Source organism: Pseudoalteromonas sp. HM-SA03 (genome assembly GCF_002289345.1).
Lineage (GTDB): Bacteria > Pseudomonadota > Gammaproteobacteria > Enterobacterales > Alteromonadaceae > Pseudoalteromonas.
Map to the genome: position 1 here is coordinate 25,187 of NZ_NSDG01000020.1, position 45,825 is coordinate 71,011.

Genomic DNA, 45,825 nt, shown 5'->3' on the forward strand with positions numbered 1-45,825 from the left:
TCAGAAGTTTGTTGTTGCACTTGGTCTAACGCAATGACTTGAGCGACCTCTATTGAGGTCGTCGCGGCACCAACAGGGGTGAATTCGGGCGTCGTTAAAACGCTATCTGGTGAGGTATCCGCACTTAGCTGCTCGCCCTCACGCTCCTCATTAGAGTCTGTTAATAGAGAGGAGTCATTCAGCGATGTATCGGCTTGCGCAATGGTGGCATGCATCGATATTGCCACTTGGGTATCATCTTCATCTGCATTGACGTTATCCACGACACCATAAACCCCCGCGGTTGCAATGCCAGCAAACGCTGCCGTTGCCATAAAAATGCGTTTCCAGTGCCATTGATAGGTCACCGCAGAGGGCTCTGAGGGTTGCTTACTCACCGACGTTTTTATGACAATCTTTTGTGACATTGCTTTGCTCCTGTATCTGTCACCAGTACCTTATACCACCTAATATTAATCGCTCAGTCTCGTAATTAACCAAGCACGAATGGCTTTTAACTCTTCAAGACAAACCTGATGCTCCATTGGGTAGTCTTGCCAGCTCACTTCATAACCTTGCTGTTGTAACGTGTTAAGTGCATGCTCACCTGCAAACATAGGTACGACAGGATCAGCACTGCCATGTGCCATAAAAATAGTGAGCTCGCTTTGCTGTGCTTCTGCGCTGAGCTTTTCAGGCACACACATATAAGTCGATAGTGCCATGACACCAGCCAATTTAACAGTTAAACGCGGTGCAAGATGGAGCGCAATCACGCCCCCCTGAGAAAATCCAGCTAGGATAATACGGTTAGCTGGAATACCTTTATCTAACTGTGCCTGAATTAATGCTTCAACCTGAGCGGATGAGTCTCGCACACCTTGCTCATCCGCTCTTTTATCCAGATCAAATGATTTAATGTCATACCATGCACGCATCACCATGCCACCATTTATGGTGACCGGCTGCTGTGGTGCATGTGGAAAAATAAAGTGTGCACCCAATTCCTCAGGCAGGTTTAACTCAGATGCAATGGGTAAAAAGCCGTCGCCTGAATCGCCTAAACCATGGAGCCAAATAATACTCGCTTTATGCTGTCCTTTGGCAGGATAATCTACAAACTCCAACATTAATCGTGCTGCCACTCTATTGCGATATTTGCCTGTTTAGTCGCCGCGTCGCTCATAAATTGCCAAAACTCAGCACCGGAGCGATTATCAATCCACTGATCGCCACGCAACTCAAAGTGATGACCATTAAACTTAGTCGCCACCCAGACTTGGTGCAATGGTGCTTGTTTATTGATAACAATTTTGCTCTTGTCAGGGAAAATAATCTCTAGAATTCCCGATGCTGATTCGTAATCTAAATCAGCGTCACAATCATCGATCTGCTCTTCAATAGTCAACATTAGCGCATCGGCTAACTCATGATATTCACTTTCTGTCATCGTGATTTCCTCTTACTGACGCACTGCGGCATGGTGCCTGAGCTTAACTCGCTATTTAAGCAATTTGATGAAGACGAAATTTCAATAGCGAAAAGCTGCTTTTTTTATCAATTCTGTTACTCTGCGATTATAAAGGCACTGACACGAATTATCTAATGAAAGCGACACCTTATAAATTTAGCGTAACGGCACTTGTTTTTACTACTTTAATCGGATTATCGGGCTGCGGTCAAAGCGGTCCGCTTTATTTGCCTGAACAACAGGCTAAAAAATCAAACCAACCGAAAGCAGCGCAAGCAAACCAGCCTGAAGCAGAACAACGGGAGCGTTAAAATGGATTATTTCAATTATCAAAATGGCGAGCTATTCGCTGAAGATGTCGCCATAACTACAATCGCCGAGCAATATGGCACTCCTTGCTATGTCTACTCGAAGAAGACCTTAGCACGGCATTATCACGCTTTTACAGATGCCGCTGCCGGTCATCCCCATTTAGTGTGCTACGCAGTAAAGGCAAATTCAAATATCGCCGTGTTGAACGTCTTGGCTCAACTTGGTTCTGGCTTTGATATTGTGTCGAAGGGTGAACTTGCGCGAGTGCTAAAAGCAGGGGGCGACCCCCAAAAAGTCGTTTTTTCTGGTGTGGCGAAAACGGAAGATGAAATCGCGTTTGCGCTTGAAACTGGTATTAAATGCTTTAATGTTGAGTCGATTGCAGAACTTCACCGTATCAGTGAAGTGGCAACCAGATTGGATAAGATTGCGCCAATTTCATTGCGTGTAAACCCAGATATCGATGCAAAAACTCACCCCTATATTTCAACCGGGTTAAAAGAGAACAAGTTTGGTATTGATATCAAAGCCGCATTTGATGTTTACCAGCTCGCATATGCCTTACCCGGTTTAAAAGTGGTGGGGATCGACTTCCACATCGGCTCTCAGCTGGTTGAGATTAATCCATTTTTAGCGGCGTTAGATAAAGTGCTGGCTCTAATCTCTCAACTCGAAAAGGCGGGAATTTACTTGCATCATCTCGATATTGGTGGCGGACTTGGCGTGCCTTATGACGGTGAAAAACCGCCGCATCCGAGTGCTTACGCTGCAGAGATTAAAGCACGATTGGCGCAGTTCAATGATATAGAACTCATTTTTGAGCCTGGTCGAGCGATTGCTGCCAATGCCGGTGTGCTGGTGACTAAAGTCGAATTTATTAAGCCAACCGAGCATAAGCATTTTGCCATTGTTGATGCTGGCATGAACGACATGCTACGACCATCGCTATATCAAGCGTGGCAAAATATCGTGCCAGTCACACCGCGAGATGATGTTGACGCAATAAATTACGACGTGGTTGGCCCAGTCTGTGAAACGGGTGACTTTCTAGGTAAAGACCGAGTACTTAAAATAAAGGCTGGCGACTTGTTAGTACAGCGCAGCGCAGGCGCGTATGGCTTTACCATGAGTTCAAATTACAACTCTCGCCCCCGCTGTGCAGAGGTCATGGTTGATAACAGCCAACACCATCTAATCCGCCAAAGAGAGCCGTTAGAATCTCTGTGGCAATTTGAGCAACTACTGCCACAATAATCGACGTGGATACGTCCTAGGGATGCAAAACAAGGCTAAATGCCAAGCCGCTTCCCTAGTCGAGGTATCCATGGCAAAGTATTAGCAAAGTGAGGCCATGGTTTTATACCAAAAGATAACCACTCTATGTTTATAAACTTTTCAAAAATGCATGGTTTAGGCAACGACTTTGTGGTGATAGATAATGTCACCCAAAATGTGTTTTTGTCTCGAGACCAAATTAAGAAGTTAGCAGATCGCCACTTTGGAATTGGCTTTGATCAGCTGTTGATGGTCGAAGCGCCTTATTCCCCAGACTTAGATTTTCATTATCGTATTTTCAATGCAGATGGTAACGAAGTTGAGCAATGTGGTAACGGTGCTCGCTGTTTTGCTCGTTTCGTCCGTATGAAGGGCTTAACGAACAAACACAAGGTTTGTGTCTCTACAAAGGGCGGCAATATCACCCTGTATACCGAAAAAGACGGCCAAGTTACCGTGAATATGGGCAAACCAAACTTTAACCCACAAGCCATTCCGTTTCGTGCAAACAAACAAGAAAACACCTATATTTTAAGAGCCGACGAACATACCGTGTTTTGTAGCGCGGTTTCTATGGGCAATCCTCATGGCGTGATTATTGTCGAGAGCGTGGAGGCCGCTGAGGTAGCTACACTTGGACCACTCCTTGAACACCATGAACGTTTCCCACAAAAGGCCAATATTGGCTTTATGGAAGTGGTTTCTCGTGAATACGTTAAGCTACGTGTTTGGGAGCGCGGCGCTGGCGAAACGCTTGCCTGTGGCACAGGGGCATGTGCTGCTGTTGTTGCTGGCATAATGCAAGGTAAGTTAGAAGAAACCGTTAGGGTCGACCTACCAGGTGGCAGTCTTCAAGTGCGCTGGGGCGGTCAAGGTCAAGTAGTGAAAATGACCGGACCGGCGGAGCATGTTTTTGATGGGCAAATCGCAATATGACCATAAAAGAAGCAAATTCAACTGAACAATTAGTCGTTGAGTACCTGCGCAAGCATCCTGACTTTTTGCTCAGGCACCCTTATGTGCTATTGGATTTGCAGCTACACCACCAGCAGCAAGGGCTTCCAAACCTTGCTTTGCACCAACAGCGGATGCTCCGCGACGAAGTCACCTCACTACAGCAACAGATCAAAGACATGGTCCATTACGCAAAAGCCAACGAACTGGTTTTCAAGCAGCTGAGTGAATGCCAATTGGCTATCATGCGTTGTACTGAGTTGAGTGCTATCAATCATACGTTAGCACAGCGCTTTGAGGACCACCCGGACATCCAAGCATGTAAACTCATCAACATCGATGATACGCTTTTGGAACTAGTGTCAGCTAAACTGACCAGTAACAACAGCTACTTAGGACGACTCAGTCAGTCACAAGCTGAACTCTTGTTTGCCGATATTGAAGTGGGCTCGGTGGCACTTTACCGCGTTGATGCGTCAGACAAAGGTCGCTTTATTCTGGCCTTTGCCAGCCGCTCACCAGAACACTTTTCGCCACAACATGACAATATGTTGATCACAGCTTTTATTCAAACATTATCGCTTAAGCTCGAAGCGCTGGCATGAGCCTAACGCCACTATCGGAAGATTGGACGCAACCAGTAACCGCCTTTATGGCACACTTGCGCCACGAAAAGCACTACTCAGAACATACACTCATCCAATACAAAACTCAGCTCCTCCAAGCAGCGCAATATTTTTGTGATCACGCCTCTTCTTGGCTAGAAGTCAGTGGCGAGCAAATTCGCAGCTACAGCATGAAGCTTCGCGGTCAAAATTACAGCCCAAGAACCATCAACCTTAAGCTCAGTTGTATTCGGAGCTTATATAAATTTCTCAAGATCAAGTCACAATCGCAACAGGCGGTCGTCAATCCCGCGCAAGGGATCCGAGGGCCTAAGTTTCAAAAACCACTCCCAAAGAACCTTGATGTTGACCAAATGGGACAACTTCTTGAAATCCAGGCTGATGATGCGCTTGCCATTCGTGATAAAGCCATGATGGAATTAATGTACTCTAGTGGTTTGCGATTAAGCGAGTTGGTTGGTGCAAACCTATTGGATGTCAAAGACGGTGAAATACGCGTGCTTGGTAAAGGCGGCAAGGAGCGTGTTGTGCCTGTCGGCGGCAAAGCGCTAAACGCACTAGCTGATTGGCTCAAAATAAGGCCGCAATTTGCAACATTGGAAGAACCGGCGCTTTTTGTGAGCAAATTAAAGCGCCGGATCAGCCCTCGCCATGTCCGCGCAAGAATGAAAGAATGGGGGTTGAAACAAGGGGTTAGTACACCTATTCACCCCCATAAACTGAGGCACTCGTTCGCCAGCCACATGCTAGAATCCAGCGGTGACTTGCGCGCAGTACAAGAGATGCTTGGACATGCCAGCTTATCAGCCACTCAGGTCTACACCCATTTAGATTTTCAACATTTAGCAAAAGTGTATGATAGCGCTCACCCAAGAGCGAAAAAGCAAAAAGACGAGTAACAATGCGATTCAATAAGCCCATTTCAGACATTGCCGCCATCAGTTTTGATTTAGACGATACGCTATACGACAACAGACCTATTATCATTGCGGCCGTTAACGCCATGACAGCGCACCTGAATGCTATTCCCGAGTGGCAAGCGAAAGGGCGATCATTCTGGTCTCAGTGTAGAAACGAAGCGCTCAAACAAAACAGTGCGCTTGCAGAAGATGTGACAAAGTGGCGTCAAATGGCACTTGAGTGGGGCTTCACAGCATTGGGATTTGATACCGTAACAAGTAAACAGCACGCGCTACACGCCTATCAAGCCTTTGCCGATGCCCGCAGTAATATCACGGTCAGCGACGCTGTCATCCGTCTACTTGCTGAATTACGCAGTCAATATCACATCATTGCTATCACTAATGGTAATGTCGAGATAGATAAATTTAATCTTCGCGATAGTTTTGACTTAGTGCTTCGCGCCGGAATTGATGGCCGCGCCAAGCCTCACCCAGAGCTTTACCAGCTTGCCTGTCAGCATTTTAACCTTGCACCACATCAACTTCTGCATGTTGGCGATAGCTTAGATACCGATGTGCAAGGAGCACACCGTGCCGGCTGCCCTAGTGTTTGGCTTCGCAATCAATTTGCGCCATACCAGTACAAAGGATTGGCTAATGTGGAAATCGATGACATACAAATGTTAAAAAAGATGATGTAATGTTTCCTTTCATGCGGTTGCATTCGGTGCTTGAATAACGTACTAATATTGACTTCCAAAAAACGATAATAATGGAAGTGAAATATGTCATCACAGGACACAACAAGTGATACAGGCTTTTTTGGTCATCCAAAAGGCCTACAGACTTTGTTTCTCACCGAGATGTGGGAACGAATGAGTTATTATGGCATGCGTGCCATGTTAGTACTTTTCATGACAGCCACCTTACAGCAAGAAGGTCTTGGCTTCACCGTTGCCTCAGCTGCCGCAATATATGGCCTCTATACTGGTTCGGTTTATTTCTTAGGCCTACCGGGAGGCTGGATAGCAGACCGTTTATTAGGTGGCCAACGTGCGGTTTGGTACGGCGGCATTATCATTATGTGCGGCCACATCATTCTTGCCATCCCAAGTCAATTTTCCTTTTTTGTTGGCCTTATCTTTGTTGCCAGTGGAACCGGTTTATTAAAACCCAATATTAGCGCTATGGTTGGCCAGCTTTATAACGATGAAGATAACCGCCGTGACAGCGGCTACGCGATTTACTATATGGGGATCAACCTAGGGTCTGTGATCGGCTATGCGGTATGTGGTTACTTTATGGAAAACGTTGGTTGGCACTGGGCCTTTGGTGCAGCCGCAGTAGGCATGGCAATCGGTTTAGTCAATTATCGCCTAACAGACAAACACATCGCTACCGTTGGTAATGCGCCAACTAACCCAATGACGGGAAGTCAAAGTGCTAGAGCTTGGGGTGCAATAGCTTTAGTCATTACGGCTGTTGCAGCAATAACGGCAGCGACGTTTACAGGTGTTTTTGTGATTAATCCTGTAGAGCTCGCAAAATATGTTGCGATTGCTTTTACTGTCACATTCTTTTTGTATTACGGTTATATCTACTTTGGCGGTAATCTTGATGCCGATGAAAAGCGCCGGATGTGGGCACTGTTTTTGGTTTGCGTTGCGTCCACTTGTTTTTGGTCTGGTTTTGAACAAGCAGGCTCATCGCTTAATCTATTTGCCCGCGATTACACTGATAGATTAGTCGGCAGTTTTAGTATTCCAACCGCTTGGTTCCAATCAGCCAACGCTTTTTTCATTATCGTGCTCTCTCCTTTCTTTGCTGCGCTTTGGATTAACTTGGCTAAGCGTATGATCACGCCAACCTATAGCGTGAAATGTGCGATTGGCCTTATCATCATGGCGAGCGGATTTATTGTGATGTTTTTCGCTTCCCAATATGCAGCCCAAGGCCTACAAGTAGCACCAATGTGGTTGATCACCACTTACTTTTTGCACACCGTGGGTGAACTTTGCTTAAGCCCAGTGGCGTTGAGCGCAGTAAGTAAGCTATCTCCCAAACGTTTTGCAGGGCAAATGATGGGGGTTTTCGTACTGACTTACTCAATTGGTAATATCTTCTCGGGTCTACTCGCTGGTAGCTTTGATCCTAATAATATCGAAGACTTACCAAATCTATACCTACAAATTGCGCTATTTACTATCGGTATTGGTGTATTTGTCGGTGTACTTGGTCTAAGAACCAAGCATTGGGAAAAGCAATCTGAAAAGGCGCTGACAGAGCAAACGGCTTAAACGAATTGAAGATGTAGGAGCAATGGCTTCTACATCTTCTCAAACTCAGCAGAAACAAGCTGGCTGTCATCAGATTTGAAATGACCGACCCAATCAGAGTTTACTACTTCTATCGTGCCATATAGATTTTCAATCGAACCTATTTGAGATGCGCGACTTTCAGGGTCAAGATACTTCACCCCATAGAATTGCCAAGGAGTAAGTACATTCGATATCACGGTCAATCCAGATAAATTAGCATTGCTTAACGACCAACTTTCTAGCAGCTTAACTCCTATCACTCGGCCAAATTGGCTTTGTTCAATTAACTGATTACACCCGGTGTAAAATAGCGTTTGCTTATCTATGCCACGCCATTGCAATAAGCCGCTCTGATGTTTTGTAATAAAAGCTTCAATGTCTTCTTGACCACTCCAGCATGCAGGAGCAATTGGTTTCGCAATCTCAGTTTTGCCTATGGTTAGGGCAGATAATTTAGTCTTCGGATCGGTAGTATATCTACCTTCGACAAAAAACTTAATGTCAGGAAACTTTTCCTTAAGTGCAAAAACCGTCACCTCATCCAAGTCACGGTTTGCAATTTGAGTTTGCTGGTGACTTAGTGGGGCCGCAAGAGCAACATCATAAATATCAATTAGATTTGCAAGACTGATAGGAAGAAGATTGAATGCATATTGGTACCCGACGAGCTTATCATGTTCAAATAAAAACACGTTGTTGCGACCAATAAATGCAAACTTTTGATATGCATTAATAGGCCATTGCATCGTAAAACGGCCTATTTTTTCTTCCGCTTGTAAAAAAGAGTCTCCGAGCTTAATACCAAATACTTGGTCCTTTGTAACAGAAGTATCAAGTACCTCTGTTACCTTTGGCTTGAGTCGACCTTTGTTCGGATCAATCGTTGTTTTATAAGTAATTGAATGGGTCATTGGCTTGGATGAAAAAACAGCACCAGATATCAGCTCGGTGTTTTTTGCTGTGAGCACTTCAGTGTAATGGCAAGATAAAACGGGCTGAGCCACAACTTTCCCGGATACAACGGCTCTTTTCGACCACCCATCTGCCGTTCTTTTAAATGAAGCATTTTTTATAATTATACCTTTATCAAACGCCTTAGCTTCTTCAGATAATGCGTCAAATAGTGACAATCTAACATCGTCAAACAGCATAGTGACAACATCCGATAACTCACCATTACTCGCCTCTTGTCCCCCCAACAAACGCATCGATTTTGAACTTTGCTCGTATATTTCAATGGGCGCTTTACTTTCATCTATGACACAATCACTATTTTTCGCAAATATTTGGGTCGCACTCACTTGCGCACTCACCACAAACAAACCAGCTAGCAAAATATTTTTTTTCATTTTTTGTCCCTTTTTTAGCCTTATCTCAACCTTAGCCTAATCTGATACAAACCTGTAGTTTTTCTTCCGACTTTGCTACTGTACTGGCTCTTTTAAAAAGGATGCTGTTTTCTATGTCTAAAGTCATGATCACTGGTGCAACGGGCTTATTGGGTCGCGCACTTTGCCAAGAGCTAAGTAGTACCCATGAAATTTTAGGATGTGGCTTTAGCCGAGCGGCCGCGCCACTTCATAAACTTGACTTGGCTGACCACAATTCGGTTTTAGAGTTCTTAGATAATCACAGCCCAGAGGTACTTATTCACGCAGCAGCAGAGCGTAGGCCAGAGCAATGTGAGCGAGATCAAGCGGCAACGCTTGCGCTCAATGTTGCAGCAACCGAGTTTTTAGCCCAAGCCTGCCGCGAAAGAGATATTCGGTTTTTCTTTATTAGTACTGACTATGTATTTGACGGCACCTCCGCACCTTATGTTGAAACAGATATCACTAATCCTGTGAACTTCTACGGCCAAACCAAGCAAGCTGCGGAGCGTGCCATACTGGCAGACAGCGCATTACACACCATAGTACGAGTGCCGGTTTTATACGGCGAGGTAAAAACGCTGGAAGAATCTGCAGTAACCGTTATTGCAAAACAGCTGTTAGCCAACCCCGCTTCAAGTCACGATCATTGGGCCATTCGCTACCCCACCCATGTTAATGATATTGCGCTAACGCTCAAAGATGTTATCGCACAGCCTAGCCTTGGTGGGATTATTCATATCAGTGGCAATCAAGCATTAACTAAGTATGAAATGGCGCGGGTCATGGCTCAGGCTTTGCAGCTACCGACGCAAGATCTCGTGCCGCTGAGCCAACCGAGTGGCGATGCCACAAGACCACAAAATTGCGCCCTAAAAGACACCAGATTGATTAACATGGGGATCGCTCACCACCGCGATTTTGCAACCGCGGTGAGTGAAGTACTCACAAAACACAGATAACGCTTAAAACAGGTTATTACGACCGAAGGGCACTTCTAATGTATTGTCATTGCCTGACACTGGGTGCCCTATCATCTCGTCATAAGCGCTTTGATGCCTAATCACCATTTCCATGTAGCTAATATCAAGCAGGCGTTTTTGAATTTGCAGCGGGTTATGTGCTTTTAAAAACTCGCCATTTTCTTCCGTGACATAATATTCCACATTATTAATAAGCACACTGACTTGATAAAGCGCTAGATCAATGGAATGCACTATTACCTTTTGCAGCGGCTGATGCTGTTTTAACTTTGAAAACGCAATGGCCATTGATACTCCCCATACGTAGATCCAAACAACTTGTTGCCCTACAATACGCGCTGTTATCTCTTTTTGATCATGTGAATGTCTATGTCCTATCCGATGCGTTTGGCCAAATATCTCAGCCACTGCGGTGTTTGCTCTAGGCGACAAGCGTCTCGCTTAATTGATAGCGCAAGAGTGACCGTAAATGGGCGTTTGGCCAATCACATAGATCACATCAATTTGACCGACTCCATTATGGTCGATGGTGAACTGGTCGCGCCGCCGCAAGCGAGAAGACTCTTTGTTTACCATAAACCTGTTGGTATAGACTGCAAAGTGAATCCAGATGACCCTGCAAGTATCTACCATGTACTACCAAAATCGTGTCGTGTGTATCCAATAGGTCGGTTAGACAAAGACAGTCGAGGCCTACTACTACTCACCAATGATGGGACACTGTGTCAGCAGTTAATCCACCCTGACCATCATCAAGAGAAAGAATATGAGGTGCAAGTTGACAAGCCTCTGGACCCAGATTTTTGCCTTAAAATGGCAGCCGGCGTGCCAGTGAAGGGCCAAATAACCCTCCCCTGTACCGTTGAGCAAATCGCACATGACCGCTTCAGAATAGTGTTACGCCAAGGACTCAATCGCCAGATCAGAAGAATGGCACATCACTGTGGTTATCGGGTTATCGACTTATACCGAGTGCGTATCGCAAACTTAGCATTGACACAGCTAGAGGTTAACTCCGCTGAAGTGAAAGAGATTTCAGCAGAGTTAATTAAATTAGCCTAAGTGTAGAGTCACGCAAAGGACAACTATAAACCACACACCACAATAATGGCGATAGCACAGCCGAGTCCTAGCGCCCATACGATGGAGCGCAGCACGTCAATATTCGCCCAATACAGCACACAATATAATGCTCGTGCGACAACATGTCCGATGACTAGCCATTCGACCAGAGGAGTATAAGTTTGGGTGCCGAACGCAACGGCCAAGGCAACAGCAAAAACAGCTAATGACTCAAAGCAGTTTTGATGCGCAGCCAGCGCTCTTGCCCCAAGCCCTGTCAGCTTCTTTTGCTGTTCACGCGGGAGCTTGTTGTCATAGCCCCCTTCTTTATTCATCGCCACTGCCACAGGAATTTTGGCAAAATAAGGTAGTAAGATGGCAAGAATTGCACAGATGATTAGTATACCCACAAGATACTCCTTCAACCTTTTGATTATTCAACTCAGTAGAGCAGAATAGCGTTAAAAAGAAAAGCCATAAGTGAATACGTAATACCCTAACCTATGGCCCAATCTTGTAGCATCGACCTTAATCATATCGTGATACTGAAAATTGAACATGTGGCAAATTGTCGCAGTACGCCAACCACAAGAGTTGCTTCCCTAGCACCTTGAATACACATTGAATTATTTTCACTATCACGAAAATGCATTTATTCAGACTCGCTCCTATCCGGTATGCTGATACACATTCGAGCATTGTAGAGTCACCTCTCATGTGGATTTTGTTCACCTTGCTAGCAGCTTTTTCTCAGGCTTGGCGAAATGCTTTTCAAAGCAAATTGAGTGAAAGCGCCTCCACAGCCAGCGTCACCCTAGCAAGATTTATTTTAGCCAGCCCACTTGCGGGGTTATATCTTTGGAGCCTTTACCAGATTGCTCCTGCAGAGCCGCTTGTTATTAACGATGACTTTTTAGCCTTTGTGCTGGGGGCCAGTGTCATGCAGATCATCGCGACGGGGTTAATGGTGGTGCTATTTAAGCAAAATAATTACGCCATAGGCGCTGGACTTGCGAAGAGTGAGGCACTCGTGGCGGCAATTTTGGGCGTACTCTTTTTTGGCTCAAGCTTAACTTTACTCGGTTGGTTTGGTGTCTTTATCGGCGCCATCGCGGTGTTGTTATTGAGCGGTTTTAGCCTGCGTGCTTTCAATGGTAAAACTGCACTAGTGGGACTTGCCTGTGGAACAAGCTTCGCGCTCACTTCTCTTTGGGTGCGTGAAGCCAGTATCGCATCGGGCTTACCTTTCCCCCACAGTGCAGCCTGGGTGTTATTGTTGGTACTGGTTTGCCAAACTGTAATGTTGAGTATGTATTTGACGATGCGCGAGCCACACTCTTGGCGCGTGCTGTGGCAACGCCGCAAACTGACGCTGGCAATTAGTGTTAGCAGTTGCATCGGTTCTATAGGTTGGTTTAGCGCAATGAGCCTAGAGCATGTAGCCTACGTGAAAACACTTGGTCAAATCGAAGTGTTTTTCACTTTGCTTATCTCATTCATGTGGCTCAAAGCGCCGGTAAAGAAGCGCGATTCAATGGGGCTCTTACTCATCGCCGTCGCGGCTATTTTGGTTATGCTAACTTAAGTACCACAACCCCACTGATGATAAGTAACACACCCAAGTAGCGCATAAAACTACTTGGGTCACCGTAGAAAAAGATACCCACTAAGAATGTGCCTGCCGCGCCAATGCCCGTCCACACCGCATACGAGGTACCCAATGGAATTTGCTTTTGCGCCAGCCATAACATCCAGCCGCTCAAGGCCATAAAACCAACGGCTATCACTATGCCTAACCAACGAGTATCAGTTTGTTGCGCCATTTTCAGGCCAACGGGCCAACCTATTTCAAACAGGCCAGCCATAATTAAATAAACCCACGCCATACTATTTTTGTTTCAACTCCACAGAATACAGGTCTTTTCTTCGGTCTCGTAAATTACGCACCGTTCCTTCACTATGCAATATTTTGAGTTTATCTAAGTCTAAGTCACTAAATAACAGCATTTCCGTATTTGGTGTTGCTTCGTTGAGTGCAGCATCATGAGGAAAAGCAAAGTCCGATGGCGTCAACACCGCTGACTGCGCGTACTGCACATCTAGGCTTTCTACCTGTGGCAAGTTGCCAACGCTTCCTGCGATAACAACGTAGCATTCGTTTTCAACCGCACGAGCTTGCGCACAGTGCCTCACCCTTAAATAACTGTTTTTCGTGTCAGTCCAAAATGGTACAAACAAAATATCCAGCCCTTTTTCAGCCATGATCCGCGATAATTCTGGAAACTCCACGTCGTAGCATACTTGGATCCCTACCCGGCCCGCATCCGTATCGAACACTTCGATTTTGTCACCGCCTTTGATAACCCAATCATAGTCTTCGTGAGGGGTGATATGAATTTTACGTTGTTCATCCACTTTGCCAGAGCGATGACATAAGTAACTGACATTATAGAGCTTGTCGCCCTCAAGTAGCGGCATAGAGCCCGTGATAATATTGGCATTGTACTCAATCGCCATTTGCGACATTGCGGCTCTAAACTGCTCGGTATACGTTGCTAATGCTCGGATAGCTTCGGTCTGATTTTTATAGCTTCCAAGGCCCATTAGTGGCGCGTTAAAAAACTCAGGGAACAGGATAAAGTCACTTTGGTAATCCGAAACCGTGTCCACAAAATACTCTACCTGCTTCATTAGCTCCTCTACCGATTCCACCCGGCGCATCTGCCACTGCACAGCCCCCACTCTGACGATGGTTTTCTTACTTTCGATCACGGTATCGGTAGGCTCGAAGAGAATGTTATTCCACTCAAGTAGGGTCGCATAGCCTTCGGAGTCCTGATCTTCCGGCAGATACTGCTTAAGCAATCGCTTTACTTGGAAGTCGTTGGCAAGTTGGAAGCTTAGAATGGGGTCGTGTAATTCTTTATGGTCGACTTTGTTTATATACTCCATTGGCGACATACTGCCACGGAATTGCTTATAAAGCGGAATACGACCACCTGCTAAAATCGCACGCAAGTTGTACTGACGACAAAGCTCTTTACGGGCATCATACAGTCGCCGACCAAGGCGTAGACCACGATGGCTTTTGGCTATCACTACATCCAGCCCGTACAGCGCATCAGCATTACTATCACTAAAAATTCGGCTATGCGCGTCAACAATGTCTTCATAGGTATGCGGGTTAGAAAAGGTTTGATAGTCAACTTGAACACTCAGCGCGATACCGACGAGACGCTCACCGTCTTTGACACCGATCTGTCCCTCAGGAAACTGGTCAACCAACCTAAATATCGTATGACTCGGCCACGCTCCACCGAGATCTGGGTAAGCTTCATCCATTAATGATTTAACCTGATCATAGTCAGACTTTTCTAGGTTACATAGCGTGATCCGCGCTTTTTCTACAGACATATCAACTCCAAAGCTTTTGTTATCTACCTATCTCTCACTCTACTACAGCGAACCTAGCTGGATGCTGAGCGAATAATCTGAGCTTAGGCCAAATAGACGGCAAATCACAATAGAGCTTCTATACTTATTTTATTGTGAACACCACAAGAGCTTGCGTTTGACTAAATATCACCCTTACAGCAAACCAGACCAAGTCGAAACATTAAAATTTGCATTATTACGACGCGTGGCCTTGTATTGCATGTGGCTACATACTGGTCTCATCGGTGTGTTTTGGCATCTAGAGGTGAACATACTCGCTTTGGTCAACGTGGGGAGTGTGCTGATGTGGTACGCTGGCATTAAACTCATTGATGCGAGTAACCCCTCTATTGCACTGCGGATTTTCTGCCTTGAAGTCGCCATCCATGCGACACTGGTATGTGCCTACCTCGGCATGTCGCTCGGATTTCAGTACTATCTCTGGACGGTCTCTTGCCTCATGCTGCTAGATTACCAACTCAGATTACGTAATGCCGTGATTTATTCCGTTGTGTTGATCACATTATTCGCAGTCTTGGAGTTGTTGTTTGGTGATATTGCCTATCAATATCGCTATCAACAATTAATTCCCTATGTGCATTTTGCCAATGTGCTCATATGCGGCATTCCAATGATCTACACGATCAGCCACATACGCAAAATGACGGTGCAACAAAGAGACAAATTAGAAGAGCTCGCTGCACACGACCCGCTCACACAAATGTTCAACCGTCGCTATGCGCGCGAGTTAATCACCCACGCCAAAGAAAACTGCGTCTCCACTCACTCTCCTTTATGTTTGGTGATGGCGGATATTGACCACTTTAAAAAAATCAATGACACCTTTGGCCATGACAAAGGAGATCAAATTTTAAAAAGCGTGGCCGAAACCATCAAAGCACATATTCACCCTGCAGATATTGCCGTTCGTTGGGGTGGTGAAGAATTTTTAATCGTGCTTGCGCCTTGCTCTAGTGGAGAGGCGATGCAGCGCATGGAAAAATTACGACGAGCCGTCGAGACCACCAGTTTTGAAAACAGCATTCTTAAAGTCACCATGAGTTTTGGCGTTGCAAATTGGGACCCTAGCCAAACTTTTGAGGTTGTCATTCAACACGCGGATGCTGCGCTTTACAACAGCAAACATTCGGGACGAAACTGTGTGACCGCAGCACCGATTTTGCGTGTATCGGAGGGAGTTAGTTAACTTCCCTCATACACCCAATAAATTGGCTTTATTTAGGCAAATTAGGCGTGATCACTATCTGGTGAGTTAATTCACCCGGTAGCAAGGGAGTATTCATCCTTTCAGCATAATCAGCAAAACCAGACCGATAAAACGGCGATAACGGATGTCCACTTTGGCCGCCAGCGACCGTTAAAATTGCATTTTGTAAATGACCAGGTTGTGCGATAAAGCGCTGCGATGCGCCGAACGATTTACCCTGTACCGCAGGCATAAAGGTATCACCAAAAGCTTGGGCGGTTGGCATATCTAACAAACCACTCAATATTGGCATTTGTTTTGAGAAAGGATGCTGCACCTTGAGTGCATTGACATCCCCCCAACGCCAAGCGGCCATATTACTACCATATCTTTCGCTAAGTTGCTGCTTGGCAAGCTTGTAAGCAGCCAACTCTAACTCNGAATCATACTCACCTAACCAGCTACTTGGCTGCTCGGTTAAGAGCTGCCAGAGTCCAGGCTCAAGATAACGTTTAATCGGCTTCAGCGACAATTTTTGCGTGTTTAAGTGCAGCTCCAAAGGTGCGTAAAGAATGTCAATCAGTGCGTTGCGGTAGGCTTTCACTAAGGTGTAACCAACTGAATCAGCACAAGCACAAGCCTGCCAGCCGTTAAGGAGCAAAATATCATTTTCAAAAGATGCGGAATGTTGATTCTGCAATAAGGATACTAAGTGCTCGTGCCACGGCGCTAAAAATTTAGCGCGATTGTCCAATTGTAGCTGATAGAAATCTGCTTCCGTAAATTGTTGCTGCCCCAAAAGTCCATCGCGGATCTGCACAGCACGAGCTCCTAACGCATAGCCACCATCACCAAACCTTTGATTATCTGCAATCGAAACCACGCGAGAGTTTGCCGTCCACAGCTTGCCGTTTTCAGGATTTTGCACAACCGGGCGAACTTGTTCGTTGTTCTGCCACGCTTGTTCATATTGCTCGACATTCAACGTCGTATCATGAGTCATTTTACGGGCAGGAATAGCCCCCATCGGCGTCCAAGCAGCATCCCCTTTACTGTCTACCACCATCAAGTTTTGTACTGGGATCCCCACCTTTTTGGCATGCACTGTTGCTTGCTGAACTTCGGTTAATCGCTCAAGTTGTACAAGCTCTAGGTTTACCGCATAGGGTTGATGAGCAACCCAACTCAGCGCTAGCTTCTTACCTCCAAGTTGTTTAACGGGACCGAACGCACTCATTTCCAATTGATAGGTATGGCTTGCACCATCAGGCAATTTAATTTCTTCAGCAATGAACTGCGTCTTGGCGTCTGCGTCGAGCTCAATCCAATCGGCAGTATCTAAATAACCATTGGTGAATCCCCACGCTATGCGATTATTACTTCCAACAACAATGGCCGGAGCACCCGGTAATGACACCCCAGTTACCTGAATTGCATGACCCTGCTCCTGATAATTAAGCTGGGCACGATACCAAATCGACGGCACATTTAAGCCAAGGTGCATATCGTCAGATAGCATTGCCGCCCCAGTCTTTGTGAGCGCACCTGTTACGGCCCAATTATTACTACCGTAAAGCGGCACATCGGCAATATGTGACGGCTGAGCTTGCACGATTTGCAGCTGTAATGCCGGAATCGTAACCGGTGATGCCGCAACTACACTGTTATCTAACGCAGCCTGATATTGACTGGGCTGCAAAATAAAATCGAGCATACCTTGACCATATTGCTGCTTAAGCGCAATTAGGGTTTCATCACGCTCATAAGTACCCGCTTGCAAGTCTAGATACATGCTAAAAATAGTGAGTAAACTGTCTTCTGGCTGCCATGGTGCAGGAGTTGCACCTAGAAGCAGGTACTCAAAACTGGTGAAGCCAGACTGTACTCGTCCATCGTTCACCCCTTGTGTATAACGCTCAAGGATTTGCCTATGCGCCTCAGGTAAGGACATCACGATAAGCTTTGCCCGTTTTCTGAATTGATGGAAACGCATGCTTTCATCAAGGCCAATGGCCGCCGAACCAAATAACTCACTCAATTCACCTGCAGCATTGCGACGCAGCAGGTCCATTTGAAAAAAACGGTCCTGACCATGCGCAAAACCCAATCCATACGACGCATCTGCCCGGGTGTCAGCCGACACTACAGCTTGCCCCATGGCATCGCGCGCTACCGTTACTGTATTATCTATCTCCGATGTACTTCCTTTACCATCCAGTGCGGGCAAGCTCAGCGCAAGCAAGCCATATATACTTGCAGTGCCAAGCAATACCAGTAACAGCAGAGCGACAACAATTCGTTTAATCCAAGTAAGCATGACCATCCCTTAACAATGTATCCAGCGCTAATTTATGCCTAGAAGATATAGCATGTCATTGGCTAATAAACCAATATTCTCGACTTTGTCACAGTTATAAGACAATCAAGTTAAGGCATTTTATTTTGGTTAATTAGATTTCGCTTTGCGAGGACTGAACTATAGTTAAATCATCGTCTTCAACACAGAAACACCATGATCTCTGAACTATCGACATCACCACTGAAATTTCGCTTTGTGAAATCTAGCTTCTGGCTTTTACTAATCGTGATCATCGCGGTGGCATGGTATGTCGATCAAGTAAATTATCGCCGCTTAGTGGCAATAGAAAAGAGCCGTTCGACCGAAGAAGTGAATGTCTACCGCACCAAGCTAGAAGGTATTCTAGCAAAAAATGTTCAATTGGTCAGAGGCTTAGGCATAGCACTTTCAGGTCAATCAGAGCTATCTCAAGTTCGCTTTGAGCAACTTGCGAAGCCGCTATTCGACAGCAGTCAAATTCTTCGCAATATCGGAGCGGCCCCAAATATGCGGCTCCNTTTACCCTATGAAAGGCAATGAAAAGGCGATAGGCCTAGATTATCAAACCCACCCAACACAAAAATACGGTGCGTTACTCGCCAAAGAGAGTCGCGAAATCGTGATGGCTGGCCCACTAGAATTGATTCAGGGGGGTACGGGCTTAATTGCAAGAATTCCGGTTTACACCGACAAAACTCACTTCTGGGGACTGCTCTCTGTCGTGCTCGATATGGATAGCCTGTATCAACAAGCAAATTTTACCGCATTAGAAAGTCAATATCTGATTGCGATTCAAGGCATTGATGGCAAAGGCCGAAACGGAGATTACTTTTATGGCAACAGTAATATACACTCTCTTTCCCCCATCGCATTTAGCATCAGCGTCCCTTTTGGTGAATGGGAACTTTACGCTGTGCCTCGCATTGGTTGGCATCCTGAGACAACCGCAGTGTGGCCTTTTCGCTTAGCTATCATCGCGTTGATTATCATCTTTATTGCCGCATTTATCTTTATTACCCGGCTGCTATCGCAGCTGCAACGCAATACATTATCACTTACCAATATGGGTATGCTTGCTGAAGTTGGCGCTTGGGAAATCAACGTCAAAACCCGAGATATTATCTGGTCGGAGGTAACCCGTAGTATTTTCTGCGTGCCAAGACAATTTCAGCCCACTTGGATGAATACGACAGAGTTTTTCAAAGCTGGTTTCTACAGAAAGCGCTTACAAGACTGTGTGGATGACCTTATAAAAACAGGCCATGAGTTCGAAGAAGAATTTATCATCCAAACCCAAAATTTGGATGACTTATGGGTGCTAGTGAAAGCACGCTCTATTCGCAGTGGCAAACGCACTACCCACATTTTTGGTTCGATTCAAAATATTCATAAACGAAAGATGATGGAGATAGAGCACGATAAATTTGCCAAAAATAATGAGCTTCTTGCTTATTTAAGTTCTCATGAAGCCATCTTAAATAACCACCTAGATAAAGCGCTCTCACTTTGCGCAGATGCTTGCAAAAAAGGAGTGGAGGTCAATAGAGTTAGTATTTGGCAGTTTAACGACGATAAAAACCTCTTGATACCCGTGTGTTTTTCGCATGCAACCACGGGGAGCCTAGAACATTTCCCTCCCTGGCGAAAAGCAATTGCACCTGAATTCTTTAACGAAATCGAAAACGGTAAATTGATTGCGGCAGAGCAAGCAAAAAGCCATCCAGCAACGATGGCTCTTACCACAATTTACCTTGAGCCTTTCGAAATTAAGGCCATGCTTTGCTGCCCTATCAGTCATAAAAACCAAACCTTAGGCATTCTTTGTGCAGAGTACGATGTTGTAAGTCCAGCTTGGGGTCAAAGCGATCTCCGTTTAATAAAATCTATCGCCGCCATGTTAGGAAGCCTTTTTATCAATAAAGTCCATCAGAAAGCGAAAAATCAAGCCATCATTGATAAAGACTTAGCAGAACAATCCGCTAAAATGAAAGCAGAGTTTTTAGCCAGTATGAGTCATGAAATACGCACTCCACTCAATGGCGTAATGGGCATGGTTGAGCTCGTCATGCACTCACAACTCACTTCAACTCAACACCACCAGCTCTCTTTGGCACATAGTTCAGCGAAATCTTTGCTCACCATCATTAATGACATTCTCGACTTCTCCAAAATTGAGGCTGGTAAGCTAACGATAGAATTTGTTGAGTTCGATCTTATCGAGATGTTAAGTAATATGCTGTCTGGGTTTGTGCGCGCAGCCGATGCCAACAATAACCGACTGCATATCGATTTATCAGGCATGAAAGTCCATACCGCGCAAACCGATCCTAATCGCCTTAAACAAATCCTTAATAATTTGCTAAGCAATGCGATTAAGTTTACTCATGACGGTTCAGTGACATTAAGCTGCCATACTGAACAAACGGGCGATCAAACTCGATTATGGTGCAGTGTAGAAGATACTGGTATCGGTATTTCAAAGGAAAAGCTCAATAAAGTTTTTGATTCATTTACCCAAGCAGATTTATCAACTACTCGACAATATGGTGGCACAGGGCTTGGTCTCACCATTGCAAAGCAATTGTCTCAACTGCTCGGTGGCGACCTACAAGCATTTAGTAAAGAACACGTTGGCAGCACGTTTTCCTGTAATGTACTACTAACAGCAGCTAAACCCATTACCGTGCATGAAAAGCCTGATAATTCAACGTTATATATATTAAGCGAAATCAATGAAGACTACAGTAAACTACTGAAACCTTGGTATATCACGTGCTTACACGTGCAGCAATTTGATATGCTCATGACACAACTACAACAACCATCCTCACATCTTGCTGTTATTTTAGATGCCAAGTTACTCAATGCCACACCGCGGAAAAAACAACAAGCACTCAAAACGCAGCTAACACAGCAGCAGATCGCGCATGTGGTTGCCGTTGAAGAACAAAGTAGCGAAACGCTCTCGCTATTTTCTTCCTGTGAGCGGGTGTACTACCCCATTACGCCATATGCGGCACTTCAGGTATTCAACTTTGATTATCAAGATTCAGACAAGTCGGCATCCGTCAAAACCGACTCACAGGTCAGTGCTGACCCCTTGTTAGCACACTCAATCTTATTAGTGGAAGATAACCAGATAAACCAAACCGTTGCAATGACGATGTTAGAGCGTTTAGGTGCAAAAGTAGTCTGCCAAGAAAATGGCGAGTTAGCACTTGCCCACTTACAATCAACTAACAAACCTTACGATGTAATTCTAATGGATTGTCAGATGCCAGTGATGGATGGTTATCAAGCAGCACAGCAGATCCGCCAAGGTGTTGCCGGAAAGCAACATCAGAATAGCGTAATCGTTGCACTCACCGCCAACGCAATGCAAGGTGATAGAGAAAAATGCCTTGATGCTGGTATGGATGATTACCTTACCAAACCCATTGACTTTGATGAGCTAAGAACCAAACTTCTGCAAGTAAAACCACAGCAAACAATGCAGGCACCTTCGTCTGCGGCCCAACAAAGTTAGCTCACACACTTTGCTACAGTAAATATTGGTATTATATTGCTACTATCAAGATGGTGTTATACACCTCATCAGCAACAACAAAAATAAGGAAAGTGATGCAATTAGATACTCAAGAGCAACGTATACTGGGTAGCTTAATCGAAAAGCAAGTCACCACCCCAGAACAATATCCAATGTCACTCAACGGCCTCACCAATGCGTGTAATCAAAAGTCGAATCGCGAGCCTGTGATGGAACTCTCTCAAAATGACGTACTAGACACACTGACTCGCCTACAAGAAAAACGCTTAATTACCTGCGACGAAGCACTGTCTGGTCGCGTCGACAAGTACAGCCAGCGCTTTTGTAACAGTGATTTTGGCCACCTTAAAGTCAACACGAAGCAAAAAGCGATTATCTGTTTATTGTTACTGCGTGGACCACAAACTCCAGGTGAATTGCGTACCCGCAGCAGCCGTCTCGCAGAGTTTAGCTCCGTACAGGACGTTGAAACGACATTAAGTGCAATGCAAGAACATGATTATGTGGTTAAGCTTGCCAGAGAATCAGGAAAACGAGAAAGTCGTTATCAACATTTGTTCGGTGATCAAGTCGTTGAATCTGCAGTCGCATCAGCAGAACCCTTAACAGACACACAAAATGACAGTGAAATCGAAAGCTTGATTGCCGAGATTGAGCAATTAAAACAAGAACTCGCCACCATCAAAGCACATTTAGGGCTTTAAAAAGCGCGTCAGCACCAACATAATATAAGTTTACCGCCCCGATAGTATTGAGGAACCAGTATGCGTGAAGCAATCATGGCCGAAATGAAAGTTCAGCCCATTATTGACCCGGAATTTGAAGTCAAACGACGTGTCTCATTTTTAAAAGCACGATTACAAGCCTCTGGCTGCTTCACTCTTGTGCTTGGCATCAGCGGAGGCGTTGATTCGTCAACTTGTGGACGCCTATGCCAGCTAGCTATCGATGAACTCAATGCTGAACATGGTACTGGAGCTTATAAATTTATTGCCATTCGCTTGCCGTATGGCGTTCAAGCTGATGAAGATGAAGCGCAACTTGCACTTGAGTTTATCCAACCTAGCCAGCGCTTAACAGTCAACATCAAGCCTGCGGCCGATGCTATGCACGAGCAAGCACTTGCTGCCATGGCCGGTGGAAGCGTGCCACTGCCTTCACAAGCCAGCGTGGATTTTATTAAAGGAAACGTAAAGGCACGCCAGCGCATGGTAGCGCAGTACGAAATAGCAGGCCTGACTCGCGGTTTAGTAGTCGGTACCGATCACAGCGCTGAAAACATCACGGGCTTTTACACCAAGTTTGGTGACGGTGCCTGCGACTTAGCACCCTTGTTTGGCCTGTCAAAACGCCAAGTTCGCGCACTAGCGGCGTTTCTCGGGGCACCTGCGGGATTAGTACATAAAGTACCGACAGCCGATCTCGAATGCGACCGTCCAGGCCTTTCCGATGAAGAAGCGCTAGGACTAAGCTATGACAATATTGATGACTTCCTTGAAGGTAAGCCTGTTAGCAGTGAAGTAAACGACAAACTTATTGCCATCTATCAGCGCACACAACACAAGCGTCAACCAATTCCTACGGTATACGACGAACAATAGTCTTGTTGGCAGGAGATAACCAGTTATTCATCCTGCCAACCCTAATTTCTCAATTCACAAGGTGATTAACGTATGAGCCCTGCAGCTGCACCTATTTTAATTACTGGTGGCGCACAGCGCATTGGACTTGCTTTGGTGAAACACTTTCTCGCTAAACAGCAAGCCGTCATATTGACGTATCGCACCAAACATCAAGTTATCGATGAACTAGCATCGCTAGGTGCCATTTGTATCAAGGCTGATTTTGACGAGCCAGAAGCAATCACACAACTCAACAACCAAATTCGTGCCCATACCGACGCACTCAGTGCCATCATCCACAATGCATCGAGCTGGGATTGTGAAGCCAACAACCCTGATTTTTCAGCATTATTCGACAATATGATGCGGATCCACGCTAAAGTCCCTTATTTGATCAATCATGCCTTGAGCGACTTATTGACAGCTAGCAATAACGTCAGCGATGTGATCCATATTACTGACTATGTAGTAGAAAAAGGCAGTCCAAAACACATTGCCTATGCCGCAAGTAAAGCTGCATTAGATAACTTAACTCGGTCATTTGCCGCTAAGTTTGCACCTAACATCAAAGTGAATAGCATTGCACCTTCTCTTATCATCTTTAATCAAGACGATAGTGACGAGTACAAGGCAAAAACCTTGAAAAAGTCTATTATGGGAATTGAGCCTGGTAGCAAAGAAGTTATCAATAGTGTCGACATGATACTCTCTAGCAACTATATGACAGGACGCACGGTACAAATCGACGGTGGCCGCCATTTGAGGTAACGCATTATGCAAGATAAATTACAACAGAGTTATAAAACGATTATTGAAGCCGTGGGTGAAGATGCAGACCGCGAAGGATTATTAGACACACCCAAGCGCGCAGCGAAAGCAATGGAATATCTGACTCAGGGTTACCGTCAAACACTGGATGAAATCACCAATAACGCGGTATTCAGCTCGGATGCCGATGACATGGTGCTGATCCAAGATATAGAGTTGTACTCTATGTGTGAGCACCACCTTCTACCTTTCGTTGGCCGTTGTCACATCGCTTATATACCTAACGGTAAAGTGCTTGGTTTATCTAAATTTGCCCGCATTGTTGACATGTTTGCCCGCCGATTTCAAATCCAAGAACAGCTAACTCATCAAATCGCCAAGGCCGTTGAGGAAGTCACTGACGCAAAAGGCGTTGGCGTGATCGTTGAAGCCAAACATATGTGTATGATGATGCGTGGGGTTGAAAAACAAAACTCTAGCATGCGAACGTCAGTCATGCTTGGTAACTTCAGAAGCGACTCCAAAACCCGCAACGAGTTTTTACAGTTGGTGAAAGGATAAGTACGCTATGTCGAATGCCATTATTAAGGTGACGAATTTAAGGCTACGTACCTTTATTGGTTTTAATCCCGAGGAACGGGAGAAAAAGCAAGATGTCGTGATCAATATTGAAATTCACTACCCAGCTGATACGGCATGTTTAGATCATGATAACGTGGCCCACGCGCTTAACTACAAAACCGTGACCAAAGCTATCATCACACTGGTAGAAGAAGGGCATTTTTTGTTACTTGAGAAATTAGTGGCCGACATACTCGCTGAATGTCATCAACATCGAGACGTGACATATGCAAAAGTCACCGTAGATAAACCGCACGCTTTACGGTTTGCTGACTCAGTGTCACTCACGCTTGATTGGTATAGAAGCTAAGCGATAAGACCCTGATATTCACTTCCTTGCCTTCTGGTGTTAAGAAATCACCTGTAAGGCAAGGTAAATCACCAGTGCATAACGAGCGCCTTTACCGAGCGCGACTAACACAAAAAACCACCCAAAAGAGGTTCGTAAAGACCCCGCTACCACAGTCAAAGGATCTCCGACTATGGGTAGCCAAGCAAATAGCAATGAAAACTTACCGTAACGATTAAATAGCCCACAAGCCTTATCATATTGCTGTTGAGAAACCGGAAACCAGCGCTTATCTCGCCACTTAGCGATAAACCAACCAAGATAGTAGTTCACACAGCTACCAAGTAAATTACCCATTGTCGCAGCCAGCCATAACCAAACCAGTTCGCCTTGTTGTTTCACAACGAGCCCACTCAGCGCCAGCTCCGACGACGCAGGTAATAAGGTTGCGGCAATAAATGCAAGCCCAAATAAAGAAAGGTAAATCATATCAACGGCTATAAGAAATTGGACTTTAAGAAATCATCTAAGTGGGGCAATATACTGAAATGCGCGCAAGACTTCAAAAACACAGACACGGAAACAATGAATAGACATGAAAACAACAATAAAAATGTTACTACTTAGTACCGTTCTCACCACCGGATTTAGTGACTGCAAGGCCTCAAACGAAGCGCTACCACAGGAAGACGATGGCTATCAGACCTATATCCACACCGGCGACACCTTCGAACACTTGCAATTTACGGATATCAAAAACCAAGCCGTCAGATTCGATGCCAAACACAAAAAACTGGTAATTTTATTCGCGACTTGGTGCTCTGATTCGCAACGTTTATTGAGTGAACTAAAACAGTCTGAATTACTCACCCAGGCGGAGTTAACCATCGTTGCCATTGGCCGAGAAGAAACTAACACTACACTTGAGCAGTTCAACGAAACCATGCAATTGCCCATCCATTTTATTGCCGATCCCAATCGAGATATTTACAACACGTATGCCAATAAAGGCATTCCTAGAGTCATCTTGCTTGATGAACGCAACCAAGTGATGCAAACCCTAATCGGTGAGCAACCCAACACCTTATCAAAACTAAACTGGAATTAACGAGGTAACTATATGAATCCAGAAGTCGTTAGCATTCTCACGATGGCCAAAGTTATCCAAACCGCCGTTGCCCCTGTATTTTTAATTACGGGTATTGCTGCGACCTTAGGGGTACTATCAAACCGCTTAGCACGGATCACGGATAGGGCGCGTTTACTTGATCGCAAGATCAATACCACGCAAGATGAAGAGCTCAAAATGCACTTTAGCCGTGAAATGCGCGCACTATTAAAACGGTCTCGTTTTATTCACGTTGCATTTAGCATGAGTGTACTCAGTGCGTTGCTTGTGTGTGCAGTGGTTATGCTGCTGTTCATGTCACACTTGTACAGTATGCCATTGGGTATTACTTTATCGTCTTGTTTTATCGCCGCTATGGTGCTGCTTATTGGCGCGTTTGTCTCTTTGCTGGGAGAAATCTTTTTAGCCACCCGCAGTATGCGCAGGGGCATGATATTCAAAGACATCGAGAGTTGATTATTTAAAACTAGTTGCCTCCGTCACAGGGCACTTATCGCAATTGTTTGATTATATTTGTAATTTACATTGAAAATAGGGAAAAATATTAGGGGTTTACTATGAAGAAACTACTTACCGTCACACTATTTAGCTGTCTTGCAGCAACAGCACAAGCTAACACTATGTTTGAATCGGCTGAAGATGCAATTGAATACCGCAAAGCGTCTTTCCAATTGATCCGTTTCCAGATTGGTAATATGGGCGACATGCTAAAAGGCAAAGTACCATTTGATGCTGAAGTATTTAAGCAACGTGCTCACAACGCTGCGCAATTATCGCAAATGCCTTGGGAAGCATTTATCGACGGTTCTGACAAAGGCAATACTGATGCCCTACCAGCCGTTTGGTCAAACAGAGCTGAGTTCGATGGTAAAGCCAAGCAATTTGCCGAGTATGCTCAAGCACTGGCTGTTGCAGCTGACTCAGGTGACAAAAAGCTGATTGCTTCTGCATTTAAAGATTGGGCAAAAGGCTGTAAAGACTGCCATAAATCTTTTAAAGATTAATACCAATCGTATAAAAACAAAACAGCCGCATATTTGCGGCTGCTTACTACCTGAATATCTCGTCGCTTGTTTGGCTATCACCAACGACACAGTAACTCAGACATCGCACTGAGTAACCCACAACCCTGCTTAATCACACAGCCAAATTGAATTACTGTCAGTGCTAGACTCGTAGATGACGTCTAGTGATCAATCATCAATATAGTCGAAATCATCATCGCCTAGATTTCTACGTAGGCGTTTTTGCTCTAAGTAGTCGTCTAGCTTTCTTTTGACTTTACGCTTTTGCTTGTCATGTTGGTTACGACCCAACTTTTCAAATTCATCGTCTACAAAATCATCATCAAGCGCATCGTAAGAGAATGTCTTACCCACAACTAACTCCAAAATAAAATAGTCATTAATAAAATGAGAGCCGTCTCTCAAGATCACTATTTAGCGCTAAATTGTCATTCTGAAAAGTGAGAGTTTCTTATCCTTACAATAAAAATTTTTTATTGCCTAATTCATTTTGACAAAAACAACTATATTTTAGTCAATTTCATCACTTTTAGAGCACATTAACTTTCAACAATAAAACACAATGCATTGATTTTATTTGAGTTTATATTTGGCATTGTTCTTGTAACAATAATCATGCAACTGAGCCAATAAGGATCGACCATGAATAAAATTTTACTCCTAACAGCAGCAATAATGATGACAACCACCGTCGCTGCACACGAAAAAAATAACATCACGTTTAGCGGTGACAATTGTGAAGTAGAATTTCAAAATGACGTTAGGATCACGCCTGATAACTTGGTGATCACAACGGCCAAAAACAAAACAGCTGAGATCAACAACCTTGGCGAGCTGACACTCAATGGCGAGCGCATCGCACTTAATACACAGCAAAAAACGATGCTCACGCAATATGGTGATGAACTAAGAGGCCGCCTACCACAAGTGGCTGATATTGCTTTTGAAGGCATAAAACTAGCGGGCGTCGCCCTTAATGAAGTGGCACACACCTTTAATTTAACCAGTTTAGATAGCATCCATGCTGTGATCGATGATCTTGAAACAGAAGTGCAAAATACGTTTTATCAGCAAGGTGCGTTTGTGATGGGCAAGCAAACCTTTGATGAGTTTGGCCAAAATTTTGATAATCAGTTTGAAGAAAAAATCGAGACCGCTGTACAAGGTGCCATGATGCAATCGATAGGTAGCTTACTGGTTGCGATTGGCAACGAAATGTCAGATGCAAACGGTGATATGAGCAGCTTTGAACAACGTATGGAAAACTTCGCAACACAAATCGAAACCAAAGTTGAACAACAGGCAGAATCTATTGAGAAAAAAGCCGACGCACTGTGTGGCGACTTTGAGCAAATCGCGAAAAACGAAGCCATTGTCGCAAAGTCTATCCCCGCCATGTCAGAGTACCAACTGTTTAAATTTAAATAATCTGACGTTGGCATAACTTACATTTAATTAAGGGTACGTTATGCCAACCCTTTCCTTTGTGCATCAGCCAGCTCCCCCAGCGTTTTAATCGCTTGCTCTACCGACGCACCCCACGGCAAGCCATAACTGATACGTATACAATTTTGATACTTTTTGCTGGCACTAAATAGCGTACCAGGCGTAATACTGATCCCGCGCTCCAAGGCTTTTTGGAACAACAAGGCACCATCAACGTGCTTACCTAAGTCTAGCCACAGCACACAACCGCCTTGCGGGCGACTGACTCTTACCTCACTACCAAATGCAACATTCACCGCTTGGATCATACGGTCTCGATTCTCAATTAACCGTTTACGGACCAACTTTAAATGGCGCTCGTAGCCTCCGGAGCTGAGAAAATCCGCTAGTGCCCATTGATTCATTAAAGATGATGAGCAACTCAACGCACGTTTTATGCGCTTTGCTTTTGCACTAAATTGACTGGCGACCATCCAACCCACCCGATAGCTAGGCGCTGCGGTTTTTGAAAATGACGCACATGTGATCACTAAGCCCTTTTGGCTAAATGCTTGTGCCGGAATGCCACGCTGCTCGGTAAAATATAAATCGCCATACACATCGTCTTCTATCAACACCACGTCACGTTGCTCTAATAGCGCCACCAGCTGCGCACGTCTCGTATCAGGCATAAAACTACCAAGCGGGTTACTAATACTGGTAGAGAACACACACGCTCGAATATCATGCTTTTCAAGTGCCCGTTCAAGGTCGCTCAGCCAAATGCCATCATCCGGGCAAACAGGTATTTCAATGGCCTTTAACCCTAAGTTTTCAGCCAGTTCAACAATGCCAAAATAACAGGGAGATTCAATCGCTATCACGTCTCCGGGCTTGGTCACCGCTTGTAACGCAATCGCCAATGCTTCTTGCGCGCCATTGGTGATCACCACTTCATCCATGTCTATTGCTAAACCCATATCCAAATAACGCCGCACGATTTGCTTTTTTAAACTATCTAAACCGTCCATAGGGCCATAATTAATGAGTTCGTTCCCTGCTTCTTTCATTGCGCGGCGCATAATTTTGGCAAGAACCTGCTCAGTACCAGCAATGGCGATGGGATTGGCGATACCTAAGGGGATTGCATGTGGCTGATGGATCCCCTTATACACTTGTTCAATCAACGCCTGCTTGTTAACCACCACAGGTTTGGCGGGCAATCGTGCACGCTTCGGTGAGTCGTTGTGCGAAGTTCTGTGACATAAAAAGTAGCCGGACTTCTCTTTGGCAATAACTTTTCCCTGATCTTCAAGTGCTTGATAGGCCTGCTTTACAGTTGGGATACTGACATTTAAGTTTTGCGCCATAACACGCAATGAGGGAAGCTTTTCGCCCGGTAAAATGGACTCTTGTTCTGCCATCGACAGGATCATTTGGATCACCTGCTGATAGAGAAAGGCGGAATGTTGGCGTTGAATAACGGTACTCATAAGCAATAATCTGTATAGGTATAAATTAGCAAATTCTGTATATAGCTTATACAGAATAACAGCGTAAACTACAGACTTCCACTGCTGTTCGAATCTAGAGCCGATCATGAAAAATCTATTTCTTTACGCCATCACTGTGTTGATTTGGGGATCAACATGGCTTGCCATTGAATACCAACTTGGCAGCATCAACGAGTTTGTGTCGCTATTTTACCGCTTTGGCCTCGCCGCGGTTTGTATGTGGGCGTTTGTCATCTATAAGCGTGTGCCAATGCGATTTTCTTGCCGAGATCACGGCTTTTTCATCCTCTTAGCGCTGTGTAATTTTGGTGCTAACTATCTCTTCTTGTATTGGGCTCAGGCGCATTTAACGTCAGCGATGGCATCAATTGCGTTTTCGTTATTATTGGTCGTTAACATCGTCAACACTAAGCTGTTTTTTGCCAAACCGATTGCAAAGCGAATTTACTTTGGCGCATCACTGGGCACGCTTGGGATAGTCAGCTTGTTTTGGCACGATTTGGTCGCATTTGATTTGCAAAGCGAGGCCTTCTTGGGATTATCATTAGCTCTATTAGGAACAGTGGTCGCGTCACTCGGTAATATGGTGAGCGTACGCAATTCCAATCAGCAAATTGATGTTATGGCGGGAAATGCGTGGGGTATGCTTTACAGCGCTGTCATGTTAGCAACCTATGTCGCCTTTAGTGAACATCAGTTTATCAACCAAGCGCCGGCATCATATTGGTGGTCTCTGATTTACCTCAGCGTGTTTGGCACCGTCATTGCCTTTGGTTGTTATTTCTCACTACTCAAGAATATTGGGCCTGAGAAAGCGAGTTATTTGATAGTGTTATTTCCTTTTGTTGCCGTGGCCTTGAGTACCTTATTTGAAGGCTTTGAGTGGCAGCAAAACACCTTTATTGGATTTATTTTGGTCATCCTAGGTAATGCGATTGTACTCACGCCTTTAGATCGCATCTACGCTTGGTTGTCCATTCGGTCCCCAGTTAGAAGTTGAAGTCTTACCAATGCTTTAGCTTCTTACTTTTCAGCGCCATTTTATAATGGCGCTTTTTTTATGTTCAGAGCTCGGCGGCAGCAAGTTATCGTCGCAGGTGTGCGCCCAACAATCTCTCCATCAGCCTCGATATCATACCCCTCTTGTGCGATATAAAGCTCTGTAATGCGACCGTGGTGCACATTTCTTGTGCCCATATGACGTTTAAGTAGCATATTGACAAACAATATCACCCGCTGCCAATGCGTTTGCGGCGTGAACCACAGCAGCTCCAACTGACCGTCATCAAGACAAGCCATAGGAGCAGGAGTTAACCCTGCCCCAAAGTGTTTGCCATTCGCAAGTAACAACATCATACCCTGCTCCGGCCACGCATTGCTGTGATAGCGAATGAGCTTGGCAGTAAAAAGCGACATAAATCCCGCATAGGTATAGCTCAGTTTTCCTAGCCGTTTGGTTTGTCCTAAGTTATTCATGACATGCGCGTTAAAGCCAATCCCAGCAACATTGACAAACCAGCGCCCGTCCACTTTACCCAAATCAATACTGGAGACCTTGTCTGAAAATACAGCTGCTCGCCACTGTACTTTGGAATAATTAAACTGCCGAGCAAAATCGTTGCCAGTCCCCGCTGGCAGCAGTGCAAGCGTGTTATCCCGTTCAGCAATGGCATTGGCGACTAGGTGCAAAGTGCCATCTCCCCCAATCACCACCACGCTAACTCCCGCCGTAGCAGCTTGAGCAATTGCGTCCCTATCTGCGACAAAGTTTCCAGTGGTATTAAACCAAGTTGCCGTCAACTGTTGTTGTTTTAACTGTTGCTTTAACCATGCAATTTGCGCTTTCCCCTCAGCACCCGCCAAAGGGTTGACTACCACCAGCATAAAAACCCTTAAATACAAAAACTCAACTTATATGAATAAAAAACCAAAACTAAAACCAAAAATCAAAAACAAAAACGACAAACACACATATTAATTGGGTTACAGCCTAATCAAGACAATCACAACCATGCATAAACATGCAAAAAAGCCATTAAAACAAAAATGAACAAACCATTAATTCATTAGTTATTTTTATCCGAAAACATCAATTTTCATCGTTTTAAATTTAAACAAATTGCGTGCAAAATAGCCTTGTTTTCAATCATAGCTTATTAGGAGCCAGACATGCTTAATTCAGCTGCACCTTGCAGCCCATCACAAAACACGTTTAACCAAACACAACCAACTAAACAACGTCGTATCAATTGGACGAAGTGGTTGGCAGTATGTGGTCAACACTTAGCGTTAAAAGACGTGATTATGTATAAGTAAGTCTGCACAGAGCATGGCGTCCCAACCCGCCATGCTCTCGTCAGCATTTGTTTCAATAGACCATAAAAGCACCACTTCAACCAGCATTTTTGTACAAAACCTCTTCGTCAAACCGCTAATTTCTAGCACAATTTTAAAAAAACCTCACTTTTAGCACATTTTTTAAGCAAACAGTTTAAAAACGGTTTACAGCGCCTAAATCGCTAAGTATTATCTTTGCCCATGGAGAGATGGCTGAGTGGTTGAAAGCACCGGTCTTGAAAACCGGCATACGTTAATAGCGTATCTAGGGTTNAAATCCCTATCTCTCCGCCANNTTTTTAAAGTATTGCGCCGGAGAGGTGGCCGAGTGGCTGAAGGCGCTCCCCTGCTAAGGGAGTATAGGGTTTGTAGCCCTATCGAGGGTTCGAATCCCTCCTTCTCCGCCATCACTTATAAGAAAACCGCTTAATTGCGGTTTTTTTATGTCTGCGATTTATCACTTCCACACAACTGGTCAGATGTCTTTAACCTATGCTATGTTGAGATCTGATTGGAGAAATGAGTGTGACTAATGAAAATCCATGTCTTAGAAGGCTATATTCAACATATTTATCTGGTTGAGCACGAAACGGATCTGCTGTTACTCGATGGTTGCTGTCGTGCTGATGTTGAGTTGGTCTGCAACTACATCCTACAACTGCAAAAGCCACTAAGCGCACTCAAGCTGATTGTGGTCACGCATATGCACCCAGATCATGCCGGTGGCGCGCATAAACTCAAAAAACTCACGGGCGCAAAGATTGCGGCTGCAAATGCCCCCAGTCAATGGTATCGTGGTATTGATGGAGTCATGATGCACCTCTCCGATATGGCGCTGGCACTTTGGGTTGCAGGGAGAAAGCGCAAGGCCAAACGTAACCTTTGGTATCCAAGACAATTATCACCAGATTTTTTCCTAGCTGATGGCGATAGCTTGCCCTACTTTAACGAATGGCAAGCGATACACACACCCGGTCATACGGATAGAGATTTGAGCTTGTATCATCTACCCAGTAAGCGCATCTATGTGGCGGACTTGACGGTAAAAGTGAAAGGGCAATTTGTTGCGCCTTTTCCGGTATTCTATCCACACTTGTATCGCCAATCTCTTGCCAAAGTAAAGGCTCTACAACCCCACTCCGTGATCTTGGCGCATCAAGGAGAGGTACTTGCAGAAGAAATTGATTTCAACGCATTGATAGCGCGCGCGCCCAAGCAACCAATGACACATTGGCGCTCGGTGAAGAAGAAGACCAAAAAAGCACTAGGGCTAGGAAGCTAACTTTCGTTGATAACCTGCACCAACTGCGCGATGTCCTCCTGACTATTATAAATATGTGGTGAGACGCGAATACCGTAGCGACGATTATCCACAGCAATGCCTGCTCGCTTAAGCTGCTCCATCACTGCCTCATGCCGCGAGCCAAAATGCAGGATAGCGGTCCCAGAGCAAGCACTCTGCGCTGTAGGAGAGCGATAAAATTCAGGCAATGCCGCTTGTAACTCAGATAACAAAGCAAAGTTGTACGCTCTTACTTGCTCAATCCCAAGCTCGGCAAAATAGCCAAGGCTGTGCCCCGCATAGATATAAGGTGCCACACTTGGTGTACCGCCCCAAAAACGCAGCGCACTTTCACTCAGCGCAAAATGATGAATATCAAACTCGAATGGATTTTGATGCGAAAACCAGCCAACATCTTTTGGTTCACAATAAGGTAAGACATCCCCATTCACCCAGATAAAACCGGCACCAGGGCCACCGCAGCTCCATTTCACACAAGAGCCGATAACGCAATCCGCACCCCACTCGCTTAAATTTATTGGTAATACACTAAGTGACTGAGCAATATCGATAATACTTCGACAACCATATTGGTTAGCAAGGCTAATGATGTCAGCGACAGGTGCCTGCTGACCGCTGTTCGAATAAACATGACTGACAAATACCCAGTCAATTTGCTCGTCAATATATTGTTGCCACACGCTCAGGTCGTGCATATTCATCGCTTCGGGAATATAAACAATCTCAATATTGTCCAGCGCGTTTTGTAACGCAAATCCCATGCTAGGGAAGTCTTGCTCACTCATCAATACGCGTACTTTGCGAATGCCACTTTCGGGCAAACTCATCGCCCATTTCGTTAAACCACTGGAAAGGTTTGCTTGCGGACAAAACAGGCGCGCATCGGTGTGTAATAGAGAGGCTAAGGCTGAGGTAAAGCGATCAATACCGCTTAGCCACTGCTGCCAAGGTTCTTGATTTTGTTGTTGCCACGGCACCATAAATTGCTGATGAAAATCTTCCGCTGCAGATTTCAACATACGACCAACGGAATGACTCAATAAATAGCGACCCGTAGGCAAGTGAAAATCATCCCTATATTGCTTCATGCTTAACTCCTATTGCTTGGCGTAATCGTTTTAAATCATGATGCCGAGTAAAGATATCAGCGCGCTCGGCAGCAGCTCGTCTATCTCTTAAGTCTGCGAGTTCTTTGAGTAACACTTCAATCGGTGGACCACTGGCGGTCACTTTGCTTAAGTGCTGTTGCTGCATCGTCTGCGAAGGTTTGGCGATATACTTTTCGACGAGTTGATTGTGATGCTGTATGGCCGTATCTCCATGCAGCTTACACACTTGTACAAACAAACTACAGGCGGGGCCAAACCAATCACTTTTCGGCCCTTTCAATGCATTCAGAAACGCATCCATTAAATTAGGCGTGCGCATGCATTCCCGCAGGGTTGCTTGGTCTTCTGGCATCATATAGAGGAATTTTTCCACCAGCATTTGACCATAGCTAATATCATTAGCTGGGCATAACCCCAACATCATATCGATAACATTGATACCCGCAAAATCTCCAGCGTTTGCACCACGATAGACCTCTTTACCAACTCGGTATGGTTTGTAATAGGGTCGCACAACGTAAAAGAATGCCTCGGTATCGAGCTCCTTAAATAACTCTCGATTAGACTCTATGACCTCAAGCAGCGCTTGCTTAACTTGTTTGAGTAGCACCAATGACATGGGATGAGAAATTCCCAAATGATGTACCTTCATTAATGATTCGGACGCACGTTTATAGGCAAGAATGGCCTGAGTATTGTAATCGATGAATAAGCGCTCTGCCGGATGAGAAGTAAAGCGCTTATACACGCCGTTGATTGCGCGGTTGTGTGTGGTGAGATGAGCCGTTGCGAAGCGCGGCGTAACTCCCAAAGAGGCACCAATGTGCATGGCCAGTGCCGATGCTTGCGTTAGTGGAGACACCTTTTCACGGCTTGGCTCGGTAATTTCGTGGCGTCTGCATGCAGCCATAAATAGACCAACGTTACCGAGTAAGTCNCTTGCTCAAAGCCCTCGTCGGTATTGCCTTCTTCTAGCAAGGCTTGGACTAGCTGATTACCTTCTTCTAATAACTGTGCTTTTAGCGTTTCACCAACGCCTTCAACGTTTGCTTTATCCTGTTGCTGCCAATAAAGATGTTCAAGCTTGTCGTTAAGGTCGACAAACGGACCTCTAATCCAAGCGTCAAATTGTACGGCTAATGGACTCATGATTACTTCTCGTGATTATTCCACAGTTAAGGCTAGCAAATCACCACGAGCATAATTTGCCAATTTTCTCTAAAAGTTTAATACTGATTAGCAAGAATCACTCTTTTATTTGGTTTATGTCGGTAAATCTAGATACCAAGGACAAATTGCTCCTTAACGCTTTGCAACATAATGCACGTTTGAGTAATGCCTCACTCGCCGAAAAGGCAAACCTTTCCGATACTCCCTGTCTTCGACGCGTAAAACGCTTGCAAGATACGGGAGTAATTTCAGGCTATCATGCGGCACTTGATAGAGCGCAAGTTGACCTAAGTATTTTGGTTTATGCATTTATAAAGCTCAGTGAAAATACCGCAACTGCAGCGCATTTATTCGAACAACACGTGGAATCTGAAGATCAGGTGATCAGCTGTTCGGTGATCTCCGGAAGTTATGATTACCTGTTGGAAATCGTAGCAAAGGATTTGCCCAGCTATGAACAGTTCGCCAAACATCAACTGGGGGCCTGTAAGGTAATTAGCGGGATTGAATCAACGATTGTACTAAAGCAAACTTTTGCAAAACGCATATTACCGATCCGCTAACCATTTTTATCGTCATCTGTTCTCGCTATACTGCATGTGATTTTATGCTCATAAGGACCGACTATGCGCCACTACCTTACCTCCACAGTATTTGCTTTTAGCCTGCTTGCTTCACCTTTGGTCATCGCACAAGACTGTGTTATCCAAGTGAGTGATATGTCGCTATTCACCAAGAGCAAAAAGTCGGGATTATTCCGCGAAGCAATCGATAAAGGCCCCGTCACCGTCGATGTAGGGAATGTAAAAAACTATAACGATTACATTCGTTCGACTAAGCAAATTATTGAAAGCCGCAATCCTCGCGCCACACTGCCGTGCCCGTTAATGACGCCCACCGCAACATTACTCAACCTGAAAAACCCCAAGGTAAGTGACTTAATCACGCCATTTTCACTTGAGCATGACAACAAAGATCACGCCATTTTACTTATCCATGGTCTGACCGACTCTCCTTTTACTTTTCACTACCTTGCGGCAGCGCTCTATGAAGCAGGATACAATGTCAGAACCATGTTACTGCCAGGCCACGCGACTGCACCAAGCGATTTAACCGAAGTTGACATTGACGATTGGCAAACCCATACGGATTATGCCATCGCACAGACGAGCCAAGATTTTAAGCATTTTTCCGTACTTGGTTATTCCACGGGTGCCGCCATAGCGCTGAGTAGCATAGCGAAGCACAAGCCCAATAATTTAGGCTCTGTTGCACTTATCTCACCCGCCACGGAGCCACATAATAAGAACGGTTGGCTAGCCAAGTGGATTGATTACGTGCCATTTGTCAATTGGATAGATGAAGACGCAGATTTGGATTTCGCCAAATATGAATCTTTCCCATGGCATGGCGCAACGTTAGCCCATCAGGCTATGGCGCCACTCAAATCACTCACCACTTTGCCAGATGTACCGATCTTTATCAGCTACAGCGATGTCGATACCACCATAGACAATCATGCAACGGCAAAGCTGCTAGAAAAGTGGCAACCTAAGTCAACGTTGACCCAATTTATCTACTCGGAAACGCCATCGACTAAGCAAGGTGTGAATTATCGGAGCGTGAAAGCCGACAACATTGTCGATATGTCTCATATTGGTATTTTGCAGCCACCTGAACATATTTTTTACGGCCGCAAAGGGCCTTATCGTAATTGCACCAATTACCACTTAGAAGACCAAGCCTTCATTAACTGCCGCACAGGTAAAACCGTCCATTTTGGCGAGCGTCACGAGAAAAACATGACGCAATACACTGCTCTTGCGCGGATCACGTTTAACCCTGATTACAGTAACTTTGAGCAAGCACTGCTCGCATTTTTTGACGGCCACAATGACTGAGTACCAACACAAGTTTATTCATTCTCTGACTGAAGTGACAGAAGCACAGTGGGGCTGTGTTTCACCATCACATGTATTTACGAGCTACGCGTGGCTGCTTGCATTAGAGTTGAGCGGCTGCACCAGCAAAGAGACTGGCTGGATACCGCATCACCTAATGATTGAACGTCAAGGCGAGTTGATTGCAATTTTACCAGGCTATATTAAATCGCACTCTTATGGCGAGTACGTTTTTGATTGGGCTTTTGCTGAAGCCTACGAGCGCCATGGATTAGATTACTATCCGAAATGGCTATGTGGCGTCCCCTTTACCCCCACTCAAGGGCCAAGAATATTAACTAAACGTCTATCTTCTTGCTTGCTTGAATATATTGACGCTACGCTCACGAGCCTCGCCCAACTAGGCATTAGTGGAGTCCATATTAATTTTTGTCGTGAAAGCGATTTTCTCATTCAGAGTCATTTAACGATGCGCCGCAATGTGCAATTTCATTGGCATAATCGAGGTTACGCCGAGTTCGATGATTTTCTCGCTCGACTCACATCAAGAAAGCGTAAAATGGTCATGAAAGAACGCCAAGCTGTGACTGCCCAAGGTATTAACATAAGCTGGAGTGTTGGCAGAGAAATAAGCACAGCACAACTTGATGCCTTTTTTCTCAGCTACCAGCTCATCTATCTTAAACGCTCGCGGCACCACGGCTATCTCTCTCGTGACTTTTTTCAGCAAGTTATCACCTCGATGCCAGATAAGTTTCGTCTTTGCTGTGCCTACTTAAGTTTCGTCTTTGCTGTGCCTACTTAAACCACGAAATTATTGCCACCAGTTTATATCTTGTGGATGGTGATACCTTGTATGGTCGCTATTGGGGCGCAATTGAGGATAGTTACGACTTTTTGCATTTTGAGCTGTGTTACTATCAAGGCATAGAGTACGCCATTGCTAGTCAGCTTGCTGTCTTTGACGCGGGTGCTCAAGGCGAGCACAAGTTAGTGAGGGGTTTTGAACCGGTGTGGAGGCAATCGTATCACCGCTTATTTCAACCTGACTTTCAGCGAGCGCTTGAGGATTTTACCAAGCGCGAAGCTGACGCACTCGAGCATTACTTTACCGAGTGCCTAGCAAAACTACCGTTTAAACACCAATAAGCGATTATTAGCCGGCATCGCATAGTCTTGCTGTAGTGTAAGTCCTTGCTCTGCTGCAAGCGCCAATAGCCATTCTTGATCGCGAATGCCACTCTCTTTGTCTTGCGATTTTAAATATGCATCAAACTCTCGGTTACTCTCGCTGGTAAATTCACCTTGATAATTAAAAGGCCCATAAACTATCAGGTAGCCGCTTTTTTCTTTAAGGTGTCGTCCAACGCCTGCAATTAAACGCTCTACGAGCGTTGATGACACAATGTGTAAGGTATTAGCGGTATAGATCACATCATAACGCTGATTAACAGGCCACGCATGGTACAAGTCTAGCGCCAATGGCGGTAAAGTATTTTCTAACTCGGCGTCATCAAGCCACGCTTGAATACCTGCGTGATTAACCTCCCTGTCCGCCGTCTGCCACGTTAAATGCGGTAACGCCGCAGCAAAGTGCACCGCATGCTGACCCGTACCTGAGCCCACTTCTAGCACTTCCAAGGGTTTATTTAGATAGGGAGTGAGCTTTTCTAATATTGGCTGTTTATTGTTTTCACACGCTTGAGAGTATGGTTTTGTCATCTCGTTTGCACTATTTTGATCGATTTATGCGCCTCATTGAGGCAAGAATTTATCTCAATTGCAAGGCAAATAGCTAAAACTTCTACTAAGCAATTAAAATTAGAAAAGAAATTTATTTTGGTACAACTTCTGCTAAGTTTAAAGAGTACTAAGAGGAGAAGCGAGCATGAAAATTTCAGAGATCACCCAAATGCCAAGCCAACTTAAAAGCGAAGGACTTGTCCTGAAGAAGCGTAAAAATACCTTCACGAAAAGTCGCGCTTACCGACAAGAAGTCGCTAACCTGATGCAACTCGAAGAACAAGAGAAAGAGCATTCAGAGCAGCAATATCTCCTCGGCTATAATTAAGCTCAATCACACTTTCTTAAATTCATTTCAGACTCATAGTGAGCTGCTATGGTGAATGCTAAACAAATTGTTTGGCAGTGCGAATACTAAAGCTTGAATTGCCAACCAAACGATGTAATGATAACCATTATCATTACATCGTTTGGTTTTGTATTTATGCAGCTAGCTACTTTATTACAAACTTATCGTGCGAAGCTTAATCGCCACTGCCAGCGACCACAACTCGAGGCGCCGCTCTTGGTTGCGGAATATATTTCGGCAGGCATAGGCATGGCGAAATGGTACGAGCGCCATAATAACCCGCTGCTGCAAGAGCTTTATCTTAAAAATACATTGTCCGAACTGTTAGAACAGATTGCCGATCCACTCGTTGATACAGCCATACGTAAACAATGCATGGATCAATTATTTAAACCTTTGTTGGCACTAAAACGGTTTTATAAACATCACCATACTTCGTCACGGCAATTTTTGAAGCTCCAGCGAGATGCGTGCCAAACCTGCCAGCAGTTTAACCCTTTTTATTAGGAGCAACGATGACTACATTTCGTCAAGAATCCGATAGTATGGGAACATTAGATGTTCCTGAGCATGCGCTCTACAAGGCGCAAACACAACGCGCTGTAAATAACTTTCCTATTAGCGGGATCACTATGCCAAGTAGCTTTATCAAAGCCTTGGCCTACATCAAACAAGCCGCAGCAGAAACCAATCAATCCCTTGGCCATCTATCAAGTGATAAAGCAAAAGCAATTGTGAGTGCCTGTCAGCAGCTAATTGATGGCAAACACTTAGATCAATTTCCAGTGGATGTCTTTCAGACTGGCTCTGGTACCAGTTCAAACATGAATGCCAACGAAGTGATCGCCACGCTGGCGACTGAGTTAAGCGGTGTCGCAATTCATCCTAATGATGACGTTAACATGGGCCAAAGCTCAAACGATGTGATCCCAACAGCGATTCACGTGAGTAGTGCAATCACAGCAGTGTATGACCTTCTGCCAGCACTAAAACACTTATCTAGTAGTATTGAACAAAAAGCAGAGCAAGTTGGTCATCACGTCAAAACTGGCCGGACGCACTTGATGGATGCAATGCCGGTGACCTTTGCACAAACATTAAGTGGCTGGCAAGCGCAAGTAGATAACGCCTGTCAGGGCATTGTTCATTCCTTAGAAAAAGTTTACGAGTTAGGTCAAGGTGGAACAGCGGTAGGCACAGGTATTAATGCCGATCCTCAGTTCGCTAAATTATTTAGCCAAAACCTGAGCACTAACATCGGGATCCGTTTCAGTAAAGGCAATAACTTTTTCTATCATATCGGTTCACAAGACGCGATTGTGGGACTTTCAGGCCAACTTAAAACCTTTGCAGTTGCACAAATGAAGATAGCCAATGACTTGCGCTGGATGAATTCAGGACCGCTTGCTGGCCTAGGTGAAATCGAACTTGAGGCACTACAACCAGGCTCTTCAATCATGCCAGGTAAAGTAAACCCAGTTATTCCAGAAGCGGCTGCAATGGCCAGTGCTCAAGTGATAGGTAATGACGCAACGATTAGTGTTGCAGGCCAGTCTGGCAATTTTGAGCTGAATGTTATGCTGCCAGTGATTGCATTAAATATTTTGCAAAGCATTGAGATCCTCTCAAATACCGCGAGGCTACTTGCGGACAAAGCTATTTCAAGCTTTAAGGTGAATGAGCAGAATATTCAAAAGGCACTGGCTAAAAACCCGATTCTAGTTACCGCATTAAATCCTGTGATCGGGTATGAAAAAGCAGCACAAATTGCCAAGCTTGCCTACAAAGAAGGACGCCCAATCATAGAGGTTGCTGCTGAGCAAACCGATCTGAGTGAACACGAGCTCCAATCATTACTCGATCCGCAAAAACTCACCAAAGGCGGTCTATAGCGCAGTCCTTCCCAGCCTGCAATCACATATAGTGTATGCAGGCTGCAGAGCTTGCTATTCCTTAAGGGCTTGCGTAGTTTAATTAGCAAACATTAGGAGAGCATATAATGAACAAGATGATCCCCACTTTACTTGCAACCTTTTTGCTGTTTGGTTGCCAAGAAGAAGTAACTAAAGAAGAAACTGTAGAACAAAAAGCGCAAGAGACCAAGCCTGTAAGCGAAAAGCACACCGAAATTAAAGAATCAAAAGAAACAAGCTTACCTATTCAACAAGATGGTAAAAAGCTCGACACCTCTGACATCAAAACCCATAAACAGTCATTGGAAAGCGTGGTGGCCGACAAAAGCTGTGATAACGATACCCAGTGTAAAGTCATTGCCGTTGGCGATCGTGCCTGTGGTGGGCCTTCTTCTTATCTAGTGTATTCAACAAGATCAGCAGATGAGGCCCAAGTTAAGCAGTTAGCGGAGCAAATTACTACATTAGAGCGCGCCTATAATATGCAAAATCAGATGATGAGTATCTGTCAGCATTTAATTGAACCCGCAACACAATGCGTTGAAAATAAGTGTGTTAAACTAGAAAATAGTCGTCCTACATACTAGAGGCAATAATGAAGTTAGCTATTTCTCTCGCTTGCATCGGCTCACTAATTGCGGCGTTATCTGGCTGTGAAATGACACCAAGCGATGCAACAAGTCGTTCGAATACTACGCATACACTCAGCGATATAAAAGCAAATATAGGATGTGATGCAAGCTATCAGTGTAAAGTAATTGGAGTAGGTGAGCGATTAACCTGTGGTGGACCAAGAGAATACCTGATCTACTCAACGAAGCATACTGATGAGCAAGATGTAGAAGCTGTCGTTAGCGCCATTACAGAGCAAGAAAAGCTGAATAACAAAGGAAAAGCGCCAGCGGTTAGTTGTGAACCTGTGATGCCAATACAAACACTATGTATTGCCCATACCTGTCAGGCTGTGCCTCTATAGACTGATGAGCACTCGGGTTATCGGATAAGCTCATTGATCACTGAGATCACCATCACTAACAGCGCACAAATACTCGCATTAATAATGTACTTCACTTCAAGCTGCTTCTTAATCCAATAGCTATACATAAAGCGAATTAAGTAAGTGGCTGAAGTACCAAACAATGCAAATATAACCAACAGTGCAATTAAATGAAATGACACACTAAGACCCCCTGTTTTTAGCCCATCATATCGTTAATTGACCCTTCCTTATAGCCCTCATTGCATAAAACCATATAGCAGCTTCTTGCTTGCAAATGCTCGGTGGATAAACCACCTCCCATGTTGCACAGTGCTTATACTGTGGTGGAGCGAGTTCATCTCGCGAGGTGTTTTAAATCTCAGATAGCAAAAAACCCGTCGCATTGCTGCAACGGGTTTCTCTTATATGGCTCTGGCTCGCTACGAAGTAGGATGTTCTACTTTCACATGGGTAATCCACACTATCATTGACCGGGGCCGACCCTTCGGCTGTTTTGTTTCACTTCTGAGCTTGGGTGACGAGAAACCGAAGCACCGCTTCGCAGTTCGAGGAAGTGAGCGCAAGGACGCGCGAAGGGGAGANTTACTTTACCCCAAACAGCAAAAAACCCGTCGCATTGCTGCAACGGGTTTCTCTTATTTTGCCCTGGCTCGCTACGAAGTAGGATGTTCTACTTTCACATGGGTAATCCACACTATCATTGACCGGGGCCGACCCTTCGGCTGTTTTGTTTCACTTCTGAGTTTGGGTGACGAGAAACCGAAGCACCGCTTCGCAGTTCGAGGAAGTGAGCGCAAGGACGCGCGAAGGGGAGANGTACTTTACCCCAAACAGCAAAAAACCCGTCGCATTGCTGTAACGGGTTTCTCTATTTGGCCCTGGCGATGTTCTACTTTCACATGGGCAATCCACACTATCATCGACGCTGTTTTGTTTCACTTCTGAGTTCGGCATGGGGTCAGGTGGGTCCAAAACGCTATAGTCACCAGGAAATTCTGTTCATCAATGAAGTCTCCCTCATCAATGTAAATCTGGAAAAAGCTATTAAATTCTTTTGTCTACTTTAGTCTATTAACTTCTGTCGCTTATAAACCACTTTGGCGTTGTATGGTTAAGCCTCTCGGGTAATTAGTACGAGTTAGCTTAATGCCTCACAGCANCTTCCACATCTCGCCTATCAACGTTGTAGTCTTCAACGGCCCTTCAGTTGACTCTAAGTCAAAGTGAGAACTCATCTCGAGGCCTGCTTCCCGCTTAGATGCTTTCAGCGGTTATCAGTTCCGAACGTAGCTACCGGGCAATGCAATTGGCATCACAACCCGAACACCAGCGGTTCGTCCACTCCGGTCCTCTCGTACTAGGAGCAGCCCCTCTCAATTCTCAAACGCCCACGGCAGATAGGGACCGAACTGTCTCACGACGTTCTAAACCCAGCTCGCGTACCACTTTAAATGGCGAACAGCCATACCCTTGGGACCGACTTCAGCCCCAGGATGTGATGAGCCGACATCGAGGTGCCAAACACCGCCGTCGATATGAACTCTTGGGCGGTATCAGCCTGTTATCCCCGGAGTACCTTTTATCCGTTGAGCGATGGCCCTTCCATTCAGAACCACCGGATCACTATGACCTACTTTCGTACCTGCTCGACGTGTCTGTCTCGCAGTTAAGCTTGCTTCTACCATTACACTAACCGTACGATGTCCGACCGTACTTAGCAAACCTTCGTGCTCCTCCGTTACTCTTTGGGAGGAGACCGCCCCAGTCAAACTACCCACCAGGCACTGTCCTCAACCCCGATCCAGGGGCCTAAGTTAGAACATCAACACTACAAGGGTGGTATTTCAAGGTCGGCTCCACAGAAACTAGCGTTCCTGCTTCAAAGCCTCCCACCTATCCTACACATGTAGGGTCAATGTTCAGTGCCAAGCTGTAGTAAAGGTTCACGGGGTCTTTCCGTCTAGCCGCGGGTACACAGCATCTTCACTGCGATTTCAATTTCACTGAGTCTCGGGTGGAGACAGCGTGGCCATGGTTACACCATTCGTGCAGGTCGGAACTTACCCGACAAGGAATTTCGCTACCTTAGGACCGTTATAGTTACGGCCGCCGTTTACCGGGGCTTCGATCAAGAGCTTCGCCTAAGCTAACCCCATCAATTAACCTTCCGGCACCGGGCAGGTGTCACACCGTATACGTCATCTTACGATTTTGCACAGTGCTGTGTTTTTAATAAACAGTCCCAGCCACCTGGTCACTGCGGCTCTCGTTTGCTTACAGAGCAAGTCCTTCACAAACAAGAGCGTACCTTCTCCCGAAGTTACGGTACAATTTTGCCTAGTTCCTTCACCCGAGTTCTCTCAAGCGCCTTAGTATTCTCTACCTGACCACCTGTGTCGGTTTAGGGTACGATTCAGTATGAACTGAAGCTTAGAGGCTTTTCCTGGAAGTAGGGCATCAACAACTTCACCACCTTAGTGGCTCGTCTCGACTCTCAGCCTTGGCAACCCGGATTTTCCTAAGTCACCAGCCTACAGCCTTTCACATGGACAACCAACGCCATGCTTGCCTAGCCTGCTCCGTCCCCCCATCGCATTCATACCGAGTACGGGAATATTAACCCGTTTCCCATCGACTACGCTCTTCAGCCTCGCCTTAGGGGTCGACTCACCCTACCCTGATTAACATGGGATAGGAACCCTTGGTCTTCCGGCGGAGGAGTTTTTCACTCCTCTTGTCGTTACTCATGTCAGCATTCGCACTTCTGATATGTCCAGCATGCCTCCCGGCACACCTTCAGCCACTTACAGAACGCTCCCCTACCCCGC

At 45.2% G+C, this 45,825-nt stretch carries 48 protein-coding genes, 2 tRNA genes, 2 rRNA genes and 2 pseudogenes (1 of these 54 running past the window's edge); 35 read left to right on the plus strand and 19 right to left on the minus strand.

The features are described from left to right. The 3 genes and pseudogenes from CKO50_RS23885 to cyaY all read right to left on the minus strand — a co-directional run. Positions 1 to 407, minus strand: a pseudogene (locus CKO50_RS23885) (hypothetical protein); the annotation flags it as partial. A gap of 45 nt (positions 408 to 452) precedes the next feature. Further along, positions 453 to 1,109: an alpha/beta hydrolase gene (locus tag CKO50_RS03690; RefSeq protein WP_095727060.1), complete on the minus strand. Its 657-nt coding sequence runs from the start codon at positions 1,107 to 1,109 to the stop codon at positions 453 to 455. Then, a complete protein-coding gene (gene cyaY / locus CKO50_RS03695; RefSeq protein ID WP_010378141.1) occupies positions 1,109 to 1,429 on the minus strand; it encodes an iron donor protein CyaY in 321 nt (106 codons plus the stop codon). Before cyaY ends, CKO50_RS03690 begins: the two co-directional genes overlap by 1 nt. Before the next feature lie 155 nt (positions 1,430 to 1,584). Here cyaY and CKO50_RS03700 point away from each other — a divergent pair, with 155 nt between their 5' ends. The 7 genes from CKO50_RS03700 (at position 1,585) to CKO50_RS03730 (ending at position 7,816) form a co-directional block, all read left to right on the plus strand. Continuing rightward, a complete protein-coding gene (locus tag CKO50_RS03700; RefSeq protein WP_095727061.1) occupies positions 1,585 to 1,761 on the plus strand; it encodes a lipoprotein in 177 nt (58 codons plus the stop codon). 1 nt (position 1,762) lies between these two features. Next, complete coding sequence (gene lysA, locus CKO50_RS03705) at positions 1,763 to 3,016, plus strand: diaminopimelate decarboxylase (RefSeq protein WP_095727062.1); 1,254 nt, start codon at positions 1,763 to 1,765, stop codon at positions 3,014 to 3,016. 126 nt (positions 3,017 to 3,142) lie between these two features. Next, positions 3,143 to 3,973: a diaminopimelate epimerase gene (gene dapF, locus CKO50_RS03710; RefSeq protein ID WP_095727063.1), complete on the plus strand. Its 831-nt coding sequence runs from the start codon at positions 3,143 to 3,145 to the stop codon at positions 3,971 to 3,973. After that, positions 3,970 to 4,596: a DUF484 family protein gene (locus CKO50_RS03715; RefSeq protein ID WP_095727064.1), complete on the plus strand. Its 627-nt coding sequence runs from the start codon at positions 3,970 to 3,972 to the stop codon at positions 4,594 to 4,596. The genes dapF and CKO50_RS03715 overlap by 4 nt, the downstream gene beginning before the upstream one ends. Further along, a complete protein-coding gene (locus tag CKO50_RS03720; protein WP_095727065.1) occupies positions 4,593 to 5,516 on the plus strand; it encodes a tyrosine recombinase XerC in 924 nt (307 codons plus the stop codon). The genes CKO50_RS03715 and CKO50_RS03720 overlap by 4 nt, the downstream gene beginning before the upstream one ends. Before the next feature lie 2 nt (positions 5,517 to 5,518). Further along, positions 5,519 to 6,220, plus strand: a complete 702-nt coding sequence (locus CKO50_RS03725; RefSeq protein WP_095727066.1) for an HAD-IA family hydrolase — start codon at positions 5,519 to 5,521, stop codon at positions 6,218 to 6,220. Positions 6,221 to 6,304: 84 nt separating this feature from the next. After that, on the plus strand, positions 6,305 to 7,816 hold the full coding sequence (locus tag CKO50_RS03730; RefSeq protein ID WP_095727067.1) for a peptide MFS transporter: 1,512 nt from the start codon (positions 6,305 to 6,307) through the stop codon (positions 7,814 to 7,816). A 29-nt stretch (positions 7,817 to 7,845) separates the two neighbouring features. On the opposite strand, the gene CKO50_RS03735 is transcribed toward CKO50_RS03730, so the two are convergent. After that, entirely contained in the window at positions 7,846 to 9,186 is a 1,341-nt protein-coding gene (locus tag CKO50_RS03735; RefSeq protein ID WP_095727068.1) for a hypothetical protein, read from the minus strand. A 113-nt stretch (positions 9,187 to 9,299) separates the two neighbouring features. Between CKO50_RS03735 and CKO50_RS03740 the strand changes: the two genes are divergently transcribed. Continuing rightward, a complete protein-coding gene (locus CKO50_RS03740; protein ID WP_095727069.1) occupies positions 9,300 to 10,169 on the plus strand; it encodes an SDR family oxidoreductase in 870 nt (289 codons plus the stop codon). 3 nt (positions 10,170 to 10,172) lie between these two features. Here CKO50_RS03740 and CKO50_RS03745 read toward each other — a convergent pair whose 3' ends face one another. Next, a complete protein-coding gene (locus CKO50_RS03745) occupies positions 10,173 to 10,478 on the minus strand; it encodes a DUF6482 family protein (protein ID WP_095727070.1) in 306 nt (101 codons plus the stop codon). 81 nt (positions 10,479 to 10,559) lie between these two features. On the opposite strand from CKO50_RS03745, the gene CKO50_RS03750 reads away from it, so the two are divergent. Beyond that, positions 10,560 to 11,252 (plus strand): pseudouridine synthase, encoded by a 693-nt coding sequence (locus CKO50_RS03750; RefSeq protein WP_095727071.1) that lies wholly within the window; start codon positions 10,560 to 10,562, stop codon positions 11,250 to 11,252. Positions 11,253 to 11,275: 23 nt separating this feature from the next. On the opposite strand, the gene CKO50_RS03755 is transcribed toward CKO50_RS03750, so the two are convergent. Continuing rightward, positions 11,276 to 11,662: an MAPEG family protein gene (locus tag CKO50_RS03755; RefSeq protein WP_095727072.1), complete on the minus strand. Its 387-nt coding sequence runs from the start codon at positions 11,660 to 11,662 to the stop codon at positions 11,276 to 11,278. A 305-nt stretch (positions 11,663 to 11,967) separates the two neighbouring features. On the opposite strand from CKO50_RS03755, the gene CKO50_RS03760 reads away from it, so the two are divergent. Next, positions 11,968 to 12,837 carry a DMT family transporter gene (locus CKO50_RS03760; RefSeq protein WP_095727073.1) on the plus strand — a complete coding sequence of 290 codons (870 nt, stop codon included), beginning with the start codon at positions 11,968 to 11,970 and terminating at the stop codon, positions 12,835 to 12,837. On the opposite strand, the gene CKO50_RS03765 is transcribed toward CKO50_RS03760, so the two are convergent. Together CKO50_RS03765 and CKO50_RS03770 are read right to left on the minus strand one after the other, a co-directional pair. Then, on the minus strand, positions 12,824 to 13,138 hold the full coding sequence (locus CKO50_RS03765; protein ID WP_095727074.1) for a multidrug efflux SMR transporter: 315 nt from the start codon (positions 13,136 to 13,138) through the stop codon (positions 12,824 to 12,826). The two genes, CKO50_RS03760 and CKO50_RS03765, sit on opposite strands and share 14 nt — an antisense overlap. Before the next feature lies 1 nt (position 13,139). Beyond that, entirely contained in the window at positions 13,140 to 14,666 is a 1,527-nt protein-coding gene (locus CKO50_RS03770) for a carbon-nitrogen hydrolase family protein (RefSeq protein WP_095727075.1), read from the minus strand. A 241-nt stretch (positions 14,667 to 14,907) separates the two neighbouring features. On the opposite strand from CKO50_RS03770, the gene CKO50_RS03775 reads away from it, so the two are divergent. Further along, positions 14,908 to 15,894: a GGDEF domain-containing protein gene (locus tag CKO50_RS03775; protein ID WP_255229421.1), complete on the plus strand. Its 987-nt coding sequence runs from the start codon at positions 14,908 to 14,910 to the stop codon at positions 15,892 to 15,894. Positions 15,895 to 15,922: 28 nt separating this feature from the next. Here CKO50_RS03775 and CKO50_RS03780 read toward each other — a convergent pair whose 3' ends face one another. Continuing rightward, complete coding sequence (locus CKO50_RS03780; RefSeq protein WP_095727077.1) at positions 15,923 to 18,211, minus strand: penicillin acylase family protein; 2,289 nt, start codon at positions 18,209 to 18,211, stop codon at positions 15,923 to 15,925. Between the two features lie 547 nt (positions 18,212 to 18,758). On the opposite strand from CKO50_RS03780, the gene CKO50_RS03785 reads away from it, so the two are divergent. The 6 genes from CKO50_RS03785 (at position 18,759) to folX (ending at position 25,100) form a co-directional block, all read left to right on the plus strand. Next, positions 18,759 to 21,758, plus strand: coding sequence for an ATP-binding protein (locus CKO50_RS03785; RefSeq protein ID WP_255229422.1), 3,000 nt, complete (start codon positions 18,759 to 18,761; stop codon positions 21,756 to 21,758). A 95-nt stretch (positions 21,759 to 21,853) separates the two neighbouring features. Next, entirely contained in the window at positions 21,854 to 22,483 is a 630-nt protein-coding gene (locus tag CKO50_RS03790) for a YceH family protein (RefSeq protein WP_095727078.1), read from the plus strand. Positions 22,484 to 22,543: 60 nt separating this feature from the next. Beyond that, positions 22,544 to 23,380, plus strand: coding sequence for an ammonia-dependent NAD(+) synthetase (gene nadE, locus CKO50_RS03795; protein ID WP_095727079.1), 837 nt, complete (start codon positions 22,544 to 22,546; stop codon positions 23,378 to 23,380). 72 nt (positions 23,381 to 23,452) lie between these two features. Beyond that, complete coding sequence (folM, locus tag CKO50_RS03800; protein WP_095727080.1) at positions 23,453 to 24,169, plus strand: dihydromonapterin reductase; 717 nt, start codon at positions 23,453 to 23,455, stop codon at positions 24,167 to 24,169. Between the two features lie 6 nt (positions 24,170 to 24,175). Beyond that, positions 24,176 to 24,730 (plus strand): GTP cyclohydrolase I FolE, encoded by a 555-nt coding sequence (folE, locus tag CKO50_RS03805; RefSeq protein ID WP_095727081.1) that lies wholly within the window; start codon positions 24,176 to 24,178, stop codon positions 24,728 to 24,730. A gap of 7 nt (positions 24,731 to 24,737) precedes the next feature. Continuing rightward, positions 24,738 to 25,100: a dihydroneopterin triphosphate 2'-epimerase gene (gene folX, locus CKO50_RS03810; RefSeq protein ID WP_095727082.1), complete on the plus strand. Its 363-nt coding sequence runs from the start codon at positions 24,738 to 24,740 to the stop codon at positions 25,098 to 25,100. 39 nt (positions 25,101 to 25,139) lie between these two features. Here folX and CKO50_RS03815 read toward each other — a convergent pair whose 3' ends face one another. Then, positions 25,140 to 25,568, minus strand: coding sequence for a YqaA family protein (locus CKO50_RS03815; protein ID WP_095727083.1), 429 nt, complete (start codon positions 25,566 to 25,568; stop codon positions 25,140 to 25,142). Between the two features lie 106 nt (positions 25,569 to 25,674). On the opposite strand from CKO50_RS03815, the gene CKO50_RS03820 reads away from it, so the two are divergent. From CKO50_RS03820 to CKO50_RS03830, 3 genes are all read left to right on the plus strand, one after another. Beyond that, entirely contained in the window at positions 25,675 to 26,187 is a 513-nt protein-coding gene (locus tag CKO50_RS03820) for a thioredoxin-like domain-containing protein (protein ID WP_095727084.1), read from the plus strand. Positions 26,188 to 26,199: 12 nt separating this feature from the next. Beyond that, positions 26,200 to 26,664: a DUF2721 domain-containing protein gene (locus tag CKO50_RS03825; protein ID WP_017219384.1), complete on the plus strand. Its 465-nt coding sequence runs from the start codon at positions 26,200 to 26,202 to the stop codon at positions 26,662 to 26,664. A 101-nt stretch (positions 26,665 to 26,765) separates the two neighbouring features. Further along, complete coding sequence (locus tag CKO50_RS03830) at positions 26,766 to 27,212, plus strand: cytochrome c (protein WP_095727085.1); 447 nt, start codon at positions 26,766 to 26,768, stop codon at positions 27,210 to 27,212. Positions 27,213 to 27,401: 189 nt separating this feature from the next. Here the strand turns inward: CKO50_RS03830 and CKO50_RS03835 are convergent, their stop codons facing one another. Beyond that, entirely contained in the window at positions 27,402 to 27,587 is a 186-nt protein-coding gene (locus CKO50_RS03835) for a PA3496 family putative envelope integrity protein (RefSeq protein ID WP_176474606.1), read from the minus strand. Between the two features lie 288 nt (positions 27,588 to 27,875). Between CKO50_RS03835 and CKO50_RS03840 the strand changes: the two genes are divergently transcribed. Continuing rightward, a complete protein-coding gene (locus tag CKO50_RS03840; protein ID WP_095727087.1) occupies positions 27,876 to 28,661 on the plus strand; it encodes a YggN family protein in 786 nt (261 codons plus the stop codon). 38 nt (positions 28,662 to 28,699) lie between these two features. On the opposite strand, the gene CKO50_RS03845 is transcribed toward CKO50_RS03840, so the two are convergent. Next, positions 28,700 to 30,259, minus strand: a complete 1,560-nt coding sequence (locus CKO50_RS03845) for a PLP-dependent aminotransferase family protein (RefSeq protein WP_095727088.1) — start codon at positions 30,257 to 30,259, stop codon at positions 28,700 to 28,702. Between CKO50_RS03845 and CKO50_RS03850 the strand changes: the two genes are divergently transcribed. Next, entirely contained in the window at positions 30,258 to 31,172 is a 915-nt protein-coding gene (locus CKO50_RS03850) for a DMT family transporter (protein WP_095727089.1), read from the plus strand. The genes CKO50_RS03845 and CKO50_RS03850 overlap by 2 nt on opposite strands. A gap of 41 nt (positions 31,173 to 31,213) precedes the next feature. Here the strand turns inward: CKO50_RS03850 and CKO50_RS03855 are convergent, their stop codons facing one another. After that, positions 31,214 to 32,056, minus strand: a complete 843-nt coding sequence (locus tag CKO50_RS03855; RefSeq protein ID WP_095727090.1) for a diacylglycerol kinase family protein — start codon at positions 32,054 to 32,056, stop codon at positions 31,214 to 31,216. 285 nt (positions 32,057 to 32,341) lie between these two features. Here CKO50_RS03855 and CKO50_RS23890 point away from each other — a divergent pair, with 285 nt between their 5' ends. From CKO50_RS23890 to CKO50_RS03870, 4 genes are all read left to right on the plus strand, one after another. Beyond that, complete coding sequence (locus tag CKO50_RS23890; RefSeq protein WP_017219379.1) at positions 32,342 to 32,488, plus strand: hypothetical protein; 147 nt, start codon at positions 32,342 to 32,344, stop codon at positions 32,486 to 32,488. Positions 32,489 to 32,712: 224 nt separating this feature from the next. Further along, a tRNA-Ser gene (locus CKO50_RS03860) sits at positions 32,713 to 32,803 on the plus strand. 20 nt (positions 32,804 to 32,823) lie between these two features. Continuing rightward, positions 32,824 to 32,916: transfer RNA gene (locus CKO50_RS03865), tRNA-Ser, on the plus strand. A 125-nt stretch (positions 32,917 to 33,041) separates the two neighbouring features. Next, a complete protein-coding gene (locus CKO50_RS03870) occupies positions 33,042 to 33,791 on the plus strand; it encodes an MBL fold metallo-hydrolase (RefSeq protein ID WP_095727091.1) in 750 nt (249 codons plus the stop codon). Here CKO50_RS03870 and CKO50_RS03875 read toward each other — a convergent pair. Together CKO50_RS03875 and CKO50_RS03880 are read right to left on the minus strand one after the other, a co-directional pair. Next, entirely contained in the window at positions 33,788 to 34,900 is a 1,113-nt protein-coding gene (locus CKO50_RS03875; protein ID WP_095727092.1) for an aminotransferase class V-fold PLP-dependent enzyme, read from the minus strand. The two genes, CKO50_RS03870 and CKO50_RS03875, sit on opposite strands and share 4 nt — an antisense overlap. Before the next feature lie 73 nt (positions 34,901 to 34,973). After that, positions 34,974 to 36,070: pseudogene (locus CKO50_RS03880) on the minus strand (monodechloroaminopyrrolnitrin synthase PrnB family protein); the annotation flags it as partial. A 116-nt stretch (positions 36,071 to 36,186) separates the two neighbouring features. Between CKO50_RS03880 and CKO50_RS03885 the strand changes: the two are divergent. The 4 genes from CKO50_RS03885 (at position 36,187) to CKO50_RS24445 (ending at position 39,141) form a co-directional block, all read left to right on the plus strand. Continuing rightward, positions 36,187 to 36,654 carry an Lrp/AsnC family transcriptional regulator gene (locus CKO50_RS03885; RefSeq protein ID WP_095727093.1) on the plus strand — a complete coding sequence of 156 codons (468 nt, stop codon included), beginning with the start codon at positions 36,187 to 36,189 and terminating at the stop codon, positions 36,652 to 36,654. Positions 36,655 to 36,717: 63 nt separating this feature from the next. After that, a complete protein-coding gene (locus CKO50_RS03890) occupies positions 36,718 to 37,992 on the plus strand; it encodes a carboxylesterase (protein ID WP_095727094.1) in 1,275 nt (424 codons plus the stop codon). Continuing rightward, on the plus strand, positions 37,985 to 38,797 hold the full coding sequence (locus CKO50_RS03895; protein WP_255229423.1) for a peptidogalycan biosysnthesis protein: 813 nt from the start codon (positions 37,985 to 37,987) through the stop codon (positions 38,795 to 38,797). Before CKO50_RS03890 ends, CKO50_RS03895 begins: the two co-directional genes overlap by 8 nt. Continuing rightward, positions 38,755 to 39,141, plus strand: coding sequence for a GNAT family N-acetyltransferase (locus CKO50_RS24445; protein WP_255229424.1), 387 nt, complete (start codon positions 38,755 to 38,757; stop codon positions 39,139 to 39,141). Before CKO50_RS03895 ends, CKO50_RS24445 begins: the two co-directional genes overlap by 43 nt. Here the strand turns inward: CKO50_RS24445 and CKO50_RS03900 are convergent. Next, a complete protein-coding gene (locus CKO50_RS03900; RefSeq protein WP_095727095.1) occupies positions 39,121 to 39,714 on the minus strand; it encodes a DUF938 domain-containing protein in 594 nt (197 codons plus the stop codon). The genes CKO50_RS24445 and CKO50_RS03900 overlap by 21 nt on opposite strands. 166 nt (positions 39,715 to 39,880) lie before the next feature. On the opposite strand from CKO50_RS03900, the gene CKO50_RS03905 reads away from it, so the two are divergent. From CKO50_RS03905 to CKO50_RS03925, 5 genes are all read left to right on the plus strand, one after another. Beyond that, positions 39,881 to 40,063 carry a hypothetical protein gene (locus tag CKO50_RS03905; protein ID WP_010378070.1) on the plus strand — a complete coding sequence of 61 codons (183 nt, stop codon included), beginning with the start codon at positions 39,881 to 39,883 and terminating at the stop codon, positions 40,061 to 40,063. Between the two features lie 117 nt (positions 40,064 to 40,180). Further along, on the plus strand, positions 40,181 to 40,591 hold the full coding sequence (locus CKO50_RS03910; protein ID WP_010604192.1) for a hypothetical protein: 411 nt from the start codon (positions 40,181 to 40,183) through the stop codon (positions 40,589 to 40,591). Positions 40,592 to 40,599: 8 nt separating this feature from the next. After that, entirely contained in the window at positions 40,600 to 41,976 is a 1,377-nt protein-coding gene (locus CKO50_RS03915; RefSeq protein ID WP_010604191.1) for an aspartate ammonia-lyase, read from the plus strand. Positions 41,977 to 42,083: 107 nt separating this feature from the next. Beyond that, entirely contained in the window at positions 42,084 to 42,584 is a 501-nt protein-coding gene (locus CKO50_RS03920; RefSeq protein WP_095727096.1) for a hypothetical protein, read from the plus strand. Between the two features lie 8 nt (positions 42,585 to 42,592). Next, positions 42,593 to 42,973 (plus strand): hypothetical protein, encoded by a 381-nt coding sequence (locus tag CKO50_RS03925; RefSeq protein WP_095727097.1) that lies wholly within the window; start codon positions 42,593 to 42,595, stop codon positions 42,971 to 42,973. A gap of 17 nt (positions 42,974 to 42,990) precedes the next feature. Here the strand turns inward: CKO50_RS03925 and CKO50_RS03930 are convergent, their stop codons facing one another. From CKO50_RS03930 to CKO50_RS24230, 3 genes are all read right to left on the minus strand, one after another. Further along, the gene (locus CKO50_RS03930; protein WP_010378060.1) at positions 42,991 to 43,176 is read right to left on the minus strand and encodes a hypothetical protein; all 186 of its coding nucleotides are present in this window, start codon (positions 43,174 to 43,176) and stop codon (positions 42,991 to 42,993) included. 697 nt (positions 43,177 to 43,873) lie between these two features. Then, a 5S ribosomal RNA gene (gene rrf / locus CKO50_RS03935) occupies positions 43,874 to 43,987 on the minus strand. A 117-nt stretch (positions 43,988 to 44,104) separates the two neighbouring features. Next, positions 44,105 to 45,825 (minus strand): 23S ribosomal RNA (locus CKO50_RS24230); its annotated part runs 273 nt beyond the window's last position; the annotation flags it as partial.

Bases quoted from the DNA above. Each gene is read 5' to 3' on its own strand.
- CKO50_RS03690 (WP_095727060.1), bottom strand. From the start codon at position 1,109: ATGTTGGAGTTTGTAGATTATCCTGCCAAAGGACAGCATAAAGCGAGT.
- cyaY (WP_010378141.1), bottom strand. From the start codon at position 1,429: ATGACAGAAAGTGAATATCATGAGTTAGCCGATGCGCTAATGTTGACT.
- CKO50_RS03700 (WP_095727061.1), top strand. From the start codon at position 1,585: ATGAAAGCGACACCTTATAAATTTAGCGTAACGGCACTTGTTTTTACT.
- lysA (WP_095727062.1), top strand. From the start codon at position 1,763: ATGGATTATTTCAATTATCAAAATGGCGAGCTATTCGCTGAAGATGTC.
- dapF (WP_095727063.1), top strand. From the start codon at position 3,143: ATGTTTATAAACTTTTCAAAAATGCATGGTTTAGGCAACGACTTTGTG.
- CKO50_RS03715 (WP_095727064.1), top strand. From the start codon at position 3,970: ATGACCATAAAAGAAGCAAATTCAACTGAACAATTAGTCGTTGAGTAC.
- CKO50_RS03720 (WP_095727065.1), top strand. From the start codon at position 4,593: ATGAGCCTAACGCCACTATCGGAAGATTGGACGCAACCAGTAACCGCC.
- CKO50_RS03725 (WP_095727066.1), top strand. From the start codon at position 5,519: ATGCGATTCAATAAGCCCATTTCAGACATTGCCGCCATCAGTTTTGAT.
- CKO50_RS03730 (WP_095727067.1), top strand. From the start codon at position 6,305: ATGTCATCACAGGACACAACAAGTGATACAGGCTTTTTTGGTCATCCA.
- CKO50_RS03735 (WP_095727068.1), bottom strand. From the start codon at position 9,186: ATGAAAAAAAATATTTTGCTAGCTGGTTTGTTTGTGGTGAGTGCGCAA.
- CKO50_RS03740 (WP_095727069.1), top strand. From the start codon at position 9,300: ATGTCTAAAGTCATGATCACTGGTGCAACGGGCTTATTGGGTCGCGCA.
- CKO50_RS03745 (WP_095727070.1), bottom strand. From the start codon at position 10,478: ATGGCCATTGCGTTTTCAAAGTTAAAACAGCATCAGCCGCTGCAAAAG.
- CKO50_RS03750 (WP_095727071.1), top strand. From the start codon at position 10,560: ATGTCCTATCCGATGCGTTTGGCCAAATATCTCAGCCACTGCGGTGTT.
- CKO50_RS03760 (WP_095727073.1), top strand. From the start codon at position 11,968: ATGTGGATTTTGTTCACCTTGCTAGCAGCTTTTTCTCAGGCTTGGCGA.
- CKO50_RS03765 (WP_095727074.1), bottom strand. From the start codon at position 13,138: ATGGCGTGGGTTTATTTAATTATGGCTGGCCTGTTTGAAATAGGTTGG.
- CKO50_RS03770 (WP_095727075.1), bottom strand. From the start codon at position 14,666: ATGTCTGTAGAAAAAGCGCGGATCACGCTATGTAACCTAGAAAAGTCT.
- CKO50_RS03775 (WP_255229421.1), top strand. From the start codon at position 14,908: ATGTGGCTACATACTGGTCTCATCGGTGTGTTTTGGCATCTAGAGGTG.
- CKO50_RS03785 (WP_255229422.1), top strand. From the start codon at position 18,759: ATGAAAGGCAATGAAAAGGCGATAGGCCTAGATTATCAAACCCACCCA.
- CKO50_RS03790 (WP_095727078.1), top strand. From the start codon at position 21,854: ATGCAATTAGATACTCAAGAGCAACGTATACTGGGTAGCTTAATCGAA.
- nadE (WP_095727079.1), top strand. From the start codon at position 22,544: ATGCGTGAAGCAATCATGGCCGAAATGAAAGTTCAGCCCATTATTGAC.
- folM (WP_095727080.1), top strand. From the start codon at position 23,453: ATGAGCCCTGCAGCTGCACCTATTTTAATTACTGGTGGCGCACAGCGC.
- folE (WP_095727081.1), top strand. From the start codon at position 24,176: ATGCAAGATAAATTACAACAGAGTTATAAAACGATTATTGAAGCCGTG.
- folX (WP_095727082.1), top strand. From the start codon at position 24,738: ATGTCGAATGCCATTATTAAGGTGACGAATTTAAGGCTACGTACCTTT.
- CKO50_RS03815 (WP_095727083.1), bottom strand. From the start codon at position 25,568: ATGATTTACCTTTCTTTATTTGGGCTTGCATTTATTGCCGCAACCTTA.
- CKO50_RS03820 (WP_095727084.1), top strand. From the start codon at position 25,675: ATGAAAACAACAATAAAAATGTTACTACTTAGTACCGTTCTCACCACC.
- CKO50_RS03825 (WP_017219384.1), top strand. From the start codon at position 26,200: ATGAATCCAGAAGTCGTTAGCATTCTCACGATGGCCAAAGTTATCCAA.
- CKO50_RS03830 (WP_095727085.1), top strand. From the start codon at position 26,766: ATGAAGAAACTACTTACCGTCACACTATTTAGCTGTCTTGCAGCAACA.
- CKO50_RS03840 (WP_095727087.1), top strand. From the start codon at position 27,876: ATGAATAAAATTTTACTCCTAACAGCAGCAATAATGATGACAACCACC.
- CKO50_RS03850 (WP_095727089.1), top strand. From the start codon at position 30,258: ATGAAAAATCTATTTCTTTACGCCATCACTGTGTTGATTTGGGGATCA.
- CKO50_RS03845 (WP_095727088.1), bottom strand. From the start codon at position 30,259: ATGATCGGCTCTAGATTCGAACAGCAGTGGAAGTCTGTAGTTTACGCT.
- CKO50_RS03855 (WP_095727090.1), bottom strand. From the start codon at position 32,056: ATGCTGGTGGTAGTCAACCCTTTGGCGGGTGCTGAGGGGAAAGCGCAA.
- CKO50_RS23890 (WP_017219379.1), top strand. From the start codon at position 32,342: ATGCTTAATTCAGCTGCACCTTGCAGCCCATCACAAAACACGTTTAAC.
- CKO50_RS03870 (WP_095727091.1), top strand. From the start codon at position 33,042: ATGAAAATCCATGTCTTAGAAGGCTATATTCAACATATTTATCTGGTT.
- CKO50_RS03875 (WP_095727092.1), bottom strand. From the start codon at position 34,900: ATGAAGCAATATAGGGATGATTTTCACTTGCCTACGGGTCGCTATTTA.
- CKO50_RS03885 (WP_095727093.1), top strand. From the start codon at position 36,187: ATGTCGGTAAATCTAGATACCAAGGACAAATTGCTCCTTAACGCTTTG.
- CKO50_RS03890 (WP_095727094.1), top strand. From the start codon at position 36,718: ATGCGCCACTACCTTACCTCCACAGTATTTGCTTTTAGCCTGCTTGCT.
- CKO50_RS03895 (WP_255229423.1), top strand. From the start codon at position 37,985: ATGACTGAGTACCAACACAAGTTTATTCATTCTCTGACTGAAGTGACA.
- CKO50_RS03900 (WP_095727095.1), bottom strand. From the start codon at position 39,714: ATGACAAAACCATACTCTCAAGCGTGTGAAAACAATAAACAGCCAATA.
- CKO50_RS03905 (WP_010378070.1), top strand. From the start codon at position 39,881: ATGAAAATTTCAGAGATCACCCAAATGCCAAGCCAACTTAAAAGCGAA.
- CKO50_RS03910 (WP_010604192.1), top strand. From the start codon at position 40,181: ATGATAACCATTATCATTACATCGTTTGGTTTTGTATTTATGCAGCTA.
- CKO50_RS03915 (WP_010604191.1), top strand. From the start codon at position 40,600: ATGACTACATTTCGTCAAGAATCCGATAGTATGGGAACATTAGATGTT.
- CKO50_RS03920 (WP_095727096.1), top strand. From the start codon at position 42,084: ATGAACAAGATGATCCCCACTTTACTTGCAACCTTTTTGCTGTTTGGT.
- CKO50_RS03925 (WP_095727097.1), top strand. From the start codon at position 42,593: ATGAAGTTAGCTATTTCTCTCGCTTGCATCGGCTCACTAATTGCGGCG.